The following is a 55173-nucleotide window of genomic DNA, read 5'->3' on the forward strand; positions in this document are numbered from 1 at the left end:
CAGGGTCTTGGAAGAGGGATCCGGCCGGAACGAGCCGCAGGCGCCGGCACACAACACGCCGGAGACGCAAATTACAAGCACCGCGCGACCACGGCGCGGCGTAATCGCGGCGAAGCCGTGGCGCCGGGTCCCCGCGGCCGGTTATGCCTGGTGCGCGAGCGATCTGCCCATTTGCCGGCAAGAAAGCGCAGTTTTTTCTCGCAGACCCGGTGACAACACGAATTGTTGTTCCTATAAGCGTCCGGCGATGTTTGCGACGCCCGGAAGAGGTGGCGCAAGGTCCGAGTCTCGGGAGGAAAAACGACCGCCCCGCAAGCAATGCGGAGGATATTCAAGGTCGAGCCACTGAAGCTTGAAAGCAAGGCCTCGGGCCTTGCTTTTTTTATGCGCGTATGCTGGCCGCGACACCGTCGGGCGCTGTAAAAAACCTCGATAGCGCGGACAGCGAATGGTCCGGCGCAGTTTTGGCTCCCCGCAGACACGTCTTGCAGCGGTGAGGCTTCTCGCGGCGCAAGAACGGGTTGGGCCAGTCTGGGTGAGCCCGCCATGCCGTTCGAGATATGCCGGACCGGCGCGCTGGGCCTGGATCCTGCGCCGCGACGCCAACGAGACGATCACCAAGTCAAATGAGGCCTATCCGTCGGCCGCGCAGGCCCCTGCGACGGCCCTGGCCTCCGCCCATTTGGTGCGGGCGGGCCAAGCCCCTGACGGCGCCGCCGCCCTCCGGCATGCTGCTCTGAGGGCGCTACAAGCCGGTCAGGGGGAACACCGCCAGCGCGATCAGGAAAGCGGCCCCGGCCACCAGCGTCGTCCAGATCGCCTTCTCGCGCAGCCGCGGCGCCGCGGGCGCGCCGGGATCCTGCCCCGGCACGACATGGGTCGGCCGCGTCTCGGGCTGGTTGCGCAGGGGCAGGACCGCGAAGAGCAGCGTCCACCACACCACGAAATACAGCGCGATGGCGCCGCCGACCGTGAGCTTGAACAGGCTCACCCCGGCCGCCACGAAGGCGGCGACCAGCACCGTGATGACGCCGAGCGTCCGCAGCGTCGAGTGGGCCAGCGCCGCCATCATCGGCTCAGACCTGCTCCAGCTCGACCAGGGTGCCGAGGAAATCCTTCGGGTGCAGGAACAGGACCGGCTTGCCGTGGGCGCCGATCCGCGGCTCGCCGGTGCCGAGCACCCGGGCGCCCTGCGCCTTGAGCTTGTCGCGGGCCGCCAGGATGTCATCCACCTCGTAGCAGACGTGGTGGACGCCGCCGCCGGGGTTGCGGTCTACGAAGGACGCGATCGGCGAGTTCTCGCCGAGCGGCGCCATCAGCTCGACCTTGCTGTTCGGCAGTTCCACGAACACCACGGTGACCCCGTGCTCGGGTTGCGGCAAAGGCGGCGTGACCGTGGCGCCGAGCGTATCGCGGTAGATCGCGCAGGCGGCGTCGAGATCCTGCACGGCGATGGCTACGTGGTTGAGACGGCCGATCATGATGAGTCCTCCCCGGCGTTCTCGCTTCCTGTCCGGAAGCTTCATTCGTTGCAGACGAGGCCCCGCCCAGCGCGCCCGAACGCGACCTGCCCCCTCTCCCGTGCGAGAGAGGGTTGGGGTGAGGGACGAGACGTCTCAGGATGGAGCGTGCCATCACCGCGCGTGCCGGTCGGGCCTCGTTCTGTAGGACCTGATCCCTCACCCTGTCCCTCTCCCGCACGGGAGAGGGAACCTGAGCCTCGTCCGGCCGCCGATCACGAAGATCGACGGCTGCAAGTCCTTACAATGTATGGCGATCCGATATCGGCAGCCAGTCTCAAACCTCAACAACCTGCACGTGGCAGGCGGGCTTCTTGCCCCAGACCTCGTTGACCGCGGTGCGCACCGCCCGATCGACGGTCTTCTCGACGCTTTCCGAGTCCTTGAGCTTGCCCCGCGACATCCCCGACAGGGTTCGGGTCACCGCGTCTACCACGGTCTCGATCAGCGGATCGCCGGACCGGCCGCGGTTCGGCAGCCCGATGATGTCCACGGCCGGCTCGCCCAGCACCACGCCGTCCTCGTCGATGGCGATCGCCACCGAGACGAGCCCGGCCTGCATCAGCTTGCGCCGCTCGGGGATCGCCCGGTCCTTCTCGTCGATCAGGACGTCGCCGTCCTTGAACAGGCGGCCGGCCTTCACGTGGTCGATCACCTCGGGCTTGCCGGGGCTGAGCCGGATCAGGCTGCCGTTGCGCGCCTTGACGACGTTCTGCACCCCTTGGGCGCGGGCGAAGCGGGCATGCTCGTCGAGGTGGAGCGCCTCGCCGTGCACGGGGATCGCGGTGCCGGGGCGGGTCCACTTGTACATCTCGACCATCTCGTCCCGGCGCGGGTGGCCGGAGACGTGGACGAGGGCGCTGCGGTCGGTGATCACCTCGACGCCCTGCTCGATCAGGTCGTTGATGATCGAGCCGACGTCGCGCTCGTTGCCGGGGATGGCCCGCGAGGAGAAGATCACCTGATCGCCCGCGGTGAGGCTGATATCCGGATGGTCCCGGCGGGAAACCCGGGCGAGCGCCGCCCGCGGCTCGCCCTGCGAGCCGGTGAGCAGCGCCACGACCCGCTCCCGCGGCAGGCTCTTCCACGAATCCGAGCGCCGGAACTCGGGCAACCCGTCGAGGTAGCCGCATTCGCGCGCCACATCGATCACCCGGTCCATCGCCCGACCGACCGCCACGATCTCGCGGCCGCAGGCCACGGCCGCCTCGGCGACGGCGCGGATGCGGGCGACGTTCGACGCGAAGGTGGTCACCGCCACACGATGCGGCGCGTCCGCGATCAGGGTCTTGAGGGTCTCGGCGACCTCACGCTCGCTGGGGGAGAAGCCGTCGCGCACCACGTTGGTGGAATCGCAGACCAGCGCCAGGATCCCCTCGTCGCCGAGCGCCGTGAAGGCCTCCGGCGAGGTGACCTCGCCGGCCACCGGCGTCGGGTCGATCTTCCAGTCGCCGGTATGGACCACGAGGCCCGCAGCGGTACGGATCGCGATGGCGTTCGACTCGGGGATCGAGTGCGAGACCGGAACGTATTCGAGCTCGAACGGCCCGACCGTGATGCGCCGGCCGGGCTTGACCTCGCGCAGGTCGACCTTCGGGGCGCCCGGATCCGAGAGCCGGCGGGTCTCCAGAAGATTCTTGGCGAAGCGGGTCGCGTAGACCGGCGCCTTGATGCGCGACCATAGCTCGGAGATCGCCCCGATATGGTCCTCGTGCGCGTGGGTGATGAAGATCCCCAGCAGGTCCTTGCGCTTCTCCTCGATGAAGGAGAGGTCCGGGAACATCAGATCGATGCCCGGCATGTTCTCCTCGCCGGCAAAGCCCATGCCGCAATCGACCATGATCCACTTGCGGCCCTTCTCCGGCCCGAAGCCGTAGAGCGCCGCATTCATTCCGATCTCGCCCACGCCGCCGAGCGGCAGGAAGACCAGCTCCTCCTGTCCTGTTGCCATCTGTCGTCGTCCAAACTCAGGCCGCCGTCGCGGCCGATCCGAAATGCACCTCGCCCGCCGTCACGGTATGCCGGTTCCCATCGGGGGCGAGGATCACGAGCCGCCCCCCCTCGTCGATCGTCTCGAACACGCCCTTGAGGGTATGTCCGCCGCTGCGCACCGCGATCTCCGATCCGAGACCCGCGGCCCGCGCCAGCCAGTCGGCGCGCAGGGCAGCAAAATTCCGTCCCCGGTCCCAGGCGCGCGCCCGCGCGGCCATCCGGTCCGAGAGATGTTCCAGTAGCGCCTCGGCGTCACTGGCGTAACCCGCCGCCGCCAAGCTTGTGGCGGAGAGCCCGTCGGGCGCTGCCGCGACGTTGACGCCGAAGCCGACCACCGCGGCGCGCCGGCCGCCCGGCAACGTCTCGGCCTCCAGCAGCAGGCCCGCGAGCTTGGCGCCGCCGAGCAGCACGTCGTTCGGCCACTTGAGCTGCAGAGATCGGGCGTCGGAGGCCGATCCGGTATCCGGCAGGGTGCCGCAGGTTGCGTCCAAGGCCTCGATCAATGCGAGCCCGGCCACGAAGCCGAGCTCGGCGAGGTGGTCCGGAGCGACCCCGGCGACCGGCCAGAGGACGCTCGCCGCGAGGTTCCCCGGCAGGGACGCCCAGGCATTGCCCCGGCGGCCCCGCCCCGCCTCCTGACGATAGGTCGCGACCCAGAGCGGCCCGGTCTCGCCAGCCCGCGCCTGTGCCATCGCCTCCGTGTTGGTGGAGCCGAGGGAATCGTGGACGTGCAGGCGATGGCCCTGGCTGCGCGCCTCGGGCCCGAGTCGATAGGGCAAGGCCGTCCTAGAACAGCGACTTGGCGGCCCGGCTGGCGGCGCCGACCAGCGGCCCCGGCAGGAGGAAGAACAGCACGACGACGACGCTCGACAGGGCCAGCACCACGCGCAGGCCCGGGGGCATCGCCTCGTAGGGCTCCTTCGGCTCGTCGAAATACATGATCCGCACGATCCGCAGGTAGTAGTAGGCGCCGACCACGCTGGTCACCACGCCGATCACCGCGAGCGTCACGAGGCCCGCCTTGATGGCGGCGGCGAAGACGTAGAACTTCGCGAAGAACCCGGCGAGGGGCGGGATGCCGGCCAGCGAGAACATCATGGCGGCGAGGCAGAAGGCCAGCCACGGATGGGTCCGCGACAGGCCCGACAGGTCCTCGATCTTCTCGAACATCACGTTCCGGCGCCGGAGCGACAGGATGATCGCGAAGGAGCCCAGCGTCATCGCGAGGTAGATGATCATGTAGGTGACGAGGCCGCTGATCCCTTCCTCGGAGCCGCAGGCGAGCCCGATCAGCGCGTAGCCGATATTGGCGATCGACGAGTAGGCCATCAGGCGCTTGATCGAGCTTTGGCCGATCGCCGCGAAGGAGCCCAGCGCCATCGACACCACCGAGACGAAGATGAAGATCTGCTGCCAGACCGCCGTCACGTCCGGGAGGGCGCCGATGAAGACCCGCACCGTCATCGAGACGGCGGCCATCTTGGGCGCGGTGGCGAAGAAGGCCGTCACAGGGGTCGGCGAGCCCTCGTAGACGTCGGGTGTCCACATGTGGAACGGCACCGCCGACATCTTGAAGCACACGCCGGCCGCCACGAACACGATGCCCAGCACGATGCCGAGGCCGGCATTCTCGTTGAGCGCTGAGACGATGCCGGGGAACGAGACCGTGCCGGTGAAGCCGTAGATCAGCGAGGCGCCGTAGAGCAGCATGCCGGACGAGAGCGCGCCGAGCACGAAGTACTTCAGGCCGGCCTCGGTGGACTTGATGTCGTCCCGATGGAAGGCGGCGATCACGTAGGCGGCGAGGGATTGCAGCTCTAGGCCGAGATAGAGGGCGATCAGGTCGTTGGCCGAGACCATCACCATCATGCCGATGGTGCAGAGCACGATCAGCACGGGGAACTCGAACCGGTCGATGCGCTCGCGCTTGAAGAAGTCGTGCGCCAGCAGGATCGTCGCCGAGGAGCCGAGCAGCACCAGCGACTTCATCACCTTCGAGAAGGAATCCGACACGAAGGCGCCCGACAGGGTCGTGATCCGCCCGTGGACCGGCTGAGAGATCACCACCGACAGGGCGACCAGGAGGAGAACCAGGGCGCCGATGCTCACGCTCTCGGCCGACCGGTCCCCGCGCCAGGCGCCGTAGAGGATCAGGAGCAGAACGCCGATGCCGAGGATCAGCTCGGGCAGGAGCGGCGCCAGCGAGGGCAGGACGGAGTGGACATTGGTCATGGTGTCCGCCTCAGCGCGGGATCGGCAGCGCCGCAGCGGCCGTCTGGGTGTTCGAGAGCGCGGTCTTGATGCTCGCCATCAGCGCGTCGGTCGAGGGCGCGAACACGTCGAGCACGGGGGCCGGATGCACGCCGTAATAGATCGTCAGCACCACCAGCGGTGCCAGGATGATCTTCTCGCGCAGGTCGAGATCCAGGATGCCCTGGAGGTTCGGTTTCTCCAGCTTGCCGTAGACCACCCGGGCGTAGAGCCACAGGGCATAGCCCGCCGACAGGATGATGCCGAAGGTCGAGAAGAAGGCGACGTTCGGGTTCGCCTTGAAGGCGCCGAGCATCGACAGGAACTCGCCCACGAAACCCGAGGTGCCGGGCAGGCCGACATTGGCCATGGTGAACACCATCATGGCCACCGCGTAGAGCGGCATCCGCTTTACGAGGCCGCCATAGGCCGAGATCTCGCGGGTGTGCATCCGGTCGTAGACCACGCCGACGCAGAGGAAGAGCGCGCCCGACACGATGCCGTGGGAGATCATCAGGAACAGCGCGCCCTGGATGCCCTGCTCGTTCAGGGTGAACAGGCCGAGCGTCACGAAGCCCATATGGGCCACCGACGAGTAGGCGATCAGCTTCTTGATGTCGGTCTGCATCATCGCGATGAGCGACGTAAAGATGATCGCGATCACCGACAGCGCGAAGACGAGGGGCGCGAAATCGTGGCTCGCCACCGGCAGCATCGGCAGCGAGATCCGGATGAAGCCGTAGCCGCCCATCTTCAGGAGGATGCCGGCCAGGATCACCGATCCGGCGGTCGGCGCCTCCACGTGTGCGTCGGGCAGCCAGGTATGGACCGGCCACATCGGCATCTTCACCGCGAAGGAGGCGAAGAAGGCGAGCCACAGCCAGGTCTGCATCTGCACCGGGAACCGGTACTGCAGCAGGGTCGGGATGTCGGTGGTGCCGGCCTGCCAGTACATCGCCATCACGGCGAGCAGCATCAGAACCGAGCCGAGCAGGGTGTAGAGGAAGAACTTGAAGCTGGCATAGACCCGGCGCGCGCCGCCCCAGATGCCGATGATCAGGAACATCGGGATCAGGCCGGCCTCGAAGAACAGGTAGAACAGCAGCAGGTCCAGCGAGGCGAACACGCCGATCATCGTCGTCTCGAGGACGAGGAAGGCGACGAAGTACTCCTTCACCCGGAAGTGGATCGAGTGCCACGAGGCGCCGATGCAGAACGGCATCAGGAAGGTGGTCAGCAGGATCAGCGGCACGGAGAAGCCGTCGACGCCCAGCTTGAACCGGATCGTGTCGGTCAGCCACGCGTGGCTCTCGACCAGCTGGAAGCTCGACGAGGCGGTGTCGTAGCGGCTCCAGGCAACCAGCGAGAGGAGGAAGGTGACCACCGTGGTGGCGAGCGCGGCCCAGCGGCTGTTGCGGGCGACCGATTCCTCGTCGCCGTTCAGCGTCAGGATGAAGGCCGCGCCGCAGAGCGGCACGATCAGCAGGCCGGAGAGGATGCCGAGGCCGAACATCAGTGAGCACCCTTGGGCAGGCCGGACATCAGGTACCAGCTGATCAGGCCGGCGACGCCGATGAGCATCACGAAGGCGTAGTGGTAGAGGTAGCCGGTCTGGAGGCGGACCACCCCGCGGGTGACGTCGACGACCCGCGCCGCGATGCCGTTCGGCCCCAGCCCGTCGATGATCCGTCCATCACCCTGCTTCCAGAGGAACAGGCCGAAATCCTTGGCCGGCCGGACGAAGATCCGGTCGTAGATCTCGTCGAAGTACCACTTGTTCAGCAGGAACCGGTACAGCGACGGCTGCTGCGCGGCGAGCTCGCCCGGAAGCTCCGGCCGGCGGATATACATCCAGTAGGCCAGGACGAAGCCGAGGATCAGCATGACCAGCGGCGAGTAGGAGACCAGCGCCGGGACCTCGTGGATCTCGTGCATGATGTGGTTGTTCGGCCCGTGCGCCAGGGCGTGGCCCCAGAACGCGTCCATCCCCTCGCCGATGAAGCGGTTGTGGAAGATGATCCCGGCGAACAGCGCCCCGAAGGCGAGGATCGCCAGCGGCACCGTCATCACCAGCGGGCTCTCATGGGGCGTATGGTCCCCGTGATGGCCGTGCCCGTGATGGTCGTCGGCCACCACGTCGCTCTTGTGGGCCGGCTCAATGTCGTGGCCCTTGTCGTCGTGGGCGACGCCTTCGGTATGGCCGGGCGCCCCGTCGGCCTCGTGGGCCATGACGGAATGCGCGACCGCGGGGGCGTCGTGGTGATCGTGAGCCGCATGCGCGCCCCAGCGGGCCGGCCCCTCGAAGGTCATGAAGAACAGGCGCCAGGAATAGAACGAGGTGAAGAACGCCGCCACGACGACGCACAGGAACGCGAGCGTGTGCCCCGGCCGGGTCGAGGCATAGGCCGCCTCGATGATCGCATCCTTCGAGTAGTAGCCGGCCGTGTAGGGGAAGCCGATCAGCGCGAGGGAGCCGATCGCCATCATGGCGCTGGTGTAGGGGATGTAGCGGCGCAGGCCGCCCATGTTCCGCATGTCCTGCTCGTGGTGCATCGCGTGGATGACCGAGCCGGCCCCGAGGAACAGCAGCGCCTTGAAGAAGGCGTGGGTGAACAGATGGAACACCGCGGCCGAATAGGCGCCGACGCCGAGCGCCACGAACATGTAGCCGAGCTGTGAGCAGGTCGAGTAGGCGATCACCCGCTTGATGTCGTTCTGAACGAGCCCGATCGTGGCCGCGAAGAACGCCGTGATGCCGCCGATCACCGTCACGACGACCAGCGCGTTCGGCGCCTCCTCGAACAGCGGCGACAGGCGGGCGACCATGAACACGCCAGCGGTGACCATGGTGGCGGCGTGGATCAGCGCCGAAACCGGGGTCGGGCCCTCCATGGCGTCGGGCAGCCACGTGTGCAGCAGGAACTGCGCCGACTTGCCCATGGCGCCCATGAACAGCAGCAGGCAGGCGAGCGTCAGGGCGTTCCAATCGTAGCCGAGGAAGTGGAATGAGAGCGTCTTGATCGCGTCGACCTTGCCGAAGATCGCGTCGAACGCCACCGAGCCGGTCAGCACGAAGACCAGGAAGATGCCGAGGGAGAAGCCGAAATCGCCGACGCGGTTGACGATGAACGCCTTCATGGCGGCGGCGTTGGCCGAGGGCTTCTCGTACCAGAAGCCGATCAGCAGATAGGAGGCGAGGCCCACGCCCTCCCAGCCGAAGAACATCTGCACGAGGTTGTCGGCCGTCACCAGCATCAGCATGGCGAAGGTGAACAGCGACAGATAGGCGAAGAAGCGCGGCCGGTGCGGATCCTCCTCCATGTAGCCCACGGAGTAGAGGTGCACGAGGGTCGAGACCGTGGTGACCACCACCAGCATCACCCGGGTCAGGGTGTCGACCTTGAAGGCCCAGTCGACCTGCAGGTCGCCGGCCGAGAACCAGGACGCCACCTGCACCCGCTCGGCGTGTCCGCCGTCGATGAACACGCCCCACGCGATCAGCGCCGTGAAGGCGAGGAACGCCGTGGTGATGTACTCGCAGGCCCGCGCCCCGATGTACCGGCCGAACAGGCCGGCGATCAGGAAGCCGATGAGCGGGAAGAAGACGATCGCGTGATACATCGCTCTCTTGCAGTCCGTCCTCCGGGCCGGCCGTGAAGCGGCGGCGTCCGGATGTGAATCGGGGCGGCGGGGAAGGTGGCCCTAGCCCTTCATCATGCTCACGTCCTCGACCGCGATGGAGCCGCGGTTGCGGAAGAACACCACCAGGATGGCGAGGCCGATCGCCGATTCGGCGGCCGCGACCGTCAGCACGAACAGGGCGAAGACCTGTCCGGTGATGTCGTTCAGCTGCGTCGAGAAGGCGACGAGGTTGATGTTGACCGAGAGCAGGATCAGCTCGACCGACATCAGGATGACGATGATGTTCTTGCGGTTGATGAAGATGCCGAGCACGCCGAGCGTGAACAGGATCGCCGCGACGGTGAGGTAGTGGCTCAGGCCGATCATCGTTCGATTCCCCTGGCGGACATCAGACCTCGACACCCTGGCGCGACGGGACCTTGCGGGTCTCCACCGCCATGGCCTGGGTGCGGGCGTTCTGGACCGCGATGTCCTGGCGCTTGACGCCCGGCCGGTCACGCAGCGTCAGCACGATCGCGCCGATCATGGCGACCAGCAGGATCAGGCCGGCGAGCTGGAAGAAGTAGGCGTAGTCCGTGTAGATCACCCGCCCCAGCGCCTGGGCGTTGGTCAGGTTCTCGGCCGACGCCACGTTGCCGAGCGGCGCCTGGACGAGGCCGGGATCGATGCTCCAGGAGCCCACCACCAGCAGCAGCTCGACCAGGAAGATCGCGCCGATCAGCGCGCCCACCGGCAGGTATTGCTGGAAGCCCTGGCGCAGTTCGGCGAAATCCACGTCGAGCATCATCACAACGAACAGGAACAGCACCGCGACGGCGCCGACGTAGACCACGACGAGGATCATCGCCAGGAATTCGGCGCCCATCAGGACGAAGAGCCCCGCGGCGTTCACGAAGGCGAGGATCAGGAACAGCACAGAGGCCACGGGATTGCGCGAGGCGATCACCATGAAGCCCGACGCGACCGTGATGCTCGCGAACAGATAGAAGAAGGCGGCTGCTGCGGTCATGCGCTGGTCGGGATCGGCCGCCGGAGCGGCCCCTTCTGCCGTGCGTGAAGACGGTCCGCAGCGGGCGGCCCGTCTATAGAACCCGGTCGGCGGGGGCACAACAGCGCCCCCGGCATGAGTCAGCGATAAGGCGCGTCCATCGCGATGTTGCGGGCGATTTCGCGCTCCCAGCGGTCGCCGTTCAGAAGAAGCTTCGCCTTGTCGTAGAGAAGCTCCTCTCGGGTCTCCACCGAGAATTCGAAGTTCGGCCCCTCGACGATCGCATCGACCGGGCAGGCCTCCTGGCACATGCCACAATAGATGCACTTCACCATGTCGATGTCGTACCGAGTCGTCCGGCGCGTACCGTCGTTGCGCCGGGGACCGGCCTCGATGGTGATCGCCTGGGCCGGGCAGATCGCCTCGCAGAGCTTGCAGGCGATGCAGCGCTCTTCGCCGTTGGGGTAGCGGCGCAGGGCGTGCTCACCCCGGAAGCGGGGCCCGCGATGGCCCATCTCGAAGGGGTAGTTGATTGTGGCCTTCGGCTTGAAGAAGTAGCGCATGCCGAGGATCATCCCCGACACGAACTCCTTGAGCAGAAGGCTCTTGGCGACCTGATCCAGCTTCATGCCGTGATCTCCGGATTCAATGACTCACGCGCCCGGGGCCAGGCCGGTGAGCTTCAACACGAAGGCCACGACCACCACCGAGACGAGCGAAATGGGCAAAAACACCTTCCAGCCGAGGCGCATGAGCTGATCGTAGCGGTAGCGCGGCACGATCGACTTCACCATCGCGAACAGGAAGAACAGGAAGCTCGCCTTCAGGACGAACCAGATCACGCCGGGCACCCAGGTGAAGGGCGCGAACGGGATCGGCGACAGCCAGCCCCCCAGGAAGAGCACGGTGCCGAGGGCGCACATGCTCATGATGGCGACGTACTCGCCCAGCATGAACAGCAGGTACGGGGTCGAGGAATACTCGACCATGTAGCCGGCCACGAGCTCCGATTCGGCCTCCGGCAGGTCGAAGGGCGGGCGGTTCGTCTCGGCGAGCGCCGAGATGAAGAACACCACGAACATCGGGAACAGCCACAGCCAGTACCAGCCGAACAGGCCGAGGCTGGTGTCCTGCGCCATCACGATCCGCGAGAGGTTGAGCGAGCCGGCGCAGAGCAGCACGCAGATGATCACGAAGCCGAGCGAGACCTCGTAGGAGATCATCTGCGCCGCGGAGCGCAGCGCGCCCAGGAAGGCGTATTTCGAGTTCGACGCCCAGCCGCCCATGATGACGCCGTAGACGCCGAGCGACGAGATCGCGAAGATGTAGGTGATGCCGACATTGATGTCCGCGATCGCCCAGCCGTCGGCCAGGGGAATTACCGCCCAGCTCGACAGGGCCAGCATCGCGAAGACCAGCGGCGCCAGCAGGTAGATCGCCTTGTTGGCGCCCGCCGGGATCACCGGCTCCTTGAGCACGAACTTCAGCAGATCGGCGAAGGACTGGAACAGGCCGAAGGGCCCGACCACGTTCGGGCCGCGCCGGAGCTGGACCGCCGCCCAGATCTTCCGGTCGGCCAGCAGCGCGTAGGCGATGAAGACGAGGAGCGCGGCGAGGAGCACGAAGCTCTTCAGCACGATCAGGAGCACGGTCCCGAGGATTTCGAGCGGCGTCATCGGTCAAAAAGCTCCTACTCGGCCGCCGCCAGGGGCCGCGCCTCGGCGGCGCGCTCCCGGGCAAGGCGCGAGCACTCGGCGAGGATGCGCGAGGCGCGGGCGATCGGGTTGGTGAGGTAGAAGTCGATCACGGGCGAGGCGAAGGCCGGTCCGGTGGCCGTGCCGCCGAGGCCCGCCAGCTTCTCCACGGCCTCGGTCACGGTGCCGGGCTCCACAGCGCCGATCGCCGCGAAATGCGGGTGGGCGGCGTAGAGCGCCCGGCGGAGCGCGGTGAGCGAATCGAACGGCAGGCGCTTGCCGAGCACGTCCGACAGGGCGCGCAGGATCGCCCAATCCTCGCGGGCGTCGCCCGGCGGGAAGGCGGCGCGGTTGCCCATCTGGACCCGGCCTTCCGTGTTCACCCAGGTCGCCGACTTCTCGCTGTAGGCGGCCCCCGGCAGGATCACGTCGGCGCGGGAGGCGCCGCGGTCGCCGTGGCTGCCCTGGTAGACCACGAAGGCGCCCGGGGCGACGTCGCGCTCGTCGGCGCCGAGGTTGAACAGGACGTCCAGCGCGCCGGGCTCCAGCATCTGCGCGAAGGTCAGGCCGCCCTCCCCCGGCACGAAGCCGAGATCGAGGGCGCCGACCCGGGCCGCCGCGGTGTGCAGAACGCCGAAACCGTTCCCCTCGGCCGAGACCGCGCCGATCTCCTGGGCGAGCTTGGCGGCCGCGGCGAGGATGCCCGGCTCGGCATTGGCACCGACGATCACGAGTGGCGCCTTTGCCTCCCTGAGGATCTCCAGGAAGCTGTGCTCGCCGCGCGCCAGCGCGGCCAGCGAATCGGGGCCGGCGCCGATGTAGTGGCTCGGATAGGTCAGATCGACCGGCTCGCCGATCACGCCCACCGCCAGCGGCGCCATGCGCCAGCGCTTGCGGATGCGCACGTTCAGCAGCGAAGCCTCGGTGCGCGGGTTGGCGCCGACGATCAGGATGGCGTCCGCCGCCTCGATCCCCGGAATGGTCGGGTTGAAGATGTAGGAGGCGCGGCCGAGCGCCGGGTCCAGGCCGGCATCGGTCTGGCGGCAGTCGAGGTTCGGCGAGCCCAGGCTCCGGATCAGCTCGCGGAGCGCGTAAATCTCTTCGACACCCGAAAGATCGCCGACGATGGCGCCGACGCGCTTGGGATCCGCGCCCTTCACCCGGGCGGCGATGGCCTGGAACGCCTCACCCCAGGAGGCGGGGCGCAGGCGGCCGTTCTCGCGCAGATACGGCCGGTCGAGGCGCTGCATACGCAGACCGTCGATGTGGTAGCGGGTCTTGTCGGAGATCCACTCCTCGTTGATCTCCTCGCTGATCCGCGGCTCGATCTGCATGACCTCGCGGCCGCGGGTGTCGATGCGGATCGACGAGCCGACCGCATCCATCACGTCGACCGATTCGGTCTTGTTCAGCTCCCAGGGCCGGACGTTGTAGCTCTGCGGCCGGTGGACGAGGGCGCCCACCGGGCAGAGATCGGCGACGTTGCCCTGCAGCTCCGAGGCCATCGACTGCTCGAGGTAGCTCGTGATCTCCATGTCCTCGCCGCGCCCGATCGCGCCGAGATCCGGCACGCCCGCCACCTCGGCCAGGAAGCGCACGCAGCGGGTGCAGTGGATGCAGCGGTTCATCGCGGTCCGCACCAGCGGGCCGATATGCTTCTCCTCGACCGCCCGCTTGTTCTCCGTGTAGCGGGTCGAATCGACCCCGTACGCCATGGCCTGATCCTGCAGGTCGCAATGGCCGCCCTGGTCGCAGATCGGGCAATCGAGCGGGTGGTTGATGAGGAGGAACTCCATCACCCCTTCCCGCGCCTTCTTGGTCAGGCCGGAGCGGGTCAGCACCTCCGGCGGCTCGCCGTTCGGGCCGGGGCGGCAATCCTTCACCGCGTAGGCGCAGCTCGCCACCGGCTTAGGCGCGCCCTTCAGCTCGACGAGGCACATCCGGCAATTGCCGGCGATCGACAGGCGCTCATGGAAGCAGAAGCGCGGAATCTCGGCCCCCGCGGCCTCGCAGGCCTGGAGCAGCGTGTATTCGGCCGGAACTTCGACCTCGATGCCGTCGACGAGGATTTTTGTCATTTCTGTTGCTCCAGGCGCTCCACGCGCTTGGTGAGATCGGTCAGACGCTTCTCGACCGTGTCGTGCCGGATGTCGGCGTGCGCGGCGAGACCGGGTCCCGTCACCATGCTCTCGTGCATCTCGTCGATTCGGGTCTCGATATGTGCGAGCCGCTGACCATGCTCGTCCTGCACGCGTGCGATGCCGCCCACGGTCTCGCGGATCTCGCGCAGGAGGACGAGCGTATGGTTCTCCGGCTCGGCCATAGTGGTTACTCCGCGGCCATCGGCACAGGCTCGCTGTGCGGGTTCGCGGTGTAGCGGTCGATGCGCTTCTCGATCTCGGGGCGGAAGTGCTTGATCAGGCCCTGGATCGGCCAGGCCGCCGCGTCGCCGAGCGCGCAGATCGTGTGACCCTCGATCTGCTTGGTGACCTCGAACAGCATGTCGATCTCGCGCTTCTGCGCGCGGCCCTCGGTCATGCGCTGCATCACCCGCCACATCCAGCCGGTGCCCTCCCGGCAGGGCGTGCACTGGCCGCAGGATTCGTGCTTGTAGAAGTACGAGATCCGCGTGATCGCCGCGACGATGTCGGTGGATTTGTCGAGGACGATCACCGCCGCGGTGCCGAGGCCGGAGCCGAGGTTGCGCAGCGTGTCGAAATCCATCTTGGCGTCGATGATCTGCTCGGCCGGCACCAGCGGCACCGAGGAGCCACCCGGGATCGAGCACAGCAGGTTGTCCCAGCCGCCGCGCATGCCGCCGCAATGGCGGTCGATGAGCTCGCGGAAGGTGATGCCCAGCTCCTCCTCGACGTTGCACGGCGTGTTGACGTGGCCGGAGACGCAGAACAGCTTCGTGCCGGTGTTGTTCTTGCCGCCGAGCCCCGCGAACCACGCACCGCCCCGGCGCAGGATCGTGCCGGCGACCGCGATCGACTCGACGTTGTTCACGGTCGTCGGGCAGCCGTAGAGGCCCATATTGGCCGGGAACGGCGGCTTCAGCCGCGGCATTCCCTTCTTGCCCTCCAGGCTCTCGATGAGGGCCGTCTCCTCGCCGCAGATATAAGCGCCCGCGCCGTGGTGGACGTAGATGTCGAAGGGGTAGTCGTGCACGTTCGACTGGCCGACGAGGCGGGCCGCGTAGGCCTCGTCCACGGCCTTCTGCAGGGCGTGCTTCTCGGCGACGTACTCGCCGCGGATGTAGATGTAGCAGGCATGCGCGTTCATCGCGAAGCAGGCCAGCATGCAGCCCTCGATCAGGAGATGCGGATCGTGCCGCATGATCTCCCGGTCCTTGCAGGTGCCCGGCTCCGACTCGTCGGCGTTGACCACGAGGTAGTGCGGGCGCCCGTCGGACTTCTTGGGCATGAACGACCACTTGAGGCCGGTCGGGAAGCCCGCGCCGCCGCGGCCGCGCAGGCCCGAGGCCTTCATCTCCTCGATGATCCAATCGCGGCCCTGCTCCAGGAGGAACTTGGTCCCGTCCCAGGCGCCGCGCTTCTTGGCGGCCTCCAGGCCCGGCGAGTGCAGGCCGTAGAGGTTGGTGAAGATGCGATCCTGATCCGACAGCATGTCAGGTCCTCACTGAGCCGGCGCCGACAGGGTCTTGGCCTGACCCACCCAGTCCTCCCGGTCGATGCGACCCGGGACCGCGAGGTAGGTGCCGACCCAGGTGATTTCGTCGCGGCTCCAGGCGGCGATCTGGTCGAAATGATGGATGCCGAGGCCGTTCAGGCGCTGAGCCTCTTCCGGCTCGACGCCCGCGATGCGCGTCAGGTCGTCCGGCTTTCCGGCCCGGGCGGCGTCGAGGCCCGGCGGGCGCTTGCCGACCGCGTCGGCCTTCTGCTCCGGCGTCGCGTCCTTCGGCAGGGCGGCCAGCACGCCGGCGACCCGGGCTTCTTCGGTTTCTGCCGCCACCTCGGCGTCGCTCGCGCCGGAGGCCTCCGGCTGCTGCGGGACCGAATCGCGGTCCGGAACGTCTTGCTTGCCCTGCTCACCCGCGGCGGGCTCGCCCTCGGCGACGCGCTTGGCCGGCGTGTCGAGCACGTCCGCGTCGCCCGGGCGGGCGGCGCCGTGCTTCGCGGTGGACCGGCCGCGCTCGGCCGCATCGGCACGATCCTCGGGCTTCACCGGCGTCTCGCCGTTCGCGGCCCGCTGAGCCGGGGCGTCGCTCACGGTCCGCTCGACCGGGCGGCCGGCATCGGGCCGGGCCGGCTTCGGATTGGTCGCGGCCTGCTGCGTGCCGGCCTCCGCCTCGCCGGTCTTGGCCACAGGGCTGGCCGCCGGCTCCTCGGTCTTCCCGGCCTCCTCGAAACGCTTGCGCCACGCGCCGACCCGCGAGCCGTCGAACAGCGTCGGGTCGGTCAGCGTGTTCACGGCGCCCTGGGGCTCGGACGAGACGCGCCCGATCTGCGAGCCGATTTTCACGGGCCGGCCGGCGGCGAGGTCGTCCATCAGCTGCCCGAGCGATTCGGGCGTCAGGTCCTCGTAATAGTCCTGATTGATCTGCACCATCGGCGCGTTGCAGCAGGCACCGAGGCACTCGACCTCGAGCCAGGAGAAATTGCCGTCCGCCGAGACGTGGCCGGGGGCCCCGAGCCGGTCGTGCAGCATCTCCTTCAGCCCGCGCGCGCCGCAGGAATCACACGGCACCGTGCCGCAGACCTGGATCCAGAACCGGCCCACCGGCTCCAGGGCGAACATCGTGTAGAAGGTCACCACCTCCAGCACGCGGATGTTCGGCATGCCGAGCTCGGCCGCCACCGCCTCGATCGCCGCTCGCGGCAGCCAGCCGCCGTTCTGCTCCTGCGCCTTCCACAGGAGCGAGATCACCGCGGAGGCCTGACGGCCCTCAGGGTACTTGGCGATCTGGGTCTTGGCCCACTCGGCGTTCTCAGAGGAAAACGCGAAGCTCTCGGGCTGCTCCGAGGCGGGGGCGAGTCTGCGGTTGGCCATCGCTTGTCTTACCGATCCACTTCGCCGAACACGATGTCGAGCGTGCCGAGCACGCAGGAGACGTCGGCGAGAAGGTGCCCGCGGCACATCCAGTCCATCGCCTGCAGATGCGCGAAGCCCGGCGCGCGGATCTTGCAGCGATACGGCTTGTTGGTCCCGTCCGACACGAGATAGACGCCGAACTCGCCCTTCGGCGCCTCGACCGCGGCGTAGACCTCGCCCTCGGGCACGTGGAAGCCCTCGGTGTAAAGCTTGAAGTGGTGGATGAGCGCCTCCATCGAGCGCTTCATCTCCCGGCGCGGCGGCGGCGCGAACTTGCCGTCGATCGAGGCGATCGGCCCCTGGCCGGCGGGCTCGCGCAGCTTGGCGACGCACTGCTTCATGATGCGCACCGATTCGCGCATCTCCTCCATGCGGATCACCTGGCGATCGTAGGTGTCGCCGTTCTTCCCCACGGGGATGTCGAACTCCATCTCCTCGTAGCACTCGTAGGGCTGCGCCTTGCGCAGGTCCCACGGGATGCCGGAGCCGCGCACCATCACGCCGGAGAAGCCCCACTGCATCGCCTCGTCCACCGACACGATGCCGATATCGACGTTGCGCTGCTTGAAGATGCGATTCGCCATGACGAGGTCGTCGAGATCCTGAACGACCTGCAGGAACGGGTCGCAGAACGCGTCAATGTCGTCGATCAGCTTCGGCGGCAGGTCCTGGTGGACGCCGCCCGGCCGGAAGTAGTTGGCATGGAGCCGGGCGCCGGAGGCCCGCTCGTAGAAGATCATCAGCTTCTCGCGCTCCTCGAAGCCCCAGAGCGGGGGCGTGAGGGCGCCGACATCCATCGCCTGCGTGGTGACGTTGAGCAGGTGCGACAGCAGGCGGCCGATCTCGCAGAACAGCACACGGATCAGCTGCGCGCGCCGCGGCACCTCGATCCCGGCGAGCTTCTCGATCGCCAGGCAGAAGGCATGCTCCTGGTTCATCGGCGACACGTAGTCGAGCCGGTCGAAATAGGGCGTCGCCTGCAGGTAGGTCTTGTACTCGATCAGCTTCTCGGTGCCGCGGTGGAGCAGCCCGATATGCGGATCGACGCGTTCGACCACCTCGCCGTCGAGTTCCAGCACGAGGCGCAGCACGCCGTGCGCCGCCGGATGCTGCGGGCCGAAGTTGATCGCGAAGTTTCGGATATTGTGTTCAGTCACGAACAGTCTCCGCGGTCAGGCCGACGTCTTCTTCTCGTCGCCGGGCAGCACATAATCGGTGCCTTCCCACGGGGACAGGAAGTCGAAGTTGCGGAACTCTTGGGTGAGCTTCACCGGCTCGTACACGACGCGCGCCTGGTCCTGGTCGTAGCGGACCTCGACGAAGCCGGTAAGCGGGAAGTCCTTGCGCAGGGGGTGCCCCTCGAACCCGTAATCGGTGAGCAGGCGGCGCAGGTCGGGATGGCCCGAGAACAGGATCCCGTAGAGGTCGTAGGTCTCGCGCTCGTACCAGTTTGCGGCCGGGAACACTTCGATCACCGAGGGGACGGGCGTCACCTCGTCGGTTTGCACCTTCAGCCGGATGCGCAGGTTATGGCGCAGGGAGAGCAGGTGGTAGACCACGTCGAAGCGCTTCTCGCGCTGTGGGTAGTCCACGCCGCAAATGTCGATGAAGTTGCGGAACGCGCAGGCCGGATCGTCGCGCAGATAGGTCAGCGCGTAGACGATGTCGGACGCCTGGATCACGAGCGTCAGCTCGCCGAACGTGATGCTGTGCGACACCACCGCAGGTCCGAGGGCGCCGACGACCCGCCCGGCCATCGCCGAGACCGCGTCCTCGCCGTAGGCCGGCTGGGTGTGGGAGAGGATCGAGATGCCGTTCGTCATGGCCGCTCCTCAGCGCTCGATCGTGCCGGTGCGGCGGATCTTCTTCTGGAGAAGCAGCACGCCGTAGAGCAGCGCCTCGGCGGTGGGCGGGCAGCCGGGCACGTAGATGTCCACCGGCACCACCCGGTCGCAGCCGCGCACCACCGAATAGGAATAGTGGTAGTAGCCGCCGCCATTGGCGCAGGAGCCCATCGAGATGACGTAGCGCGGCTCCGGCATCTGGTCGTAGACCTTGCGGAGCGCCGGGGCCATCTTGTTGGTCAGCGTGCCGGCGACGATCATCACGTCGGACTGGCGGGGCGAGCCGCGGGGGGCGAAGCCGAATCGCTCGCAATCGTAGCGCGGCATCGACATCTGCATCATCTCGACCGCGCAGCAGGCGAGACCGAAGGTCATCCACATCAGCGAGCCGGTGCGGGCCCAGTTGATCAGCTCGTCCGTGGTGGTGAGCAGGAAGCCCCGGTCGGCCAGCTCGTCGCTGATCGACAGGAAGGTCGGGTCGTCGGCGCCGATCGGGCGGCCGGTGTTGGGATCGATGATCCCCTTCGGCTGGGGCGCGATCGCGGGGGCGCGGGACGGGGCGCTGTGCGGGTCGGTGATCAGGGCCATCGGCGACTCAAGGGATCCGGTGCGGGCGGGGGCGGACGGGGCTCAATCCCACTCGAGGGCGCCCTTGCGCCACTCGTAGACGAAGCCGACGGTCAGCACGCCCAGGAAGACGATCATCGACCAGAAGCCGAACCAGCCCAGATCCCCGAAGGTGATTGCCCAGGGAAACAGGAATGCGACTTCGAGATCGAAGATGATGAACAGGATGGCGACGAGGTAGAATCGCACGTCGAACTTCATGCGGGCATCATCGAAGGCGTTGAACCCGCACTCGTAGGCCGACAGCTTCTCCGGATCCGGGCTCTTGAACGCGACGAGGAACGGCACGACCAGCAGAGCCGTGGCAATGAACAATGCCACGCCGATGAACACGATGAGCGGAAGGTAATCCGCCAACAATCCGGTCATGCCAGGGCCTCGCGAGACGAAAGAAAACCGCGGTGCGACACCGACCCGGATTCGCCCGTGGAATTGTTCTTATGCCAGGATGCGCGCGGCCGGAGGCTTAGTCGAGCCGCCGGCCCGTGACAATGGCTTGTCGCGTCGCACAAAGGGGGCTGTCAGTCCTCCCCAGAGATGGGCACGGGCGGCAGGCCTGCAACACGACGGAAGCGCGCAGGGCCTTCGGCGGGTCCAAGCACAAAACCGCGCCTGACGTGCTTGACAGTCCCCCGGCCGCCCCATAAACCCCGCCCCGTCGCCGGGCGAAACGCCCCTTCGAGGCGACCACGCCGTGCGGGCGTAGCTCAGTTGGTTAGAGTGCCGGCCTGTCACGCCGGAGGTCGCGGGTTCGAGCCCCGTCGCCCGCGCCACGTCCCTTTCTTCATTCATAGCGTTCGATCAGCCTGTGATGGCAGCGATGCGCAATAAGCGCGTCTGAAGCGGTCCGCGGTGGCGATCGGTCCTGGAAGCGTCGGGACCGAGTCGTCAGACAACGGTCTGCGGTGAATCCTTCGGCGGCCGCGTCCTCCCGGTGGACCGGCCCCCGCGGAGACTCAACGCGATTCCCGCCAGAATCAGGCTACCGCCGGCCAGGGTGTCGGCGCTGAGCGGCTCGCCCAGCACGAGATGCGTGCTCAGGATCCCCGCCACCGGCACGAGCAGCGCGAACGGCGTCACGGTGGCGGCGGGGTAGCGGGTCAGGAGCCGGTTCCAGATGGCGAAGGCGAGGAGCGTCGTCGGATAGGCCTGGAAGGCGACGGATCCGATCGCCGCCCAGGTCGGGTGCAGCAGCGGCGCGAGGGCGGCCGGACCCTCCACGATCAGCGACAGGGCCAGCAGCGGCGGCGTCGTGGCGAGGCTGCCCCAGACCATCAACGCCAGCATGTCGATCCGTCCGATGCGCTTCACGATGATGTTCGCACTCGCCCAGCCCAGGGCCGCGCCCACCACCATCAGCAGCGGCCCCGGAGGGGTGTTCCCGCCCCGCTCGAGCGCAACCGCGGCGACACCGAGAAGCGCGACGCCGCCGCCCAGCATCTGTAGCACCCGCGGGCGCTCGCCCATCGCGGCCCAGGCGAGCGCCACGGTGAACGGCACCTGCGTCTGGATCAGCAGCGAGGACAGCCCGGCCGGCATCCCGAGCCGGATCGCGGTCATCAGTAGCCCGAACTGGCCTACGCCGAGGGCGAGGCCGAACGCCGTCACCAGGAGGGCGGGTGCGCGGGGCGGCCGGATCACCAGCACCGCCGGCACCGCCGCGAAGCCGAAGCGCAGGGTGCACAGCATCAGAGGCGGGACGGTCTCCAACCCGGCCTTGATGGCCACGAAGGCCAGGCCGAGGATCGTCACCACGAGGATAGCGGCCAGCCCGTCGCGCAGCGTCATGGGGCGATCCTACGACCCCGCCCGCGCGGTCACCACCGCCGCGTCGCCCGCCCCCGACGGCGCTCCGCGCGGCGGCCGTTCAACAGGTCGATGGCATCGACGGCGCCCGGCCCGCAGGCATCCGCCACGTCCTGGCGTGTCAAGCCGATATCCTTCAATTCGCGCTCCGACAGCATCGAGAGCCGCAGCAGCACGCGCCGATTCATCGCCGCCCGCGACAGGCCGGCCCGGATCTCCGCGGCGGCCTCGGCGATCGCCCGCGCGGTGCGGGTGATCCACGGGGTCCGTGCGGCGGCGGTCTGCGAAAGGCACTGGTCCATGATCCCCTCCTTTCCGGGGTGGGGCGATTCTGGCTTGACGGGGCTGGGGGCGACAGGAACACTTCGGTACGGTTCGGACAAATTGTCCGGTCGATCGAGCAGTACGGATGTCGGTCGCAGTCAGAAAGCCCGGGACGCGCGTCGAGGCGGTGGTCGGGGAGATCCGCGGTCGGATCGCCGCCCGGCACCTCGTACCCGGCGTCCGGATCCCGTCGGTGCGGGCCTTCGCGGACACGATGGGCGTGTCGAAATCCACCGTCGTGGAGGCCTATGAGCGGCTGGCCGCCGAAGGCGCGGTCGTGGCCCGCCCGGGCTCCGGCTTCTACGTCGCCGGCAAGACCCGGCCGCTCTCGCTCCAGGCGATGGGGCCGCAGCTCGACCGGATCGTCGATCCGCTCTGGATCACCCGGCAGGCCCAGCAGGCGGGGTCCGATCAGCTGAAGCCCGGGGCAGGCTGGCTGCCCGACGACTGGATGCCCCACGAGGCGATCCGGCGGGGCCTGCGCCGGGTGGCCCGGGCCGACCTCGCCGAGATGACCAATTACGACCGGCCGCTGGGCTACGAGCCCCTGCGCCGCCAGATCGCCCGCAAGATCGGCGAGAAGGGCGTCGGCGCCGAGCCCGACCAGATCGTGCTGGTCGAATCGGCCACGCAGGCCCTGGACCTCGTCTGCCGCTTCCTGCTCCAGCCCGGCGATACCGTGCTGGTGGACGATCCCTGCTACTTCAACTTCCTGGCGCTGCTGCGTGCCCAGCGGGTCACGGTGGTCGGCGTGCCGATCACCCCGGAGGGACCGGATCTGCGGGTGCTCGCGACCCTGCTGGAGCAGCACCGGCCGCGCTTCTACCTGACCAACGCCGCCCTCCAGAACCCGACCGGGGCGAGCCTCGCGCCGAATGTGGCGCACCGGCTCCTGAAGCTGTGCGAGGCGCACGACACGCTGATCGTCGAGGACGAGATCTTCGGCGACCTCGAGCCCGATGCGGCCCCGCGGCTGGCGGGCTTCGACGGGCTGGAGCGGGTGATCCAGATCGGCAGCTTCTCCAAGACCCTTTCGGCCGCCGCCCGCTGCGGCTGGATCGCGCTCCGGGCCGACTGGATCGAGCCCCTGGTCGATCTCAAGCTGGCCCTGAGCCTCGGCAACGGCCACGTTACCGCGGCCCTGGTCCACGCGCTGATCACCGAGGGGGCCTATCGGCGGCACCTCGCCGAGACCCGCCGCCGGCTCGCCTCCGCGATGGTGCGGGCCTCCGCGGAGCTGCGCGCCTGCGGCCTGGAGCCCTGGGCGCAGCCAAGGGGCGGGTTCTTCCTGTGGATGCGCCTGCCGGACGGGCGTGACGGGGCCGAGGTCGCCCGCCGGGCGCTGGCCCGCGGCATGGTGCTGGCGCCGGGAACGTCGTTCAGCCTGTCGGAGGCCTGGAACGGCTACATGCGCTTCAACGTGGCCCATTGCATCGACCCGCGCATCCGCCCGATCCTGCGGGAGGCGCTGGGCTGAAAACGGGTTTCCAAAGGGTGTGCCCTTTGGCGGGGTGTCGGGGCGGAGCCCCGACGATCAGGTTGGAAGCCTCAGCTCCGAGCGCAGGCCGCCGAGATCCGAGCGGTCCAGGCGCAAGCCCCCGCCGTAGAGTTCGGCAAGCTCCAGCGTGATCGGCAGGCCGAATCCATGCCCCGGCACGCCTTCGTCGAGGCGCCGCCCCCGCGCCATGACGGCGGCGGCGGCCTCGGCATCGAGGCCGGGCCCGTCATCCTCGACCCGCACCCGCACGGATCCGTCCTCGGCATCCGCCGAGACCCGCACCCGCCCCCGGCACCAGCGGCAGGCATTGTCCACGAGGTTGCCGAGCATCTCGTCGAGATCCTGGCCCTCGCACGACACCACGAGGCCGTCCGGCACGACCAGCGCGATCGCAACGCCCTTCTCGGCATAGAGCCGCGTGAGCGCGTCGCGCAGATCCGCGAGGCGCGGCGCCAGGGGCGTGCGGGCCCGAGCCGCGCCTTCGAGCGCCGCCGCCCGCGCCCGGCGCAGGTGGTGGCGGACCCGGCGGTCCATGTCCTCCACCTGCCGGCGGAGGTCTCCGTCCGGGTCCCGGGCGGGGGCTGCGAGGGCCATCGACAGGGTGGCGAGGGGCGTCTTGAGGGCGTGGGCGAGGTTGGCGACATGGCCCCGGGCCCGCTCAAGATTTCGGGCGTTCTGATCGAGGAGCGCGTTGAGCTCGGCCACCACGGGCGCGATCTCGGCGGGTTGTTCCGCGGGCACTCGCTCCCGCGTGCCGGCCCGGACCGCGGCGAGGTCGACCCGCAGGCGTCGCAGCGGCGCGAGGCCGAGCCGCACCTGGAAGGCCAGCCCGGCCAGCAGGCACAGGCCGAGGATCCCGAGCGCCAAAGCGAGGCTCGTCAGGGCCTCCCGCAACGGCCCATACAATTCGCCCTCCGGGGCCGCCACCACGATCGTGGCGGGCGGTGGCCCCGGCAGGGTGAGGACGCGGGCATAGAGCGGCTGGCCCCGGGGGCCGGTGCCCCAGGCCGGGTGCGGGCGGCCGGGATCGTCCTCCGGCCCTGGATCGGTCAGGCGGATGTCGCCGCCGCGCAGGGAGCCCGAGCGGATCGTCTCGGACCCGCGCCGCACCATCCAGGCCCAGCCGGGGCCCGGCCTGTCGTAGGGCGGCGCGTCGAGGTTTTGCGGCAGGATCCCGGCCTCCAACCCGGCCCGGAGGGCGACGATCTGCGCGTCGAGCCGGCCGTCGAGCTGCCCGCGCACGAACCGGTGCAGGATTAACCCGATGGCGAGGCCCGCCACCAAAAGGGCCGCCAGGACGAGGACCAGGGCGGCGCCGAGCAGCCGGGTGCGCAGCGAGCGGCGCGGCGTGCGCTGCGCCATCAGGCCGGATCCGCGTGCAGGCGGTAGCCGTGGCCGCGCACGCTCTCGATCCGCGCCGGGGCGATCTTCCGGCGCAGGCGGGTGATGATCACCTCGACCGAGTTCGAATCGACATCCGCATCGCCCTCGTAGACCCGCTCGATCAGGTGCAGGCGCGGCACCACGGTCTCGTGGTTCAGCATCAGGCAGGACAGGACCCGCCATTCGAGGCCCGTGAGCTTGAGCGGCAGGCCGTCCTGCTCGAACGCGCCGAGGCCGGGGTCGAAGCTCAGCGGGCCGCAGGTGATCCGGCTGGCGCCCCCGCCCTGCGACCGGCGCACCAGGGCGCGCAGGCGAATCACCAGCTCCTCCACCCGGACCGGCTTGACGAGGTAATCGTCCGCCCCCGCCTTGAAGGCCGCGACCTTGTCGCTCCAGCCGTCGCGCGCCGTGAGGACCAGCACCGGCAGGGTCCGCCCGGCGGCGCGCCACGCCCGAAGCACCGAGACGCCGTCGCCCTTCGGCAGGCCGAGATCGAGCACGACGGCGTCGTAGCCCTCGGTCTCGCCGAGATGCTGGGCATCCTCGCCGGTGGCGGCGTGGTCGAGGACGAAGTTCTCCGCCCGCAGGACCTTGGCCACCGCGGCGGCGAGCGCCGCGTCGTCTTCCACCAGCAGGATCTTCACCCGTCCGTCCTCCCCCGCTCGAATCCGTGCCCAGGCCGGCATTTAGGGCCGGCTCCGCGCGTTGACCGCCTGTCCGGATGCCGTATCGGCTGACGTGAACTGCCGCGGGCAAGTGCCTGATGCCACAGGAGCTTCGGCACCAAGTCGGTCTAGGCGGCCGGGTTTAACCGGGGCTGAACCGGTCGGTTCAGTCCGGATTGCCGGGGGCCCCCTACGAAAGGGCATCGGATCGAACGGATCCGGACCATTCGAAGGACGAGACCATGAGCGACGACAAGATGATCGACGGCACCGCGCGGGAAATCCCCGGCCCCGCCAAGCCGGCGCACCGGGCGGTCGCCCGGCGGACCTGGGTCGTGGGCGCGCTGGCGGCGCCGCTGGCGATGGGCGCCCTGGGCCTGTCCCTGGCGCAGGGCACGACCTTCCAGCCGACGCCGGTCGAGCCGGTGGCGATCCAGGCGCTCGCGCCCTCGGGGGCGACCGCCATCACGGGCACGGTGGCCGAGATCTTCGGCAACAAGTTCGTGGTCCAGGACCCGACCGGCCGCGCCCTGGTCGAGACCGGCCGCGAGGGCGAGGACGGCAAGCTCGTCGCCAAGGGCGAGGCCGTGACCGTACAGGGCCGGTTCGAGACGGGCTTCCTGCACGCCAGCGTCCTCACCCACGGGGACGGGCGCAAGGTCCTGCTCGGCCCGGCCGGCGGCCCGCCCATGGGCAGCCTCGACTGGGCCAAGGAGCGGATCGGCCTCGGGCCGACGCTCGATCTCCCGGCCCTGACGGCCTCCGTGCAGGCGGCCGGCTACAGCGACGTGCGCGTCACCGGCCGCGGCCCGCGCCACCTCGATGTCGCCGCCAAGGACCGGGACGGGCGCGAGCATCAGCTCCATGTCGGCTTCGACGGGCAGGTCCGGGAGCAGCCGGCGCGTGACCGGCCGCCGGTGTGACCCCGCGCCGGGGCGGGGTGGCATGCAACCCTTCCCGCCCTGCCGCGTCCTCCTGTCTCGAGAGCCAGCAGGAGAGACGCGCCGTGGAGCCGATGAAACCGATGGAACCGATGAAGCCCATGGAACCCATGAAGCCGATGAAGGGCATGGAGCCCTGGTGGCCGAAGGATCTCGGCGATCCGTCGACCAGCGGCGCGCAGAACGGGATGAAATACGCCTTCTTCCCCGACAAGCACCGCCTGCTGATCGAGCGCGACGGGCAGGTCTCGACCTATGACAGCGGCGATCACCGGATCGGCGGCGTTTCGCAGGCGGACGGGTCCTCGAAGTCGCTGACCTTCTCCAGCCAGAACGGCGACGTGGATCTCGGCTCCCTGAAGAAGCTGGACTGAAGCCGCCGTGGACAGGCCGGGGCGGCGCCCTTAAGCCCGGCCCGGCCATGCGAGACGCCCCGCCGAGAACCCAGACCCCATGCGCGCGCTGATCGACCTCGTGCGCGCCATGCGGGCGCCCGACCGGCGTCGGCTGGCCCTGATCGCCCTGGGGCTCGCGGTGGCGGCGCTGCTGGAGGTGGTGGGCGTCGCCGCGGTGATCCCGTTCCTGACGCTGGTCGGCGACCCCTCGGCGGCGACCCGTATCCCGTATCTGGCGCAGGCGCGGGACTTCATCGGCCTCACCGACGAGCGCAGCTTCCTGCTGGTCACGGGCGGCGCGGCGCTGATGGCGATTCTGGTGACCGCCCTGGTCAATGCCGGGCTGACCTACGCGCAGCTCCGGTTCACGCATCTGGCCGGCTACGGCTTCAGCCGCCGTTTGCTGTTCCGCTACCTCGACCGGGAGCGGCTGTTCTTCACGCAGGCCAACAGCGCCGAGCTGGCCAAGAACGTGCTGTCCGAGACCGACCGGCTGGTGGTCGGCGCCCTGACGCCCGCCACCGTGCTGGCCTCGCGGGCGAGTTCGGCGCTCGCGGTGATCGCCTTCCTGCTGGCCTACGCGCCGCAGCTCGCGCTGATCCTCGGCGGCGGCTTCGGGGGCCTCTATGTCGGGATCTACCTCGTGATGCGCGCCCGCCTCGCCCGGCTCGGCGCCCGCACGGTGGCCGACAACGAGGCCCGCTTCCGGATCGTGCACGAGACCTTCGGGGCGCTGACCGAGCTGAAGCTCTACGGCCGGGCGGAGGCCTTCGCGGGGCGGTTCGATGCCCCGGCGCGCGCCTACGCCACCGCCACCGCGGCGAGCCTGCTCACCGGCCAGATGCCGCGCTTCGTCATCGAGGCGCTGGCCTTCGGCGGGGTGATCGTGGTGGTGCTGTTCGCCCTCGCCCGGGGGCTCGACGTCGCCGGGATCCTGCCGCTGCTGGGCCTGTTCGCCTTCGCGGGCTACCGGATGCTGCCGGCCTTCCAGAACATCTTCACCTCGGTGGCGCTGATGCGCTTCACCCTGCCGGCGGTGCGGGTGATCGTGGAGGAACTCGCCGACGAGCGCGCGCCCCTGCCCCGCACGACGGAACGCCTGCCGTTCACGCAGGCGATCCGCCTGGAGGGGATCGGCTTCGATTACGGCACCGGCCAGCCGGCGCTGACGGGCATCGATCTCACGATCCCGGTCAACACCACGATCGGCCTCGCCGGGCGGACCGGCTCGGGCAAGTCGACGCTCGCCGGGCTGATCCTCGGGGTGCTGAGCCCAGGCGCGGGGCGGATCACGGTGGACGGCCGCGCCCTCGATCCCGGCACCCTCCCGGCGTGGCAGAACCGCATCGGCTACGTGCCGCAGGAGGTGTTCCTGGTGGACGGCACGGTGGCGGAGAACATCGCGCTCGGCCTCGACGCGCCGGACCGCGCCGCCGTCGAGCGGGCGGCGCGGCTCGCCGGCGCCCACGACTTCATCGCGGCCCTGCCGCAGGGCTACGACGCCCGGGTCGGCGAGCGCGGGGCGCGGCTCTCGGGCGGCCAGCGCCAGCGCCTCGGCATCGCCCGGGCGCTCTACCACGACCCCGACGTGATCGTATTCGACGAGGCGACCTCCGCCCTCGACGAGGAGACGCAAGGTGCCGTGATGCGGGCGCTCCGGGCGCTCTCGGGCCGGCGGACGCTGATCCTGATCGCCCACCGCCTGTCGACCCTGGAGGGGGCGGACGCCGTCCATGTGCTGGAGGCGGGGCGCCTCGTCGCCTCCGGGCCACCCGAGGCGGTGCTGCCGGGGTTGGGCACGGCGGCGTGAGGAGGCCCCTTGCGTCCCGGCCCGCCTCCGTTACCTCGGGTCTCCGAGGTAGGATGGGGAGACCACCGTGAGCACGCGCATCGAGCTGAGAGCAGCGGACGGCACCACGGCCACCCTCGCTACGCACGGCGCCGAGCCGGTCTCCTGGCGGGTCGGTGGCACCGAGTACCTCTGGAGCGGCGATCCCGCGCACTGGAACCGCCATGCCCCCTGGCTCTTCCCGGTGGTCGGCGCCTCGGCGGGCGGGCGGGTGACGGTCGGCGCCGAAAGCTACCCGATGGGCCAGCACGGCTTCGCCCGGGACCTGCCCTTCACGGTGGTGGCGCAGAGCGCCGAGGCGGTGACCCTGCGCCTGACCGACGGGCCGGAGACCCGGGCGCATTACCCCTTCGCCTTCCAGCTGGACGTCGTCGCCCGGGTCCGCCCGGCGGGCCTCGACTTCGACGTGATGGTCACCAATCCGGGCGACACCCCCCTGCCCTACGCGCTCGGGTTCCACCCGGCCTTCCCGTGGCCCTTCGCGGGCGGCACCCGGGCGAAGGACGGCGGCTACGCGGTGGTGTTCGAGCAGGCGGAGCGGCCCTTCGCCCCGCAGGTCGGCCCCGGCGGCCTGCTGCTGCGCGCGGAGCAGCCGATCCCGCTCTCGGGCGACACCCTGCCGCTCGACCCGGCGATCTTCACCGAGGCCTTCGTGTTCCGCAACGCCCGCAGCCGCGCGATGCGCTTCACCGGGCCCGACAAGGCGATCCGCATGGAGATGGCGGATTTCCCGCATCTCGCGGTCTGGACGAAGCCCACGGCGCCGTTCCTCTCGCTCGAATGCTGGACCGGCTACGCCGATTGGGCCGACTTCGCGGGCGACCTGACCGAGCGGGATTCGCAGCGCCTGCTTCCGCCGGGGGCGGAGGCACGCCACGGCGTCCGCCTGACCCTGGAAGGTTGAGGGTTGCGCGTCTGGGTGGCGCGGCCGGAGCCCGGCGCGACGCGGACCGGCGCGGCGCTGGCGACCCTTGGCCACGCGCCGCTGGTCGCGCCGGTGCTCGCGGTGCGGCCGACCGGGGCGCGCCTGCCCGACGCGCCGTTCGACGCGCTGCTGCTCACCAGCGCCAACGCCGTGCCGGCTCTGCTGGACGGCAAATCCCTGCGGAGAAAGCCGGTCTTCGCGGTCGGCGCCCGTACGGCCGCGCTGGCCACGGAGGCGGGGCTCGGGCCGGTACACGAAGGTCCGGGCGATGCGGCCGGGCTCGCCAGCCTCGTCAGGAGGATTCTGCCGGCCGGCGCGCGCCTCCTTCACGCCGCCGGGGCGGAGCGCAAGTCCGAGCCCGCGGCGACGCTGACGGCAGCCGGTTTCCACGTCACGACCGTCGTGGCCTATGCGGCGGAAGCCCTGACCGCCCTGCCCGCCCTGATCGATCGTGCGCTCGCCGGGGGAAACCTCGACGCCGTGCTGCATTACTCCCGGCGCAGCGCCGCGATTGCCCTCGCGCTGTCGGAAGACGCAGGCTACGGCGGAGCTTTCCGGCGCCTGAGGCATTACTGCCTGTCGGCGGACGTCGCCGCACCCCTGGAAGTGGCGGGTGTTCCGGTCCATTTCGTCGCGGCGCGTCCGCGGGAAGCGGAACTGCTCGTTGCCCTTGCGCCGCCGCCCGGCCCGGCGTGCGGTGACAGGGAGGCCGGGCCGCCGCATCTCGCCCTCGCGCCCGGGGCCGGGGCGGTGCTAGGGGGGCGCGGCGACGTCGAAGAGTTGGAGGACTTGCCCGTGACGCCACCACCCAGCGACGCCGACAAGCCCGGATCCGGCGGCCGCAAGCCGGATCCCGCGCCCGCCAAGCCCGGGCAACCCAATCCGTCCGGAGCCGACACCCGGCCCGGCGCGCCCGCGGGCGGCGCGAGCGGAGGCGTGAAGCCGGGCCCGTCCGGGCCCGCGGGCGGCGCGTCGCAGCCGGCCGGTTTGACGCCCAAGCCGGCGACCGAGCCGGTCGTCGCCGCCAAGCCCGGAACGAACGACGCCAAGCCATCCACTGGGCCGTCCACTGGGCCATCCTCCGGTCCGGCCGCGCAGCCGAGTGCCGTCAAGCCCGAGACCTCGAAAACCGATGCCCTGAAGACCGAGGCCGCTGGGACGATCCCGCCCAAGGATGCGTCCGGCAAGCCCGAGGCCGCCAAATCGGATCCGCTGAAGCCGGGCTCTACCCCGGCGGTGGACGCCGCGAAGATGGCCGCAGCCTCCGCCTCGTCCACGGCCTCGTCTGCCTCGGCAACGGGGGCCTCGGCGACGGGCGCCGCGGCCGGCAAGCCGGAGGCCGCGCGGACCGAACCGCCGAAGCCCGGCCAGCCTGGCGCGGGTCAGGCACCGGGGTCCGGGCCGCAATCCGGCTCGCGCCCGGGGGGATCCCCCACGGGTGCCGCAGGCACGGTGAGCGCCGGGACGGTCACGGCCGGCCCGATCCTCGACATGAAGGCCAAGCGCATTCCCGATTCCCCGACCCCCGGCAAGGAGCCGGGATCAACGGCGCAGGCGGGCGGCAAGGAGCCGCTGAAGGATCCGCCCAGGAAGGACCCGCCCAGGGAGACCGCACGGGGTCCGATTCCGGGCGTCGCCGCCGGCACGACGGCCACCGCGCCGGCGTCCCGGGCGCGGGCCGGGTTCGGCTCCCTGGCGGCTGCGGGCCTGCTGGGCGGCGTGATCGGCGCCGGGCTCCTGTTCGGAGCCGAGACTGCCGGGATCGGCCCCGATCCGCGCCTGAACGCGCTGGATCAGAAGCTCTCCGGGCAGATCGCGGCCCTGAGCGGGCGTCTCGACGGGCTCGCGCCCCGGGATGCGCTGACGGCCCTCGACAAGCGGATCGGCACGGCCGAATCGACCGCCAAGCAGGCCCTCGACAAGGTGGGCAGCGCCCCCGCGCCGGCTGCCGCCGCGCCGGACGGTAATGCCTCCGGTCAGGCACCGGCGGTGCCGGCCGATCTGGCGGCGCGCCTCGACAGCCTCGATCAGCGCGTCGCCGCGCTCCAGGAGGAGCCGGGCCGCGATCAGCCGGCTGATTCCAAGCTCAATGCGGTCCAGGACAACGGCAAGGAGGTTGCCGATCTCGATGCGCGCCTGAAGGCCCTGGAGGCGAACGCGGCCAAGGCGGGTGCGGCCGAGGACACCGCCAAGAAACTCGCCGCGCTGCAGAGCGAGGTCGAGCAGAAGACCAAGGCGAATGCCGACGCGGATACCGGCCTCGGCCAGCGTCTCGACGCGCTTCAGCAGACCGTCGATTCGCGGGTGAAGGCCGCCACCGAGGCGGTTCAGGCGGCGACGCAGGCGAGCCGCACCGCCGCCGAGGCCGGGCAGGCCCAGGCCGCGGAAGCCTCCAAGGCGGTCGACCGGCGGCTTCAGGAGCAGGCCGACAAGATCGCCGCCCTGGACAAGAGCGTGGCCCAGCGTGCCGACGCCGCCACCGTCCAGGCGGCGCTGCGGGTGGTCGTCGCCGACCGAGTGGCCTCGGCGCTCGAATCCGGATCGGCCTACGCGGAGCCCCTGGCGAGCCTGCGCAAGCTCGATCCCGCCACGGACGCGCAGGCCAAGGCGCTGGTCCCGTTCGCAGAGACCGGCGCACCCACGGCGGCGCAGCTCGCGGACGAATTCCGGCCGATCGCCGAGCGGATCGCCGCCAAGCGTCGGGCGCAGCGGGCCAAGACGGCCGCCGAGACGGGCGATTTCCGCGCCAAGCTCCTGAGCATGGCCGACGGCCTCGTGCAGGTGCGCAAGGCCGATGCCCCGGCCCCGGAGGCCGCCGATCAGCCGGAGGCGAAGGTCCAGGCGGCCCTCGATCGCGGCGATCTGCCGGCGGCGGAAGCGGCCTTCGCGGCGTTGCCCGCGGAGGCGCGGGACGAGGCCGGCGATTTCGGCGCCAAGCTCAAGGCGCGGGCCGAGGCCGAACAGGCCGCGCGGACGCTCATCGGGAACGCGTTCCAGGCCCTGCCGACCGGCGGCGCAGGGGCCGGCACGCCCGCCCCCGCCCCCGCGCCCGGCCGGTAGGACGGTGACGGCTTCGAGCCGCGCGCTGCGCGGCGGCAACTCCTCCGGGCGGGCGTGCAGGCGCCCCGCCCCTCCCGCACCCAGCGACCGTCGCCGCGCGGCCGTCGACAGGAGACACTGACCCCATGTGGCGCGCCCTCGCCTTCCTGGCCCTGCTCGCACTCGCCGCCTTCGGGGCGGTCTGGATCGCCGACAGGCCCGGCACCGTCACCGTCGTGTGGAACGGCTACCAGATCGGTACCAGCCTCGCGGTGGCCCTCGTCGGCGTGATCGCCGCGGCCATCGTCCTGGGGTTGATGTGGGCGATCGTGCGCGGCGTGATCGGCCTGCCGGAGGCCCTGGTCCGCGGCTCCGCCGAGCGGCGGCGGACCAAGGGTCTCTCCGCCCTGTCCCGCGGCATGGTGGCGGTGGGCTCGGGCGATCCGCTGGCGGCCCGCCGCTACGCCGGGGATGCCGAGCGGCTGCTGGGCACCGAGCCGCTGACCCTCCTGCTGAAGGCGCAGGCGGCCCAGATCTCCGGCGACCGGGACGCGGCCGAGAGCGCCTTCCAGCGCATGGTCGACGATCCCGAGACCCGGGTGCTTGGCCTGCGCGGCCTGTTCGTCGAGGCCCGCCGCCGCGAGGACGAGACATCCGCCCGCGCCTACGCGACCGAGGCCGCCCGTCTGGCCCCGAGCGTCACCTGGGCCAACGAGGCCCTGCTGGAGGCCCAGAGCGCCGACGGCGATTGGGGGGCCGCCCTGGAGACCATCGAGCGGCGCTCGTCGCTCGGGTTGATCGACAAGACGACCGCCCGTCGCCAGCGGGCTGTGCTGCTGACCGCGATCGCGGGCGAGCGCGAGGCCGGTGAGCCGGACCTCGCCACCGAGCGCGCCCTGCAGGCGGTCAAGCTGGCGCCGGATCTCGTCCCCGCCGCCTGCATCGCCGGACGGCTGCTCGCCCGCCGCGGCGACTTCCGGAAGGCCGCCCGCATCGTCGAGGCGGCCTGGAAGGCCAACCCGCATCCCGACCTCGCCAAGGTATATCTCGGCCTGCGGACCGGCGATTCGGTCCGCGATCGCCTCGCCCGGGCCGAGGTCCTGGCAAAACTGTCGGTTTGGGATCCCGAGTCGCGGCTCGCCCTGGGCCAGGCCGCCCTCGATGCGCGCGATTACAAGCGCGCCCGGGAGGCCGTGAAGCCGCTCCTCACCGACCGGCCGACGGCGCGGGCCTGTCTGATGATGGCGGCGATCGAGGAGGCCGAGCACGGCACCGCCTCGGGCCAGGCCCGCGAATGGCTCGCCCGGGCCGCCCGCGCGCCACGCGACCGCATCTGGATCGCCGACGGGGTCGCCTCCGAGACCTGGGCGCCGGTGTCGCCGGTCAGCGGCCGCCTCGACGCCTTCGCGTGGCAGGAGCCGCCGAACACGCTGGCCTCGCCCGCAGCGGTCGAGCCGGGCAATGATCGGAACGACACGTCCACGCCCGTTCTCGTCCCCGCTCCTCCGAGCAGCCCCGGTCCCGATTCGTCGCGGCCGAACGGAGCCAGTCCGGATACCGTTCTGGCGCGCGGCATCGCTCCGACGCCCGGAACGGCCGGCAAGTCGACTGGGACGGATCCGATCTCGGCCGGGATGACGGCGGCGGCGCTGCCGGCCTCCAAGGCCGCGGAGCGTGCGGCGGTCAAGACCGGCTGATCAGCCGTATCCGGAATGACCTCGGTTTAAGATGCGATAGGTGGTGCAAGTCTTGTATCGGGGCTTGCAGTCCGAGTGTCTGGCGCGCAATCGTCTGTACACAGCCGTCGAGACTGTCATGCCGTGCGGTGTCCTGCTGCCGGCCCCGGGGACCGATCATCCGCTTTCCCATGCCCGCTTCGGACACGCCGCCGGCCCGGTCGAGCCTGCCCCCCATCCCGCCCGTCGGGGTGCGGCCGTGACGATTCTCGACGAGGACGGCGAGCCGCGGCGGCAGGTCGGCGCCCTGCCCTTCCGCTTCGGGCGGGACGGGAAGCCGAAGGTCCTGCTGGTGACGTCGCGGGAGAGCCGACGCTGGGTCATCCCGAAGGGCTGGCCGATGAAGGGACGCAAGCCGTTCCAGGCGGCGGCCCGCGAGGCCTACGAGGAGGCGGGGCTGCGCGGGGCGATCGGCAAGCGGCCGATCGGGCATTACCTCTACCAGAAGCGCCTGAAGAACCTCGACGCCGTGCAGTGCCAGGTGAAGGTGTTCCCGCTCAAGGTCAGCAAGCAGCTCAAGCACTTCCCCGAGCAGAATCAGCGGGATCTGCGCTGGTTCACGCCCGCGGAGGCGGCCGAGGCGGTCTCCGAGCCGGGGCTCGCTGCCCTGATCCGAACCGCCTGTCGCTGGTAAAACCTCCGGATGCGGCGTTGCCAAGGCGGCGGCGATCCGTTATGGCCCCACTCAGCCGGACGGACACGCCCCCCGCGGGGGCGCCCCGGCCACCGGCTGCGGTAGCTCAGTGGTAGAGCACTTCATTGGTAATGAAGAGGTCGAGAGTTCAATCCTCTCTCGCAGCACCATTTTCACCAATCACTTCTGACGCTTGACGGCATAGGCTCCACCAGGGTCTCAACCCGCTCGCATTCCATCGAAGCGCCCGACGCGCCGATGGATCGCCGCCAACCTGTCCATCGCCGAGCTCAGGACAGGGCGACGAGCGCCACCCCGCGAGCATCACAATGGCGCCGAGGATCCGCGAGAGGCTCGCCGGATGCACCGGGACGCCGACCCGGCCGTCATGGTCGACCAGGATCGAAGTCGCGACACCCACCGTCACGATGATGCCCAGGAACGAGGCCGCGCCGGCCGCCGGTGAGGCATAGAGCTGAGCGAGGATCAGCAGGATGCTGAAGATCCCGCCGGGCCACCCCACCAGGGCACCTGGGCGACGTGCTGGCTTAAGGGCAGTTCGGGCTTGCCGCGGGCAAGTCCTCCGACGAGCAGGGCGGCCGTGCCGATCACCAGGATCACCGGCGCGGTGCTGACCGGTTGGCCCAGGGATTTCGACAAAGTCGCGTTCTGCCCGGGCTCGATGGCGTTGGCCTCGCCGGCGAGGATCGTCAGACCGTGAAGGACCCACATGCCTCAGCAAGCCCCCGCGCAGGCGGCCAAGTTTCGGCCCCGTCCGTAGACGCTGCACCATGTGCGGGTCGTATTCCGTAGGGATCCGGAACCGTCGCTCCGTGCACAGGGAGCGGCCCCGGTCGGCGCGGCGTTCGCGCTCCATCGACCGGGACCCTGGCGTGTATGGACGCGTCTTGCTTTTGTGGACGGTCGGGGTCGTCCCTCGACCGCCGCGCCCGCTCCGCAGTCATGCCCCCCGACTGTCTGGAGCGGGCGTGGATGTCTCAAGGTGCGGTTGCCGCGGGCCTGGAACGCGCGCCACCCGCGCTGCCGGCGCGAGGCGAGCCCGGCTCCAGGGCTGGCGCTTGAACTCTTCCGCGGGGCCGGTTTATTGGACGTGGGACACTTGTGAAGGTCATGTCCCGTAACGCGGCGTTCTTGCGGCCGCTCGTCAGGCGCGACCGCCCGCACCGCGCTGTGATCCTCGAACCGGCACCCGGAAGATCGGTCGCTCCGGAGGCGGGCTGGATCCGCACCGAGCGCCAGAGGCGAAGGTCCCACGCACATGTCAGATCCCGGCGATGAGCCAGACAAGATGGCTGAAGTTGCCGGACTGGCGGGGGCGATCGCCGATCGTATCCTCGATCAGCATGAGGCGGGCGCGACCATCCCGCCCGAGCAGTTCAGAATGCTCGTCCGCGCGGCGCGGATGCTCCTGGATAACGGCGTGCCGTGGCCGCCATCGGTCGAGCATGTCGTGATGGAGGTCGCCCGGCGCCTGCAGGCGATCGAAGCGCCCACCCCGGATCTGGCGCCTTCGAAGGGCGACGACGTGGTGGTGCAACTGACGCGGAGCCTGGGGGCCGCGAAGCGGTCCTGAAGGCCGTTCCCATCGGTGCGGATAGGACCCTTGGAGGCTCGTGTGCCGTTCCCCGGACGCGGGTGCGTCACCCGGTGGGCGCTGCCGATGGAGCAAAGCCCGCAGGATCTTCGTTGCGGTGGACGTGGCAGTTGCACCGCCTTCCCCACCGAAGCCGTCTGGGGCGCTCTTCGCCGGAGTGGATGCCGGTTCGGGTCCGGCGGGCACGGCCCCGAGGACCAAGATCGTGTGGTTGGACGCGAGTCAGGAGATTGGCCGGTTGGCTCATTTGATCTCGATCGCCGCGGCGGGTGCGGCGGCCTTGCTGGTCTGCGGCTCCGCCCAGGCGGCCTCCGACATCACCATCGCGGCGATCGCGACGGGGCGGCTCTACGTGGTCGGCACCACCGATCAGCCGCATATGCCGGTGGTGCTGGACGGCCAATTCCGCACCGAGTCCGACGATCAGGGCAAGTTCCAGTACGAGCTGGTCTATCATCCGCCGCGCTGCATCGTCTCGGCGGCGATCGCCGGCAAGGCTCACGAGGCGGTGGTCAGCAATTGCGGCGAGCAATGCGCGCTCCCGGCGCCGAACGCCGTCAAGCCCCGCGCCGCCGGTGATCCGTCGCCGTCCACGCCGCCGAAGCCGACCCTGTCGGCCGACTCGACGGCCGCGTCCGAGGCGCCAGCCACCGGCGGTCCCGAAGCGACACCGCCCCGCTCCCGCATCGCGCGCCCCCCGCTCCCGCCGCAGCGGCCGACCTCCGGCCTCGGCACCTGAACGGCGGAAGCACGCCGGCTCGCTCAGGCCGGCGAAGCGAGGGGCTTGCCCTTCTCGACCGTATAGGTCCCCGCCACGCGCGTGGCGCCGGAGCCGTTGCGCAAGCTGTGCGGGGTCACGGCCGGGACCTGGAAGCTGTCGCCGGCCCGCAGGGTCCGGTTCGGCTGGCCGTCGACGAGCAACTCCGCTTCGCCCGCCAGGATCACCGAGGATTCGATGCCTGGATGCGTGTGGCGCGCGACCGTCGCCCCCGGGGCGATCTCGGCGGCGACCTGGACGACGACATATTAGCCGCCCGGCAGTTCCTCGGTGCTGAGGATCTTGCGGGTGACGCCGGAGGTTTGACCGGCCGGCTGCACCCTGTCGACCGCGACGGCCGTGAAGCCGGTCGACAGGGTGCAGAGCGCACACGCCACGAAGCTTCGTCTCGACAGCATCGGCGTCCCCTCCCGGTCGCGCGCGTTTCTCCCGACCGAATCCCGGGCCCGCGCATCCGGTACGATGGGCCATCTGGGGATCGCCCGTAAATACCCGCCCGCACAATATTCAGGGTTCGCCAGACGGGTTGAAATCAGTCTGCCGCGGACGGTTCCCTTGCCGCCGGCCCGGTTCACAAGAGTTCGCCCGCCGTTGCCCCGTGATCGACCCGCATGAAAAAGCCCGCTCCGGCAAGCGAAGCGGGCTAGTAAGCCATTGGGGTTTCGGATGCGCCAGATAGCCATGTCGGCGGCCGGGCCGCATCGCCCGTTTGAAGGAGCCTGATCGGCAGGCTGCCGCGGCCTGATCGGGCTGGACGGTTCAGGCCAGGAGGGCGGTCAGAACGGACACGATGATCAGGAAGACGCCCGACGAGGCGAGCACTGCGCTGCCTTCCCGGTGCTGGAGGACGAAGGCACGGACTGCAGCGAACATGCACGGGACCAGAGATCACGGATCGTCCGATCGAGGTGCCGTCGAACTGTGCCCGTTCGAAGGCTGTCGGAGACCGGGCGCCCGGGATCCGGATCCTGTCGCAAGCGGGCAACAGGCCTGCCGTCGCGGAGCCTATCGGCCGCGGGCGTTCGGATCGCTGACCGCACCCGCCGCGGCCGCGCTGAGCGCGGCGCTGATCACGACGAGGAGACTTGTTGAGATCATGGAACAGGCTCCTTGGACTGAAGCGAACCAGCACCGATGATGGTTAACGGCCGGTTAAACCGGCGCGTCATTGGGCAGGATTGTTGAAAAATCACGGCCCTTCAAAGCACTGAAGAACTATAACGCCGAGCTTGAGCGGCTGCGAGACGGTCTTCCCTGCCGTCAACAGGGAAAGCGGGGTCCGGACCGCGGGTGTCTCGAACCCGATCTCACAGCCAGCGCTCGTCGATGTCGGTCGCGTTTCGCTGGGCCAGGGGCTGCGTCTCGTCGCCCTCGGCGAAGACCACGATGTCGTCGGGGCCGACATCGCGGGTGGCATAGAAGTCCCAGCGGCGGTGGATGACCCGGGGGCCGCCGAAGATCCGGACGGCGTTCCAGTAGCGGTCGTCGCGGAAGCCGACATAGTGGACGCAGCGCGTCGTCATCCGTCGTTCATCCGTCGCTCATCGGATCCGCGCGATCCACCGCGCCAAACGCGGTCGCAGGGGCAGGGACAGGCGGTAGGCCGCCTCGGCGATCGGCAGCAAAGGGCGGATGCCGAGGACGCGCAGGCCGAGCACACGGCCGAGCCACCGCCAGCCCGGCAGGCGGATCCACAGATGGGCGAACGCGTCCGCCCCCGAGACCAGCCGGCCCTCCGCCGTGCGGATGTGGAAGCGTCGCAGGGCGGCGTCGCGGGTCAGGCCGGGCGGTAGCGGCGGCGCGGCCTGCGAGCGTCCGACATCGACGAAAGCCAGCCGCTCGGCGCTCTCGCAGCCGCGATAATGGTCGATCTCGGCGCGACAGAGCGGGCAATCGCCGTCGTAGTAGATCCGCAGGGTCTCCCCCGATGCGCCGCCGCTCATGCGTCCCTCGACGTCTCAGTTGGCCGGCGGGACCAGGACCAGCTTCCCCTTGAAGGGGGCGCTCTGGTTGCGGGTGCTGGTGCAGGCATACTCTTCCTGCCCGGCCTTCATGGTCCGCAGGCGCAGCGTGCCCTGGCCGTTCTGCTTGATCGTGTAGCCCTTCTCGCTCTCCACGTGGACGAGATCCCCGTCCGAATGCTGGATCAGGCCGTTCTCGAACTGGCCGGGTGCGGTGAGGATCACGGGGGCGTCGGCGCTGCTCTTGATGTGCAGCACGACGTTCGTATCCGCCGGGAGGCGCAGTTCGGCCGGATCACAGACCGGCTTGCCGTCCTTCATGCTGACGGACAGCTCCACCGGCGGCGTCACGTCGCTCGCCGGGGGCGGAAGGGGCTTGCCCTGGGCGAAGGCCGGTCCCGCGACGAGACAGGCGACGAGGGCCGCCGCGCCACGTGAGAAAGTCAGCATCAGGAGCGTCTCCGGGACAGGGTTTCGGCGTAGGCCGAGATCACCGTCAGAAAGGCCACGCGCTCCGCACTGTTCCCGGGCGCAACGCCGCACCGGGACGCATCCCGCCGCATCGGTGTCAGTCGAGCGCGTAGCCGAGCAGCCCCTCGGTCGCCTGCCCCTCGCACTTCGCGTCGGTGGACACGAAATGGTCCCGGCCGCCGGCGAGGCACCGGTAGATCGGATGGCTGCCTGGGTGCGGCGCTTCGTAGAGGTAGCCGGTCTGACCCAGCGGGGTCCGGCCCTCGCAGTTCGGATCGCGGCTGAGGAAATGATCCGCGCCGGCGAGGCAGCTCATCAGCTTGGCGGTGCCCGGCTTCGGCACGAGGAACAGCGCACCGAGCGCGGTCTCCAGGGTGTAGCCCGGGGCGATGTAGCCGGTCGTGACCCAATGGCCGCCCGGTCCGAGGGCGCGCTTCAGGGGGGCCCGGTCGGCGGTCGGATCCTCGGTCGCCGCGGCGATCCGCCAGGTGCCCGGATAGGGATCGCCCCCGGAGAAATAGACCGTGATGCGCGGCAGGAATGGCGTGAGGCGGCCGAAGGGATCGCGCTGAAAGCCGGGGCTGTGATTGAGGTAGAACCCCGTGACGTCGCTGTTCAGGGTGCCGACCGGAATCCAGGTCGCGGGCGTCCCGCTCAGCAGGGCTTTCAGCGGCATCCTGTAGAGACCCATCTGGAAGGTCTCGCGGTCGGGGTTGCGCGCCGGATCCTTGCAGGCGACCTGCTGGCAATTGCGCCCCGGCAGGCCCGTGATCACGTAGATGTCGCCGGAGGAGGCGTCGTAGGCGAAATCGGAATTCGGGTTGATGGCGGCGCCGTCGCCGGTCCGGTTGGGCACCCGGACCGGCGGGTCGAAATGCACCGCGTCCGCGGTGCGGCGCACGTAGAGGTCGCCGAAGCCCGCCACCCCCTGCGGCCCGGTCAGGTCGGTGGTGAACACGAGCAGGCTGGAATGGCCGTCGAGATTGACGGTCGCGGGTTGCCCGGCGCCGTAATTGCCCTGCGCGACGGTCGGGTTGAGCGGGGCGATGACCGGGTCCGGATAATCGACCCAGGTCACCCCGTCGTTGGAGAAGGCCAGACCCGTGTGGTTGTTGTTGCCCGGCAGGTTGTCGGCGCCCGAATAATACATCGCGTACGCGTAGGGCTGGCCATCCACCGGGTTGCGGAAGCTGCCCTTGATGACGCTCGGATCGCAGACATACTGGCGGTTCCAGGATCCCGGCCGGGGCTGGAGGACGACCTGCGCTGGCGAGAAGCCACCCTGCGCGCTGTAGGTCCGGTGGAAGATCACGTCGGTCTTGCCTTGGCCGCACCACCAGATGTCGGTCGTCCCGCCTTCGACGATGAGGCTCGGGGCGTAGTTGTATCCGCTCGGGTTGGCCTCGTTGACGAACAGGGGCTGCGCCTCCGGACCCCGCCAGCCCGCCTGCGCCGCCGACAGGGAGAATGCCGCGACGGCGGCGAGGAATGAGAGAAGCAGCGTCCGGGTCACGGCCATCCTGTTCCGGCACCAGGAGGGGGCGACCGATACCGGCCGCGCCGCGCGGACCGGTCGCGCGAAGCCGGTTATACCGCGCCGCGATCGCACGCCCAGCGTGGTCGCGTGTCGATCCGGTTGAGCCAGGGGCGCCCCCAGGCGTGACTTGACGTGCGCCCGAAAACTCACACTCTTGCCATATCCACCTGTAAGTACCTGTATCGTCACAGGAACCGCGCGGCGGTGAGCGCCCGGCCCGGGCGTGTCCACGCTGGATGAGGGGCAAGGCCCGTGATGGGCGCCGCATCTGCCGCGCCGCCATGCTTCGCTGGAAGGACCGAGAGGCCCGTGAATACGACCGCCCTGTTCACGATGGTGAGCCTCGTGCTCGGCTGGGCCGTCCTGGCCGTGGCCGCGCTGGTGAGTGGCCGGCTGCCGACCTTCGCGTTCCTGATCCTCACCCTGATCGCGCTGTACCTCTACGTGCCCTGGGTTCGGCTGCGCGCCAGCGGGATTGACGGCTCCAGCCGGCCGGGTCGGTTCTGGACCAACGTCGCCATGCTGGTGGTCACGGCGGCCGCCTGCCTCGCCCTCGGCGTGATGCTGGCTCGGCGGACCGGCTTGCTCTGAGCGGCTCCGCGGATCAGGCGGGGTCGGCCCAGATTTCCGGGTCGGTCGGCTCGAACTGCGCCAGCCGTTCGAGGCGCGGGCGATCGCGCCTCAGGTCAAGCTGTTTCGCCCGCGCGATCCGCGGCTGCGCATCGCGCCAACATAGATCAATACCAGTCAATCTATGTTGTTCAGCGTCTTCGCCCCCGAAGGCTCGTAATATATCTGCGTCAATAAAAAATTCTGCGTTGATTCCACTGGGAAAAACCGGATTTCGAACGTCTTAATCGTCCCAAAATCGTTCGTCGACCGAACCGATATCCTGAAGCCGGGTTGGACAGGGTGAGCGGCCCCATGCTCCCGAGGAGTATGGGACCAGCGGTCGATCGTGCGGTGGGCCTGAGCGCGCCGTGCCCTTCACGAGGGACAGACAACATGTACTATCACGACAAGCGCCTGCAGTACCCGGTCAAGGTCGAGAGCCCGGATCCCATCTACGCCCGCATGCTTCAGCAGGCGATCGGCGGTATCGAGGGTGAGATTCGGGTCGCGTTCCAGTACTTCTTCCAGGCCTGGGGCAGCCGCGCGCCGACCACGAAGTACCGCGACATGCTCCTCAACACCGCCACCGAGGAGATGGGCCACATCGAGATGCTGGCGACCGCGGTGGCGATGAACCTCGAGAACGCCCCGACCAAGGTTCAGGAAGCCGGTGCGGCCGACGCGATCGTCGGTGCCGTCATGGGTGGCGAGAACCCCCGCCACATGGCCGAGGGCATGCTGCACCGGCACCTGCTCTCCACCGGCATGGCGGCCTTCCCGGCCAATTGCGACGGCGTGCCGTTCGACATGAGCCACATCTACGCCAGCGGCAACATCGCGGCCGACATGTACTGCAACGTCGCCGCGGAGAGCACCGGCCGCGTGCTGGCAACGCGCCTGTACAACGCCACGAACGATCCGGGCATGCGCGACATGTGGAGCTTCCTCATCGCCCGGGACACGATGCACCAGCAGCAATGGCTGGCGGTGATCGAGGAGCTCGGCGGCCATGCCGGCACGCTGCCGATCCCGAACTCCTTCCCGCAGGAGAAGGAGAACCAGAAGTTCAACTACAACTTCTTCGCGACAGCAGCCGACGGCTCGCCGCCCCCGGCCGGCCGCTGGACGGACGGTCCGTCCATCGACGGCAAGGGCCAGTTCAGCGTCGTCCAGAACCAGCCGATGGGCGAGGAGCCGGTCCTCGGTCCGGCGCGTCCGGACAGCGGGGCCGAGACCCAGCAGATCGGGTGACGGCGTGGCGCCCCGGTGCGCCATCGTCTCGAGCCGATCCGGATCCCCGATCCGGATCGGTACCGGCGCGGACGAGACAGGCAGGGCGCAGAGCGGTGACAAACGCCACATTCGTCGATGGTCGTGTCCGCCTCGCCCGCACCGACGCGGATCGTCTGCCGCTGGTCCGGCGGCTCGGGCGGATCGAGGGACAGGTCCGGGGCTTGCGGGCGATGATCGAGGCGGACCGACACTGCCTCGACGAGATCCAGCAGATCCGGGCCGCGACGGCGGCTTTGCGCGAGGTTGGGCTTCTCATCACCGGCCAGCACATCGCGGCGGGTCTGACCCTGGCGACGCAGCCGCAGGACCGCGAGGCGGTGCTGGCGGATCTCCTGAACGTCCTGCGGGCTGGCTTGGCGGAGACGCGGTAGGGACGATGGCCGCCGGGCTCAGTGCCGCGTCAGCGTCTCGAGCACGGCGCCGGGCTCGACCGTTTCCGAGAAGCGGGCCAGACGCTGCCGGCTCGCCTCGCTCAGGCCGCCGGCATGCGCGAAGGTGGTGAGGGCAATGCCGACGAGGAAGCGCGCCTCCTCCACGGTCACGGCGCGCCCACTCAGGGTGCTGGCCGCGCCGCGCAGCGCCAGGACGGCCTGCTGAAAGGCTGGATCGTCTTCGAGGTCGGACAGGCGTGTCATGCGTGTAGTCCCGGGTTCGGCGTCCGAACGCAGCAATACGGTCTCGGTTCGCCGACCGCCAGGGCAATAATGATCCGCGCCGGCTCGCAGAAGCATTGCGGGACTGGACAGGTTTTCGCGCGCGTATCCGTATGGAAATCGTGCCGCCGGCCGGTCGCTCTGCTCGAAATCGCAGTCAGTGTATCATGGATCAAACACAACATCTCGGTTTCGCCTGATCTATGTTGCTGCGATCGAACTGGGATCGGGCGCTAATGGACGGACCGATACTCTTTATTCCCACCCGATGATCGGCAATCATGCTTCAACATGCGACCGACGGCGATGCGATCGCCCCGCAGGTTCCGACACTCCCCGGCAGCGTCCAGTCTCACCTGGGCCATCTGCTGGCGGCGACCTACGCACAGGACGCCGTCGAACCGGCCACCGCGGACCGCTTCGCCGACCTCCTGAAGCTGCTGGATGCGGCCTTCGGCGCGGCGCAAGACGGCCACGAGACGGCATTCCAGGCCGCCCTCCTGCGGCTGGTGCCGAACCTGCAGCGCTTCGCGCGCTCGCTGCTGCGCAACCATGTCGGCGCCGACGACCTCCTGCAGAACACGCTGCTGCGGGCGTGGCGCTCCCGGGCCAGCTTCGCGCCGGGCACGAACCTCGAAGCGTGGCTGTTCACGATCATGCGCAACCAGTTCTACAACGAGCACCGCAAGCGCGGCCGTGAGGTACAGGACGAGGACGGCGCGCAGGCGGAGCGGATGGTGTCGCTGCCCGAGCAGGGCGGCCATCTCGACCTGAGCGACGTGCGCGCCGCCCTCGACCGGCTCGCGCCCGCGATGCGGCAGGCCCTGGTGCTCGTGGCGATCGAGAACCTCACCTACGAGGAGACCGCCGCGGTCATGCAGTGCCGGATCGGCACCGTGAAGAGCCGGGTCTGGCGCGCGCGGACGCAACTCGCCGACCTGCTCGGCTATACCGGCCTGGAGGTGGGCAACGATGAGGTCATGCTGGCCGCGGCCGGGACGCGGGGCCGGAGACCCGTGACCGTCGCCTGAATGCACATCGGTCCCCGGGCGATGCGCTCGGATCCGCGATTGCGCGCAGATGTCCCGGCGCGAGACCGGCCGGTCACGGTTGCGAAACCGGCTTCGGCAACCTTGCACGCGTAGGATTATGCCATCGTCTCGCGCGCCAGGAGCCACCGTTCCCGCATGCCGTTCCCCGTCCCCGCCCGTAGGCTCGTCGGTCTCGCTCTGTCGCTGGTCGTCCTCGCGTCGCCCGTCTGGGCGAAGCCCGGGCCTGCGGTGCGTGCCTGGCTGTCGGATTTCGTCACGCGGATCGACGCCGCGGATCGCGCCGGTGGGCGGCCGGGATCGGGCCGGCGCGGCGGCACCGTGGTGGTCCATGTGGAGATCGCCCCCGACGGGGCGTTGCAGCGGGTCGAGGTCGAGCGCAGCTCGGGCGTGCGGGATCTCGATCGACGGGCGTTGCGGGCCGTCAGGAATGCGGGTCCGCTCTCGGCGCCCCCGGCCGGCCTCCTGGGCATCGCCGGCGTCGCCGATCTGAGCATTCCGGTCGTCCTGGGCCGCTGAGCCCGACGCGAACGCGCGCAGCGAGCGCGACGGGCTCAGCTGCCCGCCGCGCTCGTCATTGATAAAATCAATTTCAACTATCGATCCAATCTGTTTGGATCATGTTGCTGTGCAGCGTAGATATCCCCTCGACACCGGGCACGACCCGGCAATCGAGAGGATTGATCATGACCCTGCGAACCCTTGTCCTCGCCGCCCTCATCGCCGTTCCGACCAGCGGCGCCGCGCTGGCCGATGAGGCCCTGACCCTGACGCCGCCGCTCTATCGCGAGCAGGCCCGGAGCACGGCCGCCACGCGCCCGGCCTCCGAACTCGCCACGACCCCGCGCCTCGTTCCGGCGACGCCGGTCGCCAAGCGGGTCGTCGCCACGGCGGAGCCGACACGCTGACATCCGGTGCCGTGAGCCGGCTCGACGGTTGTCGTGAGCGCACCCCTCCGCTCACCATGCATCATTGCCATGCCCTGTGGGTGGACGTCCCGCCCGTCCACAGGGTGTATGATCGGTATCCTGGAGGGCGCGATGGCTTACAGGATCTCGTTTCAGAAGGGGAAGCGCGTCAGCTTCACCAAGCTGTGGCCGTGCGACTTGGAGGCGGCCGTCTCCCACGCGAAGGCGCAGCTTCCCGCCCAGCGGGCGCAGAATGGCGCCACGTCCGTGCGCGTGATCTGTGAGCGGACCGGCGAGGTCGTGTTCACCTTCTCGGAGGAGCCCGAGACCGCCGAGTCGTGAAGGGCCGTCAGGCCGTCCCCGGCAGTTGTACCGTCCAGGGCTGGACGAAGGTGTGTTCCTCCAGATTCGCGCCCGGCGCATCCCCGGCCCGTCCGCCGCGGTCGATCACCACGAAATCCTGACGCGCCCCGAACGGCGTCAGCACGCCGTGCCACGTGCCGCGCGCGTAGCAGATCCCCTGGAACGGCCGCGTGGTGACGAAGGCCTGCGGAGGGCCGGGCCGGCCCGCCTCGTCCGGGCAAACCACGATCAGGAACGGCGCTCGGCTCAACGGCACGAAGGCCTGGGCCCCGAGCGGGTGCCGCTCGACGAGGCTGAGCCGCAGGGGCAGCGGGTAGGGCTCCGCCTCCACAAGGCCGATCACCGCGCGGGCGCCCTCCCCCACCACATCGATCGCCGCCAGATCGTGGAAGCGGCGCGCCATGCCGCCGTTCATCGGCCGCGGCGCGACCGCCGCCGTATCGATCACCGTTCCGAACGGCGCGAAGGCCGCCTCCGTCAGCGGCTCGGCGGTGATGGATCGGGCCTCGGGCTGCGGGCTCATCGCCGTCTCCTCATCGCGCGATCCCGCCCAACGTCAGGGCGGGGTGCCGGTTGACGTCCTTGTAGAGCAGGTAGCGGAATCGGCCGGGGCCGCCCGCGTAGCAGGCCTGCGGGCAGAAGGCGCGCAGCCACATGAAGTCGCCCGCCTCGACCTCGACCCAGTCGCGGTTGAGCCGGTAGGCGGCCTTGCCTTCCAGGACGAACAGCCCGTGCTCCATCACGTGCGTCTCCTCGAACGGGATGGACCCGCCCGGCTGCATCGTGACGATGGTGACGTGCATGTCGTGGCGCAGGTCGTCGGGCGCGACGAAGCGTGTCGTGGCCCAGGCGCCGTTGGTGCCCGGCATGGCGGCCGGCTCGACCGCCGATTCGTGCGTCACGAAGGCGTCCGGCGCGCCGAGGCCCGGCGCGGCCTCGTAGCGCTTGCGGATCCAGTGGAACCGGGCCGATGCGGCGCCGTCGTTGCGCAGGCGCCAGGGCGCGCCCGACGGCAGGTAGGCGAAGCTTCCGGGACGCAGGGCGTGGGTCCGGCCCGCCAGCTCCAGGATCGGGCCGCCCTCCACCACGAACAGCACGCCCTCGGCCTGCGCGTCGGGCTCGGGCGACTCGCTGCCGCCGCCGGGGGCGACCTCCATCAGGTACTGGGCGAAGGTCTCGGCGAAGCCCGACAGGGGCCGCGCCAGGATCCAGGCCCGGGTCCCGGTCCAGCCGGGCAGGAAGCTCGTGACGATGTCGCTCATCACGCCGTGCGGGATCACCGCGTAGGCCTCCGTGAAGACCGCGCGGCCGGTCATCAGCGTCGTCTGCGCCGGCAGGCCGCCGCAGGGGGGATTGTAGGGCGTCTGGGTCATGGCATGTCTCCCGCGGCGTTCAGGCCGTTTGGGGCGCGACGACCGGCGTGTCCAGGGCCGCCGCTTCTCCGGCCGCGCGACGCTCGGCGCGATTCGGCTGACCCTGCCGGGACTCCCGGCTCCGGACCGCCGGCTCTGCCCGGCGCGGTGGTTCCTGGGCCCGCCCGCTGCCACCGGTGGACATCAACCTGAACGCCGGTCGGCGCGACCGCGCAGGAAATTCATCACCGTCGCGATTGCGATGGCTTGAACTTATTAAGCTGACTATCAATTCGAATAGCAGAAATGAGTTATGACATTCATAGACATAGTGATAATCCGCTAACAATTCGAATGCAAAAACAACTATATAAACAGACTATTAAACTTAGTCTCAATCTCGCCTATGCATTGCTGCGCAGAAATCATCGCGCAGTTTATTGATTTGAAACTTGAAGCTTCGTATGAGCTTGGCCGTGCAATCGTTCTGCGCGGTCGTCGCTGGCGTGCGGCCCTAACCTGAGATGAGCGGAAAGACGTCATGGCTCTCGTGAAGAAGACCGCCCTGCCCGGCCCCCAGACCTCGGCGCGGAAGAGCGAGCAGGCCAGTGTCAGCCAGCTCGGGCGGCTCAACGAGGAGAACCGACGCCGGGCCCGGACCTTCGCCAAGCAGCAGAAGGCGGCCGAGCGCATCGCCGCCGCCACGACGCAGCTCGCCAACGGCATCGCCGAGGCGTCCTCCGCGGCGGAGGAACTGCGCAAGGCCATGGAGCAGATCGCCGCCGGGGCCGAGGAGGCGGCGGGCGCCTCCGAGGAGTCGCAGCGGGCCGTGACCACGGTGTCGGACGCGATCACCAGCGCCCGCGTCGAGGCCGAGGCCTCCCGCGAGAAGACGGAGGCGCTGCAGGGCCTGATCGTCGGTGTGGGCCAGCAGATCCAGCTCAGCATCGGCTCGATCGCCACGGCGGCCGAGCGTCAGGCCGCCTCCGTCACGATGATCGTCGAGCTGGAGCGTCAGGCCGCCAATATCGGCGACATCGTCCGGGCCGTCGCCCGGATTGCCGACCAGACCAACCTGCTGGCGCTCAACGCCGCCATCGAGGCGGCCCGCGCCGGACAGCACGGCAAGGGCTTCGCGGTGGTGGCCGACGAGGTGCGCACCCTGGCGGAGACCTCGGAGAAGAGCGCCGAGGAGATCCAGGCGCTGATCGGCCGGATCCAGGAGGACGTGAAGATCATCGCCGACGGGATCAACCGCTCGGCCGAGGGCGCGCGTCAGCAGATCGAGAAGGGTCAGGCGATTACCGCGCAGCTGGAGAGCGTGCGCACCGCCATGGCGGGGATCAGAACGGGGGCCGACCAGATCGCCCGGGTCTCGGCCGAATCGGAGCGGGCCGCGGTCGAGGCGCAGAAGGGGTCGGAACTGATCGCCGCGGCTGCCGAGGAGCAATCCTCCGCCTGTCAGGAATCGCTCAAGACCGTCGAGCAGCAGACGACGGCGCTCGAAGAGAGCGAGCAGGCCGCGAACGAACTCTCGGCGCTGGCCGACGAGTTGAAGAACGCCACCGATGTCGGCAAGAGCGCCGAGGAGGTCGCCTCGGCGGCCGAGGAGCTGTCCTCGGCGGTCGAAGAGATCAACCGGGCGGCCGCACAGATCACGACGGCCCTCGGCCAGATCGACCGGGGCGCCCAGCAGCAGACCTCGGCCGCGCAGCAATCGGCGGCGGCCGTCGCGCAGATCGAGCGGGGGGCGGGAATCGCCCAGGCCCAGGCGCAGGATGCCCTGGACAAGGCCGGTCAGATCGCCAGCCTGCTTCAGGAGAACCGTGCGGCGGTGGACGGGCTCGTCGAGGGCGTCACTCGGTCGCTCGAAGAGACCGACAAGAGCCGCGAGCAGATCCACGGCCTGGAGCAGGTGAGCCGGAAGATCGACAAGATCGTGGACGCGATCACCACGGTGGCGATCCAGACCAACATGCTGGCGGTGAACGGCTCGATCGAGGCGGCCCGGGCCGGCGAGTTCGGTAAGGGCTTCATGGTGGTGTCCACCGACATCCGGAACCTCGCCCGGGATTCCTCCGAGAACGCCGAGCGGATCAAGGATCTGGTCAAGGCGATCCAGGACCAGATCGTGGTGGTGAGCCGCGACCTGGAGGCGATCTCGGCGGCGGCCGCCAGCGAGGTCGAGAAGAACAAGGCGATCACCCGGAATCTGCAGACGACCGCCGACGACATGGCGGGCGTGCTGGCGGGCAACCAGAAGATCCTCCAGGGCTCCGAACTCATCCTGCGCAATATCGAGGAGGCCAAGCGCGGCATCGATCAGATCGCCACCGCGGCCCAGCAGGGCAGCCAGTCGGTGATCGAGTCGCAACAGGCCGCCCGCGAGCAGGCGAAGGGCGCGGAGGAACTCGCCGCCGCGATCGAGGAGGTCGCCTCCCTCGCCGACGAGCTCCAGAACCAGGAGTAGGGGCACCGCCCCAGGGCCCCGCCCGGGCCTGTTCGACGGCGCCGCCGCGGCGCCGCGCCTCCCCGCCTGCAGGCCATCCCCGCCGGGACGGCCCCCTGACCCAAGCTCTGTCCGGAGCCCGCCATGTCCAACGACGCCCTCGCCATCGCCGCACCGGACGACCCGTCGGCGGTCGCGCATGTGCGGCAGTTCGTGACCTTCCACGTCGAGCGCGAGACCTACGCGGTGCCGCTCGCCGAGGTGCAGGAGATCATCCGCCTGCCCGCGATGGTCGATGTGCCCCTCGCGCCCCCCGCACTGGCCGGCCTCGCCAACCTGCGGGGCTCGGTCCTGCCGGTCGCCAGCCTGCGCCGGCTGTTCTCCCTGCCCGACCGGACCCACGACGATGCGACCCGGGTCGTGGTGATCAACCGCGGGGCCGGGCAAGGGGCCGGGCAAAGGGGCAGCCAAGGAGGCGGCCACGAGACCACCTCCGGCTTCGTGGTCGACCGGATGGCCAGCGTGATCACCGCCGAGGCCGGTGAGATCGAAGGCGCCGACGGGCTCAGCGCCGGCGCCGAGGCCGAACTGCTCGCCGGGGTGATCAAGCGGGCGGGCGGCATGGTGATGATCATCGATCTCGGCCGCCTGCTGCAGCGGAGCGGATCGGGGCGCGCCACGGCCGGCCGGTCCATCGACACGGCGGTCGAGTTCGGCGCCGCGGCCTCGGAGCGCGGCGCGGCGGAGGGCGGCGCCTCGGACGAGATCCAGCTCGTCTCCTTCGAGTTGGCCGGCCAGGAATATGCCCTGCCGATCGAGCACGTGCAGGAGATCGTGCAGGTGCCGGAGGTCGTCAGCGAGCTGCCGAACGCCGAGGCGCACGTCATCGGCGTGATCAACCTGCGCGACCGGCTGCTGCCGCTCGTCAGCCTGCGCACCCTGTTCGGCCTGCCGGCGGCGCCGCTCGGAGAGCAGAACCGGATCGTCGTCGTGTCCCTGGGGGATGCGAGCGCGTCGGTGGGCATCGTCACCGACACCGTCAAGGAGGTGCTGCGGGTCGCCCGCGCCGTGGTCGATCCGCTGCCGGATCTGCTGGCGAACGGCTCATCGCTGCGCGAGCTCGAGTCGATCTGCCGGCTCAACGGCGGCAAGCGGCTGGTGTCGATCCTGTCGGCCGGCCGCCTGTTCGCCACCACCCAATTGTCCGACGATTCGGCCGTCGAGGAGGGAACCATGCAGGAGACGCGCGGCGCCACCGAGGTGGCGCGGGCCGACGAGGAGGAGCAGTTCGTCGTGTTCCGCCTCGCCGACGAGGAATACGGCGTGCCGATCGAGGCGGTGCACGAGATCGTCCGCGTCCCCGAGCAGCTGACCCACGTGCCGCGCACGCCCGACTTCATCGAAGGCGTGGTCAACCTGCGCGGGGCGGTGCTGCCGGTGGTCGACCAGCGCCGCCGCTTTCAGCTCCCGGATGCCGAGCGCAACGATCGCCAGCGGATCATGGTGTTCGCGATCGCGGGGGTGCGCACCGGCTTCATCGTCGACTCGGTCTCGGAGGTGCTGAAGATCGCGCGCTCGGCCATCGTGCCGGCGCCGGATCTCGCGCAGGACGGCGACAACGCCGTCGAGCGGATCGCCAACCTCGCCGACGCCAAGCGCATCATCCTGATGGTGAACGTCGACCGGCTGCTGAGCCGGCACGAGGTCGCCGACCTGAAGGCGGCCTGAGACCGCCCTCGCCCTTCACCCCAACCGCAGGCCGCCCGCGCCGCTGACCAGTCTTCCGCATCCCGATGCCCAAGCTCCTGATCGTCGACGATTCCGCCCTGATGCGCAAACACCTGCGCGCGATTTTCGAGGAAACCGGCCAGTTCGAGGTCCAGACCGCCCGCAACGGGCGCGACGCCCTCGAACAGCTCGGCCGCTTCGAGCCCGATGTGATCACCCTGGACATCAACATGCCGGAGATGGACGGGCTCACCTGCCTGGGTGAGATCATGACCACGAGCCCGCGCCCGGTGGTGATGATCTCCTCGCTGACCAGCGAGAGCGCGACCGTGACCCTCGAAGCGATGCAGCTCGGCGCCGTGGACTACGTCGAGAAGCCCGGCGGGACGGTGTCGCTCAACATCGTCGATGCCCGCGACGAGATGGTCCAGAAGGTCCGCGCCGCGGTCGGAGCCAAGCCGCGGCGCGCCCGCGGCCTGGTCGACCGGGTCCGGCGCGGCCATACCGAGATCGTGAGCCGGAGGGTGCCCCAGCCGGCGACCCGGGTCGACGGCTGCGTCCTGATCGGGGTCTCGACCGGGGGGCCGCGCACCCTGGAGGAAATCCTGCCGGAGCTGCCCGGCACCCTGCCATGGCCGGTGGTTGTCGCCCAGCACATGCCGGGCCCGTTCACAGGCCCCTTCGCCCAGCGCCTCGACCGGCTGTGCGAGCTGAAGGTCGTCGAGGTCGCCGGCCCGATGCCGCTGGCGCCGGGACGTATCTATATCGGCCGGGGCGATGCCGACTTGGTGATCGAGCGCAAGCTCGGCCGGCTCACGGTGAACTCGGTGCCGAGCGATCCGTCCCTGCGCTGGCATCCGAGCGTCGACCGGCTCGTGCGCAGCGCCCGGGACCACATGCCCGCCGAGGACCTGATCGGCGTCGAACTCACCGGCATGGGCGATGATGGGGCCGCCGCCATCGCGGAACTCAAGGCCGCGGGCGGGCGCACCATCGCGGAGGCGGAATCCAGCGCCATCGTCTTCGGCATGCCGGCCGAGCTGATCCGGCTCGGCGGCGCGACCCTGACGCTGGCCGCCCGCTCCATCCCCGGCCAGCTCGTCAGCTGGCTGTCCTGAGATCGTCGCTGAGATCGCCATGGCCCTCGTCCGCAAGCACCCTGCCGCCGCGCCGGCCCCCGTTCAAGGGGATCCGCGCGCGGCCCTGGAGGGCGTCACGGCCGCCGAGCGCCGGGAGGCGGCCCACCGGCTGGCGGGCGATCCCGACGCCGTCGACCCGCTGGCCGATCGCCTCGCCCGGGAGACCGACAAGAGCGTCCGCGAGGCGATCCTCCTGGCGCTCGGCCACATCGGCACCGCGGCGGCGGCCGAGCGCCTGTTCGACCTGCTCGGCTCCGAGGATGTCTGGCTGCGCAACGCCGCGATCGAGACCCTTGCGGAGATGGATGCGGCGGTGATCGGGGCCCTCGACCAAGCGCTCGCCGATTCCGACAGCGACCGGCGCATCTTCGCGGTCAACATCCTGGTCTCGCTGCGCCATCCGGCGGCAGCCGATTATGCCCGCCGGGCCCTGGCCGAGGATGCGCACGTCAACGTCGTGGCCGCCGCCATCGACGTGCTGGCCGAGATCGGCACCCCCGACATGATCCCGGAGATCGAGGCCGCCGCGGCGCGCTTCCCCGATGCGCCGTTCCTGGCCTACGCGGCCCGCGCCGCAAGCCGCCGCATCGCCTGACCGGCGGCCCGCATGACCGCACCCTTCAACCCGTCGTTGCCGGTCGTCACCGACAGCGATTTCGTGCGCTTCCGCGACTTCTTCTACCGCAAGACCGGCATCATGTTCGCCGACAACAAGCGCTATTTCGTCGACAAGCGCTTGCAGGAGCGGATGTTGGCAAGCAGCCTGATCCAGTTCCGCGATTACTTCAACATGATCCGCTTCCAGGCGAGCGGCGAGGAATTCCAGACGCTCGTCAACCTGATGACCGTCAACGAGACGTATTTCTACCGGGAGGAGTACCAGTTCCGCTGCCTCGTGCAGTCGATCCTGCCCGAGGTCACCCGCCGCAAGCGGCCCGGCGAGCCGGTGCGGATCTGGTCGGTGCCCTGCTCCACCGGGGAGGAGCCCTATTCGATCGCCTTCCAGCTCCTCGACACCTGGGCGGATGTCGACCGGTTCGACATCGAGATCGTCGCCACCGACATCGACACCACGGTGCTCGAACAGGCCAAGCGCGGGCTCTACGGCGACCGCGCGGTCCAGCACGTCCCCGAGGCGACGCTGGAGCGCTACACCCGGCGGGTCCGCGGCGCCTACGAGGTCATCCCCGACATCCGGGATTCGATCGCCTTCGCGCGGGTCAACCTCGCGGACTCGCTCTCGACCCGGCAGTTCCGCAACTTCGACGTCGTGTTCTGCCGCAACCTGCTGATCTACTTCGACGACGCCTCGCGGCGCGACGCCGCCCAGACGATCTACGAGGCCCTGAGGCCCGGCGGCTTCGTCTGCCTCGGCCATTCGGAATCGATGAGCCGGATCTCCTCGCTGTTCGAGCTGCGCAAGTTCACCGAGGCGATCGTCTACCAGAAACCCTTGAGCGCGGAGGCCTAGGATGGCCCGTATCCTCGTGGTCGACGATGCCACCACCGTGCGGATGTACTACCGGGACGTGCTCGAAGAGGCCGGCTTCACGGTCGAGGAGGCCGTCAACGGGTTCGAGGGGCTGGAAAAGGCCGTCGCCGAGAGCTTCGACCTCATCCTCGTCGACGTGAACATGCCCAAGATGGACGGCTACACCTTCCTGCGGCAGGGCCGGACCATGCCGGAGCTGCAGGCGGTGCCGGCCGTGATGATCTCCACGGAGAGCGCCGCGCAGGACCGCGAGCGGGCCTACGCGGCGGGCGCCAACCTCTACCTCGTCAAGCCCGTGCGCCCGGATGTGCTGACCGAGGTCGCCACCGTGATGGCTGGAGTCGCGCCGTGACCAATGCCCTGCTCGCCCAGTTCATCCCGGAGGCGCGCGAGCTCCTGGAGCGCGCCGGAAGCGGCATGCTGGCCCTGGAGAAGGCGCACAGCGCGGAGGCCCTCGACGAGATCTTTCGGGCGGTCCACACCCTGAAGGGCACGTCCGGCCTGTTCGACGTCGCGCCGCTGACCAACCTCGTCCACGCGGCCGAGGACCTGCTGGTCGAGGTCCGCGCGGGCAAGCTGACCCTGGCGCCCGAGATCGTGGACGGGCTCCTCGACAGCCTCGATCTCGTCGGCCACTGGATCGACGTGCTGGAGACCCGCGAGGTCCTGCCGGACGACGCCGAGGCCGCGATGGCGGGTCGGGTCGCGGCCCTGCGCGGCTGGCTCGAGGCCGGCGGCCCTGCGGCGGCGGCGAGCACCGTGGAACGCCAAGCGGCGCCGGAATGGCTCGGGGCCCTGCCGGAGGCCGAGCGTCAGGCGGCCTACATGGCCGGAGCGCCCCTGGTGGCGTGGCTCTACGAGCCGGACGAGAGCTGCTTCTTCCGGGGCGACGACCCGGCGCACCTCGTGGCGCAGGCGCCCGGGCTCCTCGGCCTGCGCGTGCTGCCGCAGGCGAGCGTGCCTCCG

The 55173-nt window shown here is 69.7% G+C and carries 54 protein-coding genes, 2 tRNA genes and 3 pseudogenes (1 of these 59 running past the window's edge); 26 read left to right on the forward strand and 33 right to left on the reverse strand.

Features of this window, described 5'->3' with window-relative positions; all coding sequences use genetic code 11:
• Positions 1-745 precede the first annotated feature (745 nt).
• The 19 genes from AAHG09_RS18390 to AAHG09_RS18480 all read right to left on the reverse strand — a co-directional run bounded on the left by AAHG09_RS18390 (position 746) and on the right by AAHG09_RS18480 (position 19981).
• Complete coding sequence (locus tag AAHG09_RS18390) at positions 746-1072, reverse strand: DUF1467 family protein (protein WP_342108897.1); 327 nt, start codon at positions 1070-1072, stop codon at positions 746-748.
• A 4-nt stretch (positions 1073-1076) separates the two neighbouring features.
• On the reverse strand, positions 1077-1481 hold the full coding sequence (gene mce, locus AAHG09_RS18395; protein ID WP_342108899.1) for a methylmalonyl-CoA epimerase: 405 nt from the start codon (positions 1479-1481) through the stop codon (positions 1077-1079).
• A gap of 316 nt (positions 1482-1797) precedes the next feature.
• Positions 1798-3471, reverse strand: coding sequence for a ribonuclease J (locus tag AAHG09_RS18400; RefSeq protein WP_342108900.1), 1674 nt, complete (start codon positions 3469-3471; stop codon positions 1798-1800).
• Positions 3472-3487: 16 nt separating this feature from the next.
• Positions 3488-4291, reverse strand: coding sequence for a biotin--[acetyl-CoA-carboxylase] ligase (locus AAHG09_RS18405; RefSeq protein ID WP_342108901.1), 804 nt, complete (start codon positions 4289-4291; stop codon positions 3488-3490).
• Between the two features lie 7 nt (positions 4292-4298).
• Positions 4299-5744, reverse strand: a complete 1446-nt coding sequence (nuoN, locus tag AAHG09_RS18410; protein ID WP_342108902.1) for an NADH-quinone oxidoreductase subunit NuoN — start codon at positions 5742-5744, stop codon at positions 4299-4301.
• A gap of 10 nt (positions 5745-5754) precedes the next feature.
• Positions 5755-7275, reverse strand: a complete 1521-nt coding sequence (locus tag AAHG09_RS18415; RefSeq protein ID WP_342108903.1) for an NADH-quinone oxidoreductase subunit M — start codon at positions 7273-7275, stop codon at positions 5755-5757.
• Positions 7275-9383, reverse strand: coding sequence for an NADH-quinone oxidoreductase subunit L (nuoL, locus tag AAHG09_RS18420; RefSeq protein WP_342108904.1), 2109 nt, complete (start codon positions 9381-9383; stop codon positions 7275-7277). The genes AAHG09_RS18415 and nuoL overlap by 1 nt, the downstream gene beginning before the upstream one ends.
• A gap of 81 nt (positions 9384-9464) precedes the next feature.
• The gene (gene nuoK, locus AAHG09_RS18425) at positions 9465-9770 is read right to left on the reverse strand and encodes an NADH-quinone oxidoreductase subunit NuoK (protein ID WP_010686008.1); all 306 of its coding nucleotides are present in this window, start codon (positions 9768-9770) and stop codon (positions 9465-9467) included.
• Between the two features lie 22 nt (positions 9771-9792).
• The gene (locus tag AAHG09_RS18430) at positions 9793-10413 is read right to left on the reverse strand and encodes an NADH-quinone oxidoreductase subunit J (protein WP_091715436.1); all 621 of its coding nucleotides are present in this window, start codon (positions 10411-10413) and stop codon (positions 9793-9795) included.
• A gap of 119 nt (positions 10414-10532) precedes the next feature.
• Positions 10533-11021, reverse strand: a complete 489-nt coding sequence (gene nuoI, locus AAHG09_RS18435; protein WP_091715437.1) for an NADH-quinone oxidoreductase subunit NuoI — start codon at positions 11019-11021, stop codon at positions 10533-10535.
• A 24-nt stretch (positions 11022-11045) separates the two neighbouring features.
• Positions 11046-12068, reverse strand: a complete 1023-nt coding sequence (nuoH, locus tag AAHG09_RS18440; RefSeq protein WP_342108905.1) for an NADH-quinone oxidoreductase subunit NuoH — start codon at positions 12066-12068, stop codon at positions 11046-11048.
• Between the two features lie 14 nt (positions 12069-12082).
• On the reverse strand, positions 12083-14164 hold the full coding sequence (gene nuoG, locus AAHG09_RS18445; protein ID WP_342108906.1) for an NADH-quinone oxidoreductase subunit NuoG: 2082 nt from the start codon (positions 14162-14164) through the stop codon (positions 12083-12085).
• Positions 14161-14409: a hypothetical protein gene (locus AAHG09_RS18450; RefSeq protein ID WP_342108907.1), complete on the reverse strand. Its 249-nt coding sequence runs from the start codon at positions 14407-14409 to the stop codon at positions 14161-14163. Before AAHG09_RS18450 ends, nuoG begins: the two co-directional genes overlap by 4 nt.
• 5 nt (positions 14410-14414) lie before the next feature.
• Positions 14415-15716, reverse strand: a complete 1302-nt coding sequence (nuoF, locus tag AAHG09_RS18455; protein ID WP_244006227.1) for an NADH-quinone oxidoreductase subunit NuoF — start codon at positions 15714-15716, stop codon at positions 14415-14417.
• A gap of 9 nt (positions 15717-15725) precedes the next feature.
• Positions 15726-17099, reverse strand: coding sequence for an NADH-quinone oxidoreductase subunit NuoE (gene nuoE / locus AAHG09_RS18460; RefSeq protein ID WP_342108908.1), 1374 nt, complete (start codon positions 17097-17099; stop codon positions 15726-15728).
• 8 nt (positions 17100-17107) lie between these two features.
• On the reverse strand, positions 17108-18298 hold the full coding sequence (locus tag AAHG09_RS18465) for an NADH-quinone oxidoreductase subunit D (RefSeq protein ID WP_342108909.1): 1191 nt from the start codon (positions 18296-18298) through the stop codon (positions 17108-17110).
• 15 nt (positions 18299-18313) lie between these two features.
• Positions 18314-18964 (reverse strand): NADH-quinone oxidoreductase subunit C, encoded by a 651-nt coding sequence (locus AAHG09_RS18470; protein WP_342108910.1) that lies wholly within the window; start codon positions 18962-18964, stop codon positions 18314-18316.
• A 9-nt stretch (positions 18965-18973) separates the two neighbouring features.
• Complete coding sequence (locus tag AAHG09_RS18475) at positions 18974-19573, reverse strand: NuoB/complex I 20 kDa subunit family protein (RefSeq protein WP_342108911.1); 600 nt, start codon at positions 19571-19573, stop codon at positions 18974-18976.
• Between the two features lie 42 nt (positions 19574-19615).
• Positions 19616-19981 carry an NADH-quinone oxidoreductase subunit A gene (locus AAHG09_RS18480; RefSeq protein ID WP_007560754.1) on the reverse strand — a complete coding sequence of 122 codons (366 nt, stop codon included), beginning with the start codon at positions 19979-19981 and terminating at the stop codon, positions 19616-19618.
• Between the two features lie 327 nt (positions 19982-20308).
• Between AAHG09_RS18480 and AAHG09_RS18485 the strand changes: the two genes are divergently transcribed.
• Positions 20309-20385, forward strand: a tRNA-Asp gene (locus AAHG09_RS18485).
• A gap of 115 nt (positions 20386-20500) precedes the next feature.
• On the opposite strand, the gene AAHG09_RS18490 is transcribed toward AAHG09_RS18485, so the two are convergent.
• Together AAHG09_RS18490 and AAHG09_RS18495 are read right to left on the reverse strand one after the other, a co-directional pair.
• On the reverse strand, positions 20501-21400 hold the full coding sequence (locus tag AAHG09_RS18490) for an EamA family transporter (RefSeq protein ID WP_342108912.1): 900 nt from the start codon (positions 21398-21400) through the stop codon (positions 20501-20503).
• Between the two features lie 29 nt (positions 21401-21429).
• Positions 21430-21720, reverse strand: coding sequence for a DUF1127 domain-containing protein (locus AAHG09_RS18495; RefSeq protein WP_342108913.1), 291 nt, complete (start codon positions 21718-21720; stop codon positions 21430-21432).
• 107 nt (positions 21721-21827) lie between these two features.
• Between AAHG09_RS18495 and AAHG09_RS18500 the strand changes: the two genes are divergently transcribed.
• Complete coding sequence (locus AAHG09_RS18500) at positions 21828-23219, forward strand: aminotransferase-like domain-containing protein (RefSeq protein ID WP_342108914.1); 1392 nt, start codon at positions 21828-21830, stop codon at positions 23217-23219.
• Between the two features lie 57 nt (positions 23220-23276).
• Here AAHG09_RS18500 and AAHG09_RS18505 read toward each other — a convergent pair whose 3' ends face one another.
• Together AAHG09_RS18505 and AAHG09_RS18510 are read right to left on the reverse strand one after the other, a co-directional pair.
• The gene (locus AAHG09_RS18505) at positions 23277-24602 is read right to left on the reverse strand and encodes a sensor histidine kinase (protein ID WP_342108915.1); all 1326 of its coding nucleotides are present in this window, start codon (positions 24600-24602) and stop codon (positions 23277-23279) included.
• Entirely contained in the window at positions 24602-25267 is a 666-nt protein-coding gene (locus AAHG09_RS18510) for a response regulator transcription factor (protein ID WP_342108958.1), read from the reverse strand. Before AAHG09_RS18510 ends, AAHG09_RS18505 begins: the two co-directional genes overlap by 1 nt.
• A 263-nt stretch (positions 25268-25530) precedes the next feature.
• Between AAHG09_RS18510 and AAHG09_RS18515 the strand changes: the two genes are divergently transcribed.
• The 8 genes and pseudogenes from AAHG09_RS18515 (at position 25531) to AAHG09_RS18550 (ending at position 34977) form a co-directional block, all read left to right on the forward strand.
• On the forward strand, positions 25531-26211 hold the full coding sequence (locus AAHG09_RS18515; protein WP_342108916.1) for a DNA-binding protein: 681 nt from the start codon (positions 25531-25533) through the stop codon (positions 26209-26211).
• 92 nt (positions 26212-26303) lie between these two features.
• Positions 26304-26603 carry a hypothetical protein gene (locus AAHG09_RS18520; RefSeq protein WP_342108917.1) on the forward strand — a complete coding sequence of 100 codons (300 nt, stop codon included), beginning with the start codon at positions 26304-26306 and terminating at the stop codon, positions 26601-26603.
• Between the two features lie 79 nt (positions 26604-26682).
• Positions 26683-28434 (forward strand): ABC transporter ATP-binding protein, encoded by a 1752-nt coding sequence (locus tag AAHG09_RS18525; protein ID WP_342108918.1) that lies wholly within the window; start codon positions 26683-26685, stop codon positions 28432-28434.
• 67 nt (positions 28435-28501) lie between these two features.
• Positions 28502-29377: an aldose 1-epimerase family protein gene (locus AAHG09_RS18530; RefSeq protein ID WP_342108919.1), complete on the forward strand. Its 876-nt coding sequence runs from the start codon at positions 28502-28504 to the stop codon at positions 29375-29377.
• A gap of 3 nt (positions 29378-29380) precedes the next feature.
• Positions 29381-30085, forward strand: a pseudogene (locus AAHG09_RS31960) (uroporphyrinogen-III synthase); the annotation flags it as partial.
• 2498 nt (positions 30086-32583) lie between these two features.
• Complete coding sequence (locus AAHG09_RS18540) at positions 32584-34134, forward strand: heme biosynthesis protein HemY (protein ID WP_342108921.1); 1551 nt, start codon at positions 32584-32586, stop codon at positions 34132-34134.
• Positions 34135-34372: 238 nt separating this feature from the next.
• Positions 34373-34807 carry an NUDIX hydrolase gene (locus AAHG09_RS18545; RefSeq protein WP_342108922.1) on the forward strand — a complete coding sequence of 145 codons (435 nt, stop codon included), beginning with the start codon at positions 34373-34375 and terminating at the stop codon, positions 34805-34807.
• A 95-nt stretch (positions 34808-34902) separates the two neighbouring features.
• Positions 34903-34977 (forward strand) — tRNA-Thr (locus AAHG09_RS18550).
• Here AAHG09_RS18550 and AAHG09_RS18555 read toward each other — a convergent pair.
• Positions 34956-35539: pseudogene (locus AAHG09_RS18555) on the reverse strand (DMT family transporter). The gene AAHG09_RS18550 and the pseudogene AAHG09_RS18555 sit on opposite strands and share 22 nt — an antisense overlap.
• Before the next feature lie 547 nt (positions 35540-36086).
• Here AAHG09_RS18555 and AAHG09_RS18560 point away from each other — a divergent pair.
• Both AAHG09_RS18560 and AAHG09_RS18565 read left to right on the forward strand, forming a co-directional pair.
• Positions 36087-36401 (forward strand): hypothetical protein, encoded by a 315-nt coding sequence (locus AAHG09_RS18560; protein WP_342108923.1) that lies wholly within the window; start codon positions 36087-36089, stop codon positions 36399-36401.
• A gap of 259 nt (positions 36402-36660) precedes the next feature.
• On the forward strand, positions 36661-37161 hold the full coding sequence (locus AAHG09_RS18565; RefSeq protein WP_342108924.1) for a hypothetical protein: 501 nt from the start codon (positions 36661-36663) through the stop codon (positions 37159-37161).
• Positions 37162-37184: 23 nt separating this feature from the next.
• On the opposite strand, the pseudogene AAHG09_RS18570 reads toward AAHG09_RS18565, so the two are convergent.
• From AAHG09_RS18570 to AAHG09_RS18595, 6 genes and pseudogenes are all read right to left on the reverse strand, one after another.
• Positions 37185-37430, reverse strand: a pseudogene (locus AAHG09_RS18570) (cupin domain-containing protein); the annotation flags it as partial.
• A gap of 18 nt (positions 37431-37448) precedes the next feature.
• Positions 37449-37598, reverse strand: a complete 150-nt coding sequence (locus AAHG09_RS18575) for a hypothetical protein (RefSeq protein WP_342108925.1) — start codon at positions 37596-37598, stop codon at positions 37449-37451.
• A gap of 909 nt (positions 37599-38507) precedes the next feature.
• On the reverse strand, positions 38508-38723 hold the full coding sequence (locus AAHG09_RS18580) for a hypothetical protein (protein WP_342108926.1): 216 nt from the start codon (positions 38721-38723) through the stop codon (positions 38508-38510).
• A gap of 18 nt (positions 38724-38741) precedes the next feature.
• The gene (locus tag AAHG09_RS18585) at positions 38742-39143 is read right to left on the reverse strand and encodes a thiol-disulfide oxidoreductase DCC family protein (RefSeq protein ID WP_342108927.1); all 402 of its coding nucleotides are present in this window, start codon (positions 39141-39143) and stop codon (positions 38742-38744) included.
• Positions 39144-39158: 15 nt separating this feature from the next.
• Positions 39159-39611 (reverse strand): anaerobic typically selenocysteine-containing protein, encoded by a 453-nt coding sequence (locus tag AAHG09_RS18590; protein WP_342108928.1) that lies wholly within the window; start codon positions 39609-39611, stop codon positions 39159-39161.
• A gap of 118 nt (positions 39612-39729) precedes the next feature.
• Positions 39730-41151 (reverse strand): glycoside hydrolase family protein, encoded by a 1422-nt coding sequence (locus tag AAHG09_RS18595; protein WP_412760053.1) that lies wholly within the window; start codon positions 41149-41151, stop codon positions 39730-39732.
• Positions 41152-41478: 327 nt separating this feature from the next.
• Between AAHG09_RS18595 and AAHG09_RS18600 the strand changes: the two genes are divergently transcribed.
• From AAHG09_RS18600 to AAHG09_RS18610, 3 genes are all read left to right on the forward strand, one after another.
• Complete coding sequence (locus AAHG09_RS18600; RefSeq protein WP_342108930.1) at positions 41479-41760, forward strand: hypothetical protein; 282 nt, start codon at positions 41479-41481, stop codon at positions 41758-41760.
• Positions 41761-42174: 414 nt separating this feature from the next.
• The gene (locus AAHG09_RS18605; RefSeq protein WP_342108931.1) at positions 42175-43032 is read left to right on the forward strand and encodes a manganese catalase family protein; all 858 of its coding nucleotides are present in this window, start codon (positions 42175-42177) and stop codon (positions 43030-43032) included.
• 95 nt (positions 43033-43127) lie between these two features.
• Entirely contained in the window at positions 43128-43445 is a 318-nt protein-coding gene (locus tag AAHG09_RS18610) for a metal-sensitive transcriptional regulator (protein WP_412760054.1), read from the forward strand.
• Positions 43446-43463: 18 nt separating this feature from the next.
• Here the strand turns inward: AAHG09_RS18610 and AAHG09_RS18615 are convergent, their stop codons facing one another.
• Complete coding sequence (locus AAHG09_RS18615) at positions 43464-43709, reverse strand: hypothetical protein (RefSeq protein WP_342108932.1); 246 nt, start codon at positions 43707-43709, stop codon at positions 43464-43466.
• Between the two features lie 299 nt (positions 43710-44008).
• Here AAHG09_RS18615 and AAHG09_RS18620 point away from each other — a divergent pair, with 299 nt between their 5' ends.
• From AAHG09_RS18620 to AAHG09_RS18635, 4 genes are all read left to right on the forward strand, one after another.
• The gene (locus tag AAHG09_RS18620) at positions 44009-44758 is read left to right on the forward strand and encodes a sigma-70 family RNA polymerase sigma factor (RefSeq protein WP_342108933.1); all 750 of its coding nucleotides are present in this window, start codon (positions 44009-44011) and stop codon (positions 44756-44758) included.
• Positions 44759-44914: 156 nt separating this feature from the next.
• Positions 44915-45295 (forward strand): energy transducer TonB family protein, encoded by a 381-nt coding sequence (locus AAHG09_RS18625; RefSeq protein ID WP_342108934.1) that lies wholly within the window; start codon positions 44915-44917, stop codon positions 45293-45295.
• Positions 45296-45462: 167 nt separating this feature from the next.
• Complete coding sequence (locus AAHG09_RS18630) at positions 45463-45684, forward strand: hypothetical protein (protein WP_342108935.1); 222 nt, start codon at positions 45463-45465, stop codon at positions 45682-45684.
• Between the two features lie 132 nt (positions 45685-45816).
• Positions 45817-46026 carry a hypothetical protein gene (locus AAHG09_RS18635; protein WP_342108936.1) on the forward strand — a complete coding sequence of 70 codons (210 nt, stop codon included), beginning with the start codon at positions 45817-45819 and terminating at the stop codon, positions 46024-46026.
• Between the two features lie 7 nt (positions 46027-46033).
• Here the strand turns inward: AAHG09_RS18635 and AAHG09_RS18640 are convergent, their stop codons facing one another.
• The gene (locus AAHG09_RS18640; RefSeq protein WP_342108937.1) at positions 46034-46570 is read right to left on the reverse strand and encodes an ureidoglycolate lyase; all 537 of its coding nucleotides are present in this window, start codon (positions 46568-46570) and stop codon (positions 46034-46036) included.
• A 10-nt stretch (positions 46571-46580) separates the two neighbouring features.
• Positions 46581-47420 carry a bifunctional allantoicase/(S)-ureidoglycine aminohydrolase gene (locus AAHG09_RS18645; protein ID WP_342108938.1) on the reverse strand — a complete coding sequence of 280 codons (840 nt, stop codon included), beginning with the start codon at positions 47418-47420 and terminating at the stop codon, positions 46581-46583.
• Positions 47421-47940: 520 nt separating this feature from the next.
• Between AAHG09_RS18645 and AAHG09_RS18650 the strand changes: the two genes are divergently transcribed.
• From AAHG09_RS18650 to AAHG09_RS18680, 7 genes are all read left to right on the forward strand, one after another.
• Positions 47941-49869 (forward strand): methyl-accepting chemotaxis protein, encoded by a 1929-nt coding sequence (locus tag AAHG09_RS18650; RefSeq protein WP_342108939.1) that lies wholly within the window; start codon positions 47941-47943, stop codon positions 49867-49869.
• Between the two features lie 123 nt (positions 49870-49992).
• On the forward strand, positions 49993-51576 hold the full coding sequence (locus tag AAHG09_RS18655) for a chemotaxis protein CheW (RefSeq protein WP_342108940.1): 1584 nt from the start codon (positions 49993-49995) through the stop codon (positions 51574-51576).
• A 65-nt stretch (positions 51577-51641) separates the two neighbouring features.
• The gene (gene cheB, locus AAHG09_RS18660; RefSeq protein WP_342108941.1) at positions 51642-52694 is read left to right on the forward strand and encodes a chemotaxis-specific protein-glutamate methyltransferase CheB; all 1053 of its coding nucleotides are present in this window, start codon (positions 51642-51644) and stop codon (positions 52692-52694) included.
• A gap of 19 nt (positions 52695-52713) precedes the next feature.
• The gene (locus tag AAHG09_RS18665; protein WP_342108942.1) at positions 52714-53310 is read left to right on the forward strand and encodes a HEAT repeat domain-containing protein; all 597 of its coding nucleotides are present in this window, start codon (positions 52714-52716) and stop codon (positions 53308-53310) included.
• Positions 53311-53322: 12 nt separating this feature from the next.
• Positions 53323-54186 carry a CheR family methyltransferase gene (locus AAHG09_RS18670; RefSeq protein WP_342108943.1) on the forward strand — a complete coding sequence of 288 codons (864 nt, stop codon included), beginning with the start codon at positions 53323-53325 and terminating at the stop codon, positions 54184-54186.
• Between the two features lies 1 nt (position 54187).
• A complete protein-coding gene (locus AAHG09_RS18675; protein ID WP_342108944.1) occupies positions 54188-54559 on the forward strand; it encodes a response regulator in 372 nt (123 codons plus the stop codon).
• On the forward strand, positions 54556-55173 hold the 5' portion of the coding sequence (locus tag AAHG09_RS18680; protein WP_342108945.1) for a chemotaxis protein CheA. Its footprint extends 1974 nt past the window's final position; the window shows 618 of its 2592 coding nt (coding positions 1-618); its start codon is at positions 54556-54558; the stop codon falls past the right edge of the window. Before AAHG09_RS18675 ends, AAHG09_RS18680 begins: the two co-directional genes overlap by 4 nt.

It is taken from the genome of Methylobacterium guangdongense, from assembly GCF_038442355.1.
Taxonomy (GTDB): Bacteria; Pseudomonadota; Alphaproteobacteria; order Rhizobiales; family Beijerinckiaceae; genus Methylobacterium; species Methylobacterium guangdongense.

What these genes read in the sequence shown, in the direction of transcription:
- AAHG09_RS18635 (WP_342108936.1), top strand. Translation starts at nt 45,817, where the DNA reads ATGGCTTACAGGATCTCGTTTCAGAAGGGGAAGCGCGTCAGCTTCACC.
- AAHG09_RS18500 (WP_342108914.1), top strand. Translation starts at nt 21,828, where the DNA reads ATGTCGGTCGCAGTCAGAAAGCCCGGGACGCGCGTCGAGGCGGTGGTC.
- AAHG09_RS18450 (WP_342108907.1), bottom strand. Translation starts at nt 14,409, where the DNA reads ATGGCCGAGCCGGAGAACCATACGCTCGTCCTCCTGCGCGAGATCCGC.
- AAHG09_RS18520 (WP_342108917.1), top strand. Translation starts at nt 26,304, where the DNA reads ATGAAACCGATGGAACCGATGAAGCCCATGGAACCCATGAAGCCGATG.
- AAHG09_RS18490 (WP_342108912.1), bottom strand. Translation starts at nt 21,400, where the DNA reads ATGACGCTGCGCGACGGGCTGGCCGCTATCCTCGTGGTGACGATCCTC.
- nuoK (WP_010686008.1), bottom strand. Translation starts at nt 9,770, where the DNA reads ATGATCGGCCTGAGCCACTACCTCACCGTCGCGGCGATCCTGTTCACG.
- AAHG09_RS18665 (WP_342108942.1), top strand. Translation starts at nt 52,714, where the DNA reads ATGGCCCTCGTCCGCAAGCACCCTGCCGCCGCGCCGGCCCCCGTTCAA.
- nuoI (WP_091715437.1), bottom strand. Translation starts at nt 11,021, where the DNA reads ATGAAGCTGGATCAGGTCGCCAAGAGCCTTCTGCTCAAGGAGTTCGTG.
- AAHG09_RS18645 (WP_342108938.1), bottom strand. Translation starts at nt 47,420, where the DNA reads ATGACCCAGACGCCCTACAATCCCCCCTGCGGCGGCCTGCCGGCGCAG.
- AAHG09_RS18580 (WP_342108926.1), bottom strand. Translation starts at nt 38,723, where the DNA reads ATGACGACGCGCTGCGTCCACTATGTCGGCTTCCGCGACGACCGCTAC.
- cheB (WP_342108941.1), top strand. Translation starts at nt 51,642, where the DNA reads ATGCCCAAGCTCCTGATCGTCGACGATTCCGCCCTGATGCGCAAACAC.
- AAHG09_RS18675 (WP_342108944.1), top strand. Translation starts at nt 54,188, where the DNA reads ATGGCCCGTATCCTCGTGGTCGACGATGCCACCACCGTGCGGATGTAC.
- AAHG09_RS18525 (WP_342108918.1), top strand. Translation starts at nt 26,683, where the DNA reads ATGCGCGCGCTGATCGACCTCGTGCGCGCCATGCGGGCGCCCGACCGG.
- nuoL (WP_342108904.1), bottom strand. Translation starts at nt 9,383, where the DNA reads ATGTATCACGCGATCGTCTTCTTCCCGCTCATCGGCTTCCTGATCGCC.
- AAHG09_RS18625 (WP_342108934.1), top strand. Translation starts at nt 44,915, where the DNA reads ATGCCGTTCCCCGTCCCCGCCCGTAGGCTCGTCGGTCTCGCTCTGTCG.
- AAHG09_RS18575 (WP_342108925.1), bottom strand. Translation starts at nt 37,598, where the DNA reads ATGCTGTCGAGACGAAGCTTCGTGGCGTGTGCGCTCTGCACCCTGTCG.
- AAHG09_RS18480 (WP_007560754.1), bottom strand. Translation starts at nt 19,981, where the DNA reads ATGACCGGATTGTTGGCGGATTACCTTCCGCTCATCGTGTTCATCGGC.
- AAHG09_RS18515 (WP_342108916.1), top strand. Translation starts at nt 25,531, where the DNA reads ATGAGCGACGACAAGATGATCGACGGCACCGCGCGGGAAATCCCCGGC.
- nuoN (WP_342108902.1), bottom strand. Translation starts at nt 5,744, where the DNA reads ATGACCAATGTCCACTCCGTCCTGCCCTCGCTGGCGCCGCTCCTGCCC.
- AAHG09_RS18585 (WP_342108927.1), bottom strand. Translation starts at nt 39,143, where the DNA reads ATGAGCGGCGGCGCATCGGGGGAGACCCTGCGGATCTACTACGACGGC.
- AAHG09_RS18400 (WP_342108900.1), bottom strand. Translation starts at nt 3,471, where the DNA reads ATGGCAACAGGACAGGAGGAGCTGGTCTTCCTGCCGCTCGGCGGCGTG.
- AAHG09_RS18640 (WP_342108937.1), bottom strand. Translation starts at nt 46,570, where the DNA reads ATGAGCCCGCAGCCCGAGGCCCGATCCATCACCGCCGAGCCGCTGACG.
- nuoE (WP_342108908.1), bottom strand. Translation starts at nt 17,099, where the DNA reads ATGGCCAACCGCAGACTCGCCCCCGCCTCGGAGCAGCCCGAGAGCTTC.
- AAHG09_RS18650 (WP_342108939.1), top strand. Translation starts at nt 47,941, where the DNA reads ATGGCTCTCGTGAAGAAGACCGCCCTGCCCGGCCCCCAGACCTCGGCG.
- AAHG09_RS18505 (WP_342108915.1), bottom strand. Translation starts at nt 24,602, where the DNA reads ATGGCGCAGCGCACGCCGCGCCGCTCGCTGCGCACCCGGCTGCTCGGC.
- AAHG09_RS18655 (WP_342108940.1), top strand. Translation starts at nt 49,993, where the DNA reads ATGTCCAACGACGCCCTCGCCATCGCCGCACCGGACGACCCGTCGGCG.
- AAHG09_RS18415 (WP_342108903.1), bottom strand. Translation starts at nt 7,275, where the DNA reads ATGTTCGGCCTCGGCATCCTCTCCGGCCTGCTGATCGTGCCGCTCTGC.
- nuoH (WP_342108905.1), bottom strand. Translation starts at nt 12,068, where the DNA reads ATGACGCCGCTCGAAATCCTCGGGACCGTGCTCCTGATCGTGCTGAAG.
- AAHG09_RS18670 (WP_342108943.1), top strand. Translation starts at nt 53,323, where the DNA reads ATGACCGCACCCTTCAACCCGTCGTTGCCGGTCGTCACCGACAGCGAT.
- mce (WP_342108899.1), bottom strand. Translation starts at nt 1,481, where the DNA reads ATGATCGGCCGTCTCAACCACGTAGCCATCGCCGTGCAGGATCTCGAC.
- AAHG09_RS18605 (WP_342108931.1), top strand. Translation starts at nt 42,175, where the DNA reads ATGTACTATCACGACAAGCGCCTGCAGTACCCGGTCAAGGTCGAGAGC.
- AAHG09_RS18630 (WP_342108935.1), top strand. Translation starts at nt 45,463, where the DNA reads ATGACCCTGCGAACCCTTGTCCTCGCCGCCCTCATCGCCGTTCCGACC.
- AAHG09_RS18390 (WP_342108897.1), bottom strand. Translation starts at nt 1,072, where the DNA reads ATGATGGCGGCGCTGGCCCACTCGACGCTGCGGACGCTCGGCGTCATC.
- AAHG09_RS18560 (WP_342108923.1), top strand. Translation starts at nt 36,087, where the DNA reads ATGTCAGATCCCGGCGATGAGCCAGACAAGATGGCTGAAGTTGCCGGA.
- AAHG09_RS18540 (WP_342108921.1), top strand. Translation starts at nt 32,584, where the DNA reads ATGTGGCGCGCCCTCGCCTTCCTGGCCCTGCTCGCACTCGCCGCCTTC.
- AAHG09_RS18615 (WP_342108932.1), bottom strand. Translation starts at nt 43,709, where the DNA reads ATGACACGCCTGTCCGACCTCGAAGACGATCCAGCCTTTCAGCAGGCC.
- AAHG09_RS18595 (WP_412760053.1), bottom strand. Translation starts at nt 41,151, where the DNA reads ATGGCCGTGACCCGGACGCTGCTTCTCTCATTCCTCGCCGCCGTCGCG.
- AAHG09_RS18430 (WP_091715436.1), bottom strand. Translation starts at nt 10,413, where the DNA reads ATGACCGCAGCAGCCGCCTTCTTCTATCTGTTCGCGAGCATCACGGTC.
- nuoG (WP_342108906.1), bottom strand. Translation starts at nt 14,164, where the DNA reads ATGACAAAAATCCTCGTCGACGGCATCGAGGTCGAAGTTCCGGCCGAA.
- AAHG09_RS18495 (WP_342108913.1), bottom strand. Translation starts at nt 21,720, where the DNA reads ATGGACCAGTGCCTTTCGCAGACCGCCGCCGCACGGACCCCGTGGATC.
- AAHG09_RS18475 (WP_342108911.1), bottom strand. Translation starts at nt 19,573, where the DNA reads ATGGCCCTGATCACCGACCCGCACAGCGCCCCGTCCCGCGCCCCCGCG.
- AAHG09_RS18620 (WP_342108933.1), top strand. Translation starts at nt 44,009, where the DNA reads ATGCTTCAACATGCGACCGACGGCGATGCGATCGCCCCGCAGGTTCCG.
- AAHG09_RS18590 (WP_342108928.1), bottom strand. Translation starts at nt 39,611, where the DNA reads ATGCTGACTTTCTCACGTGGCGCGGCGGCCCTCGTCGCCTGTCTCGTC.
- AAHG09_RS18470 (WP_342108910.1), bottom strand. Translation starts at nt 18,964, where the DNA reads ATGACGAACGGCATCTCGATCCTCTCCCACACCCAGCCGGCCTACGGC.
- nuoF (WP_244006227.1), bottom strand. Translation starts at nt 15,716, where the DNA reads ATGCTGTCGGATCAGGATCGCATCTTCACCAACCTCTACGGCCTGCAC.